48 protein-coding genes and 2 tRNA genes (1 of these 50 running past the window's edge) are annotated in these 57,671 nt (G+C 33.2%); 28 read left to right on the top strand and 22 right to left on the bottom strand.

Annotated features, from left to right (window positions below):
• Nucleotides 1-378: 378 nt before the first annotated feature.
• The 3 genes from DMA14_RS17280 to rseP form a co-directional block, all read right to left on the bottom strand.
• A tRNA-Asn gene (locus DMA14_RS17280) sits at nt 379-452 on the bottom strand.
• A gap of 39 nt (nt 453-491) precedes the next feature.
• Nucleotides 492-565: transfer RNA gene (locus tag DMA14_RS17285), tRNA-Asn, on the bottom strand.
• A gap of 83 nt (nt 566-648) precedes the next feature.
• Nucleotides 649-1,992, bottom strand: coding sequence for an RIP metalloprotease RseP (gene rseP, locus DMA14_RS17290; protein ID WP_111425850.1), 1,344 nt, complete (start codon nt 1,990-1,992; stop codon nt 649-651).
• Nucleotides 1,993-2,193: 201 nt separating this feature from the next.
• Here rseP and DMA14_RS17295 point away from each other — a divergent pair, with 201 nt between their 5' ends.
• From DMA14_RS17295 to hflX, 11 genes are all read left to right on the top strand, one after another.
• A complete protein-coding gene (locus DMA14_RS17295; protein WP_111425851.1) occupies nt 2,194-3,264 on the top strand; it encodes an NADH:flavin oxidoreductase/NADH oxidase in 1,071 nt (356 codons plus the stop codon).
• Between the two features lie 188 nt (nt 3,265-3,452).
• The gene (locus DMA14_RS17300; protein WP_111425852.1) at nt 3,453-4,496 is read left to right on the top strand and encodes a Gfo/Idh/MocA family oxidoreductase; all 1,044 of its coding nucleotides are present in this window, start codon (nt 3,453-3,455) and stop codon (nt 4,494-4,496) included.
• Nucleotides 4,497-4,916: 420 nt separating this feature from the next.
• A complete protein-coding gene (locus DMA14_RS17305; protein WP_111425853.1) occupies nt 4,917-6,137 on the top strand; it encodes an MFS transporter in 1,221 nt (406 codons plus the stop codon).
• Between the two features lie 191 nt (nt 6,138-6,328).
• Entirely contained in the window at nt 6,329-9,148 is a 2,820-nt protein-coding gene (locus tag DMA14_RS17310) for a carboxypeptidase-like regulatory domain-containing protein (RefSeq protein ID WP_111425854.1), read from the top strand.
• A 19-nt stretch (nt 9,149-9,167) separates the two neighbouring features.
• Nucleotides 9,168-10,502 (top strand): DUF5689 domain-containing protein, encoded by a 1,335-nt coding sequence (locus DMA14_RS17315; protein WP_111425855.1) that lies wholly within the window; start codon nt 9,168-9,170, stop codon nt 10,500-10,502.
• Nucleotides 10,503-10,594: 92 nt separating this feature from the next.
• Entirely contained in the window at nt 10,595-11,830 is a 1,236-nt protein-coding gene (locus tag DMA14_RS17320) for a hypothetical protein (RefSeq protein ID WP_111425856.1), read from the top strand.
• Nucleotides 11,831-11,843: 13 nt separating this feature from the next.
• Complete coding sequence (locus tag DMA14_RS17325) at nt 11,844-12,341, top strand: DUF4280 domain-containing protein (protein WP_111425857.1); 498 nt, start codon at nt 11,844-11,846, stop codon at nt 12,339-12,341.
• An 11-nt stretch (nt 12,342-12,352) separates the two neighbouring features.
• Nucleotides 12,353-14,974, top strand: coding sequence for a hypothetical protein (locus DMA14_RS17330; RefSeq protein WP_111425858.1), 2,622 nt, complete (start codon nt 12,353-12,355; stop codon nt 14,972-14,974).
• Between the two features lies 1 nt (nt 14,975).
• Entirely contained in the window at nt 14,976-15,989 is a 1,014-nt protein-coding gene (locus DMA14_RS17335; RefSeq protein WP_111425859.1) for a hypothetical protein, read from the top strand.
• Nucleotides 15,990-16,193: 204 nt separating this feature from the next.
• On the top strand, nt 16,194-17,051 hold the full coding sequence (locus DMA14_RS17340) for a hypothetical protein (RefSeq protein ID WP_111425860.1): 858 nt from the start codon (nt 16,194-16,196) through the stop codon (nt 17,049-17,051).
• Between the two features lie 166 nt (nt 17,052-17,217).
• Nucleotides 17,218-18,450: a GTPase HflX gene (gene hflX, locus DMA14_RS17345; RefSeq protein WP_111425861.1), complete on the top strand. Its 1,233-nt coding sequence runs from the start codon at nt 17,218-17,220 to the stop codon at nt 18,448-18,450.
• Between the two features lie 142 nt (nt 18,451-18,592).
• On the opposite strand, the gene DMA14_RS17350 is transcribed toward hflX, so the two are convergent.
• From DMA14_RS17350 to DMA14_RS17375, 6 genes are all read right to left on the bottom strand, one after another.
• Nucleotides 18,593-19,543 (bottom strand): DUF3078 domain-containing protein, encoded by a 951-nt coding sequence (locus DMA14_RS17350; protein WP_111425862.1) that lies wholly within the window; start codon nt 19,541-19,543, stop codon nt 18,593-18,595.
• A gap of 78 nt (nt 19,544-19,621) precedes the next feature.
• The gene (locus DMA14_RS17355) at nt 19,622-20,131 is read right to left on the bottom strand and encodes a DUF2480 family protein (protein WP_111368783.1); all 510 of its coding nucleotides are present in this window, start codon (nt 20,129-20,131) and stop codon (nt 19,622-19,624) included.
• 84 nt (nt 20,132-20,215) lie between these two features.
• Entirely contained in the window at nt 20,216-20,539 is a 324-nt protein-coding gene (locus DMA14_RS17360; RefSeq protein ID WP_008466058.1) for an SUF system Fe-S cluster assembly protein, read from the bottom strand.
• Between the two features lie 168 nt (nt 20,540-20,707).
• On the bottom strand, nt 20,708-21,133 hold the full coding sequence (locus tag DMA14_RS17365) for a SufE family protein (protein ID WP_012023259.1): 426 nt from the start codon (nt 21,131-21,133) through the stop codon (nt 20,708-20,710).
• A gap of 2 nt (nt 21,134-21,135) precedes the next feature.
• The gene (locus tag DMA14_RS17370) at nt 21,136-21,489 is read right to left on the bottom strand and encodes a hypothetical protein (RefSeq protein ID WP_238990001.1); all 354 of its coding nucleotides are present in this window, start codon (nt 21,487-21,489) and stop codon (nt 21,136-21,138) included.
• Nucleotides 21,490-21,573: 84 nt separating this feature from the next.
• Nucleotides 21,574-22,788: an aminotransferase class V-fold PLP-dependent enzyme gene (locus DMA14_RS17375; protein ID WP_111425864.1), complete on the bottom strand. Its 1,215-nt coding sequence runs from the start codon at nt 22,786-22,788 to the stop codon at nt 21,574-21,576.
• 220 nt (nt 22,789-23,008) lie between these two features.
• Between DMA14_RS17375 and DMA14_RS17380 the strand changes: the two genes are divergently transcribed.
• From DMA14_RS17380 to DMA14_RS17395, 4 genes are read left to right on the top strand one after another with little or no spacing between them, the layout of a single operon-like run.
• On the top strand, nt 23,009-24,358 hold the full coding sequence (locus DMA14_RS17380) for a serine hydrolase domain-containing protein (protein WP_111425865.1): 1,350 nt from the start codon (nt 23,009-23,011) through the stop codon (nt 24,356-24,358).
• Between the two features lie 47 nt (nt 24,359-24,405).
• Nucleotides 24,406-24,927, top strand: a complete 522-nt coding sequence (locus DMA14_RS17385) for an ATP-binding protein (protein ID WP_111425866.1) — start codon at nt 24,406-24,408, stop codon at nt 24,925-24,927.
• On the top strand, nt 24,927-26,459 hold the full coding sequence (locus DMA14_RS17390) for a PIN domain-containing protein (RefSeq protein WP_111425867.1): 1,533 nt from the start codon (nt 24,927-24,929) through the stop codon (nt 26,457-26,459). Before DMA14_RS17385 ends, DMA14_RS17390 begins: the two co-directional genes overlap by 1 nt.
• On the top strand, nt 26,456-26,839 hold the full coding sequence (locus DMA14_RS17395) for an ASCH domain-containing protein (RefSeq protein WP_073483828.1): 384 nt from the start codon (nt 26,456-26,458) through the stop codon (nt 26,837-26,839). Before DMA14_RS17390 ends, DMA14_RS17395 begins: the two co-directional genes overlap by 4 nt.
• Before the next feature lie 62 nt (nt 26,840-26,901).
• Here the strand turns inward: DMA14_RS17395 and sufD are convergent, their stop codons facing one another.
• The 5 genes from sufD to DMA14_RS17420 all read right to left on the bottom strand — a co-directional run bounded on the left by sufD (nt 26,902) and on the right by DMA14_RS17420 (nt 31,470).
• On the bottom strand, nt 26,902-28,218 hold the full coding sequence (sufD, locus tag DMA14_RS17400; RefSeq protein ID WP_095929604.1) for a Fe-S cluster assembly protein SufD: 1,317 nt from the start codon (nt 28,216-28,218) through the stop codon (nt 26,902-26,904).
• Between the two features lie 47 nt (nt 28,219-28,265).
• On the bottom strand, nt 28,266-28,655 hold the full coding sequence (locus tag DMA14_RS17405; RefSeq protein WP_111425868.1) for a four helix bundle protein: 390 nt from the start codon (nt 28,653-28,655) through the stop codon (nt 28,266-28,268).
• Between the two features lie 83 nt (nt 28,656-28,738).
• Complete coding sequence (gene sufC, locus DMA14_RS17410) at nt 28,739-29,485, bottom strand: Fe-S cluster assembly ATPase SufC (RefSeq protein ID WP_008466070.1); 747 nt, start codon at nt 29,483-29,485, stop codon at nt 28,739-28,741.
• A 121-nt stretch (nt 29,486-29,606) separates the two neighbouring features.
• Complete coding sequence (gene sufB / locus DMA14_RS17415) at nt 29,607-31,055, bottom strand: Fe-S cluster assembly protein SufB (protein ID WP_111425869.1); 1,449 nt, start codon at nt 31,053-31,055, stop codon at nt 29,607-29,609.
• 85 nt (nt 31,056-31,140) lie between these two features.
• The gene (locus DMA14_RS17420) at nt 31,141-31,470 is read right to left on the bottom strand and encodes a HesB/IscA family protein (RefSeq protein ID WP_111286450.1); all 330 of its coding nucleotides are present in this window, start codon (nt 31,468-31,470) and stop codon (nt 31,141-31,143) included.
• Between the two features lie 331 nt (nt 31,471-31,801).
• Between DMA14_RS17420 and DMA14_RS17430 the strand changes: the two genes are divergently transcribed.
• Nucleotides 31,802-32,722 (top strand): coiled-coil domain-containing protein, encoded by a 921-nt coding sequence (locus tag DMA14_RS17430; RefSeq protein ID WP_111425870.1) that lies wholly within the window; start codon nt 31,802-31,804, stop codon nt 32,720-32,722.
• A 74-nt stretch (nt 32,723-32,796) separates the two neighbouring features.
• Nucleotides 32,797-33,654 (top strand): MBL fold metallo-hydrolase, encoded by an 858-nt coding sequence (locus DMA14_RS17435; RefSeq protein WP_111425871.1) that lies wholly within the window; start codon nt 32,797-32,799, stop codon nt 33,652-33,654.
• 87 nt (nt 33,655-33,741) lie between these two features.
• On the opposite strand, the gene DMA14_RS17440 is transcribed toward DMA14_RS17435, so the two are convergent.
• Both DMA14_RS17440 and DMA14_RS17445 read right to left on the bottom strand, forming a co-directional pair.
• Complete coding sequence (locus tag DMA14_RS17440) at nt 33,742-34,434, bottom strand: glycoside hydrolase family 78 protein (RefSeq protein ID WP_111425872.1); 693 nt, start codon at nt 34,432-34,434, stop codon at nt 33,742-33,744.
• A 3-nt stretch (nt 34,435-34,437) separates the two neighbouring features.
• Complete coding sequence (locus tag DMA14_RS17445) at nt 34,438-38,127, bottom strand: T9SS type A sorting domain-containing protein (RefSeq protein ID WP_111425873.1); 3,690 nt, start codon at nt 38,125-38,127, stop codon at nt 34,438-34,440.
• 305 nt (nt 38,128-38,432) lie between these two features.
• Here DMA14_RS17445 and DMA14_RS17450 point away from each other — a divergent pair, with 305 nt between their 5' ends.
• From DMA14_RS17450 to DMA14_RS17465, 4 genes are all read left to right on the top strand, one after another.
• Complete coding sequence (locus DMA14_RS17450; protein ID WP_111425874.1) at nt 38,433-40,067, top strand: S8 family peptidase; 1,635 nt, start codon at nt 38,433-38,435, stop codon at nt 40,065-40,067.
• A 64-nt stretch (nt 40,068-40,131) separates the two neighbouring features.
• Complete coding sequence (locus tag DMA14_RS17455) at nt 40,132-42,012, top strand: M1 family metallopeptidase (RefSeq protein ID WP_111425875.1); 1,881 nt, start codon at nt 40,132-40,134, stop codon at nt 42,010-42,012.
• Nucleotides 42,013-42,146: 134 nt separating this feature from the next.
• A complete protein-coding gene (locus DMA14_RS17460; protein ID WP_111425876.1) occupies nt 42,147-42,731 on the top strand; it encodes a Crp/Fnr family transcriptional regulator in 585 nt (194 codons plus the stop codon).
• A gap of 94 nt (nt 42,732-42,825) precedes the next feature.
• Nucleotides 42,826-43,884: an SDR family oxidoreductase gene (locus tag DMA14_RS17465; RefSeq protein ID WP_111425877.1), complete on the top strand. Its 1,059-nt coding sequence runs from the start codon at nt 42,826-42,828 to the stop codon at nt 43,882-43,884.
• 267 nt (nt 43,885-44,151) lie between these two features.
• Here the strand turns inward: DMA14_RS17465 and DMA14_RS17470 are convergent, their stop codons facing one another.
• A complete protein-coding gene (locus DMA14_RS17470) occupies nt 44,152-45,090 on the bottom strand; it encodes an L-threonine 3-dehydrogenase (protein WP_111378900.1) in 939 nt (312 codons plus the stop codon).
• Between the two features lie 312 nt (nt 45,091-45,402).
• On the opposite strand from DMA14_RS17470, the gene DMA14_RS17475 reads away from it, so the two are divergent.
• The 3 genes from DMA14_RS17475 (at nt 45,403) to DMA14_RS17485 (ending at nt 50,166) form a co-directional block, all read left to right on the top strand.
• A complete protein-coding gene (locus tag DMA14_RS17475) occupies nt 45,403-46,011 on the top strand; it encodes a hypothetical protein (protein WP_111425878.1) in 609 nt (202 codons plus the stop codon).
• Entirely contained in the window at nt 46,004-49,369 is a 3,366-nt protein-coding gene (gene mfd, locus DMA14_RS17480) for a transcription-repair coupling factor (RefSeq protein WP_111425879.1), read from the top strand. The genes DMA14_RS17475 and mfd overlap by 8 nt, the downstream gene beginning before the upstream one ends.
• Nucleotides 49,370-49,611: 242 nt before the next feature.
• Nucleotides 49,612-50,166 carry a DUF5683 domain-containing protein gene (locus tag DMA14_RS17485; RefSeq protein ID WP_111425880.1) on the top strand — a complete coding sequence of 185 codons (555 nt, stop codon included), beginning with the start codon at nt 49,612-49,614 and terminating at the stop codon, nt 50,164-50,166.
• A 540-nt stretch (nt 50,167-50,706) separates the two neighbouring features.
• Here the strand turns inward: DMA14_RS17485 and DMA14_RS17490 are convergent.
• The 3 genes from DMA14_RS17490 to DMA14_RS17500 all read right to left on the bottom strand — a co-directional run bounded on the left by DMA14_RS17490 (nt 50,707) and on the right by DMA14_RS17500 (nt 52,930).
• Nucleotides 50,707-51,363 carry a hypothetical protein gene (locus tag DMA14_RS17490; protein ID WP_008466087.1) on the bottom strand — a complete coding sequence of 219 codons (657 nt, stop codon included), beginning with the start codon at nt 51,361-51,363 and terminating at the stop codon, nt 50,707-50,709.
• Between the two features lie 122 nt (nt 51,364-51,485).
• Nucleotides 51,486-51,857, bottom strand: coding sequence for a YraN family protein (locus tag DMA14_RS17495; protein WP_111425881.1), 372 nt, complete (start codon nt 51,855-51,857; stop codon nt 51,486-51,488).
• Nucleotides 51,858-52,030: 173 nt separating this feature from the next.
• Entirely contained in the window at nt 52,031-52,930 is a 900-nt protein-coding gene (locus tag DMA14_RS17500) for a S66 peptidase family protein (RefSeq protein ID WP_111426232.1), read from the bottom strand.
• Between the two features lie 229 nt (nt 52,931-53,159).
• On the opposite strand from DMA14_RS17500, the gene DMA14_RS17505 reads away from it, so the two are divergent.
• From DMA14_RS17505 to DMA14_RS17515, 3 genes are all read left to right on the top strand, one after another.
• Entirely contained in the window at nt 53,160-54,251 is a 1,092-nt protein-coding gene (locus DMA14_RS17505) for an endonuclease/exonuclease/phosphatase family protein (protein ID WP_111425882.1), read from the top strand.
• Nucleotides 54,252-54,293: 42 nt separating this feature from the next.
• Nucleotides 54,294-54,833, top strand: a complete 540-nt coding sequence (locus DMA14_RS17510; protein ID WP_111425883.1) for a 3-hydroxyanthranilate 3,4-dioxygenase — start codon at nt 54,294-54,296, stop codon at nt 54,831-54,833.
• 136 nt (nt 54,834-54,969) lie between these two features.
• Nucleotides 54,970-55,281 carry a hypothetical protein gene (locus tag DMA14_RS17515; protein WP_111425884.1) on the top strand — a complete coding sequence of 104 codons (312 nt, stop codon included), beginning with the start codon at nt 54,970-54,972 and terminating at the stop codon, nt 55,279-55,281.
• A gap of 2 nt (nt 55,282-55,283) precedes the next feature.
• Here the strand turns inward: DMA14_RS17515 and DMA14_RS17520 are convergent, their stop codons facing one another.
• On the bottom strand, nt 55,284-55,574 hold the full coding sequence (locus tag DMA14_RS17520; protein WP_111425885.1) for a type II toxin-antitoxin system RelE/ParE family toxin: 291 nt from the start codon (nt 55,572-55,574) through the stop codon (nt 55,284-55,286).
• Between the two features lie 51 nt (nt 55,575-55,625).
• Nucleotides 55,626-56,612 carry an MBL fold metallo-hydrolase gene (locus DMA14_RS17525; RefSeq protein WP_238990002.1) on the bottom strand — a complete coding sequence of 329 codons (987 nt, stop codon included), beginning with the start codon at nt 56,610-56,612 and terminating at the stop codon, nt 55,626-55,628.
• Nucleotides 56,613-56,762: 150 nt separating this feature from the next.
• Here DMA14_RS17525 and amaB point away from each other — a divergent pair, with 150 nt between their 5' ends.
• Nucleotides 56,763-57,671 carry the 5' portion of an L-piperidine-6-carboxylate dehydrogenase gene (amaB, locus tag DMA14_RS17530; protein ID WP_111425887.1) on the top strand. The gene runs 645 nt beyond the window's last position, so only the first 909 of its 1,554 coding nucleotides appear in the window; it begins with the start codon at nt 56,763-56,765; its stop codon lies beyond the right edge, outside the window.

The raw sequence follows: 57,671 nt of genomic DNA on the forward strand, positions 1-57,671 counted from the left end.
ATCCTGACGAAGGAAGGATCACACTCGCATATCGATACAGATTGGGGAAATACTTTGTGGAGTTTCTAGTGCGATCCTTCCTTCGTCATGATGACAAGATTGTGTTAAAGCGTACAGTTTGTCATCCTGAGTAACGAAGGATCACACTCGCATATCTGCACAGATTGGTAGCCTTTGCGATCTCTTTTATAGATTCCTATTATTAAGTCTTGAAAAAAAACTCTTCGCGTCCTCTGCGTTAAATCTTTGCGAACTTTGCGTAAAACCTTTGCGAACTTTGCGGTTAAATAAGCAATCCTAATATTGGAATTTGGAATTTTAAAACTTTGGAATTTGAACAAAAAAAAAGACGATCAAATTTGATCGTCTTTTTTTAAGCTCCCCCTCTTGGGCTCGAACCAAGGACCCTCTGATTAACAGTCAGATGCTCTAACCAACTGAGCTAAGGAGGAATCACCTTAAAAGGTTAATATGTTTGCTAAAAAAAGTTGCTCCCCCTCTTGGGCTCGAACCAAGGACCCTCTGATTAACAGTCAGATGCTCTAACCAACTGAGCTAAGGAGGAAAGTGTTGCTCTTTTTAGCGAGTGCAAATATAAAACTATTTTTAGTTTCTCAAAAACATTTTCACTCTTTTTTTGACTTTTTTTTACTTGCCTACAATGGCTTTGTAAATGTCGTTACCATTAGCAAATAGTAGTAGTGAAATAAGTAAAACAAAACCAACCATTTGCGCATTCTCTAGGAATTTATCGCTCGGTTTTTTGCCGCTTACAATTTCATACAATAAAAACATAACATGTCCACCATCAAGAGCCGGAATTGGTAATAAATTCATAACTCCAAGCATAATTGACAATAAAGCAGTGATTGACCAGAAAACTTCCCAGCTCCAAGAACTAGGGAAAATGTTATAAATCGCCGCAAATCCACCTACTTGTTTGTAAGCTTTAGTTTCTGGATTGAAAATCATTTTCAATTGTTTTCCGTAACCTACCAATTGATCTTTTCCTTTTTGAAGACCAACCGGAATAGATTCGAAGAAACCATATTCTTTAGTGCTTATTTTATAGTATCCTAGTTTTTCTAATGATTTCATGTCTAAACCGCCAGCAAAAACACCTAAAGTTCCTTCTTTAGAAACTTTAACCGTAAGAGGTGTTTCTTTTAAATCGCGTAAAACAACTGCAGGAATATCTTTTCCTTTATTGGCTAATAAAACAGCTTTCGCTTCATCAAAATATTTAACTTTTTGTCCGTTAAGAGAAAGAATCAAATCTTTTGCTTTTAAATTTTGGTTAGGAGATTCTTCTCCAACTTTTCCAATTGCAAAAGGTCTACGGATATCGATAAGCATTCCTTTTTCTGTTTTAGAAAGCTGATCAACAAAATCAGTTGGCATTGTAATAGTCTGTTGCTGACCATTTCTTTCAATCAAGATATGTTTTGCCATGATTACATTCATGTTCATATCACTGTCAAAATTTTCTACAGCTTTACCGTCGATAGAAATAATTTTATCACCCGTTTTAAAACCAGCTTTAAGCATAGCAGGATTTTCAATATCAACACCATCTTTTAAGTCAGCATTTGCAATATAAGTATCTCCGTAAGCAAACGCCATTCCGATATAGATAATAAAAGCCAAAATAAAGTTTACGGTAACACCACCAAGCATAATAATTAAACGTTGCCAAGCTGGTTTTGTACGAAATTCCCAAGGCTGAGGCGGAAGTGCCATTTGCTCTTTGTCCATACTTTCGTCAATCATTCCAGAAATTTTCACATAACCACCAAGCGGAAGCCATCCGATACCGTATTCTGTTTCTCCGATTTTCTTTTTGAATAGTGAATATTTAACATCAAAAAACAAGTAAAATTTTTCGACTCTAGTTTTAAACAATTTAGCAGGGATAAAATGCCCTAATTCATGAAGAATAATAAGTAAAGATAAACTCAATAAAAATTGAGAGAGTTTGATAACTATATCCATTTTTTGTTTTTAATTCGTATTTAACGCACAAAAGTAGCGTTTTCTATTTTAATATAAGTGTGCAAGATAGTGTTTAAGATTTTAAATGTTTGTTAATTAATAAACATTTCGATTTCTCGTTTTAACAAGATACTGTAACTTTACTTTTTGAACACTGCCTTACTCAATTGGTAGTATAAAATCACTAAAAGTTACAAGAATATGGCAACGAAATTATTTTCTCCACTCACCATAAAAAATATCACCATAAAAAATAGAATTGCAATCTCGCCAATGTGCCAGTATTCTGCAATTGACGGATTTGCAAACGATTGGCATCTAGTTCATTTAGGAAGCCGTGCCAGTGGTGGTGCCGGACTTATTATTCAGGAAGCAACGGCGGTTTCTCCAGAAGCTAGAATCTCTCCTTCCGATCTTGGAATTTGGAAAGATGAACATATCGAAAAACTAAAACAAATCAACACTTTTATAGTTTCTCAGAATTCGATTCCTGGAATCCAGTTAGCACATGCAGGAAGAAAAGCAAGTGTTTCGGCTCCGTGGCTTGGCAATAAAAAGTTAGATTTCGCTCAAGGCGGATGGCAGACCGTTGCACCAAGCGCGATTCCGTATCATGATAACGAACCATTTCTTCCAGAGGCATTAGACAAAAACGGAATTCAGAAAGTAATCTCCGATTTTAAAACCGCTACAAAAAGAGTAGTAGAAGCAGGATATCAGGTTGTAGAAATCCATGCGGCTCATGGTTATTTACTGCACCAGTTTTTATCGCCTTTAACAAATGTAAGAACAGATGAATATGGCGGAAGTTTTGAGAACAGAATCCGTTTTACATTAGAAGTTGTAGAAGCTGTTCAGTCAGAATGGCCTTCAGATTTGCCATTGTTTGTTAGAATTTCGGCAACAGATTGGGCAGAAAACGGATGGAACCCAGAAGAATCTGTACAGCTTTCTAAAATATTAAAAGAAAAAGGAGTAGATTTAATCGATGTTTCGTCAGGCGGATTGGTTTCGCATCAGAAAATCACATTAGGCCCAGGTTATCAGGTTCCTTTTGCAGAAAAAGTGAAAGCAGAAGCAGGAATTGCAACAGGTGCGGTCGGATTAATTACAGAAGCCAAGCAAGCCGAAGAAGTTTTAAATATGGATCAAGCCGATTTGATTTTATTCGCAAGAGAATCTTTAAGAAACCCAAATCTCCCTTTGGATTTCGCTAAAGAACTAAACGACGATATTCAATGGTCAAAACAATACGAAAGAGCAAAACTTTAAAATTTTATAGCCACAGATTATACAGATTAAAATGATTTTTTTTAATGTTTTTCGCCACGAATAGCACGAATTTGCACAAATCGTTGCGTTCAGAAACTTAAAATAATTCGCGTAGATTCGTGAAATTCGTGGCAAACAAAAAAATCCTTATTAATCACATTAATCTGTGGCAAACAAAACATAATAACATGCAGAAAATAAAAACAGCATTATTATCATACGGGATGTCGGGGAAAGTTTTTCACGCTCCGTTTTTAGATATTCACGAAGGATTTGAACTTTTGGGTTCTTGGGAAAGAAGCAAAAAATTAATTCAAGAAGATTATCCGTACGTAAAAAGTTATGCTTCGCTAGACGAATTATTAAACGATGATGTCGATTTGGTAATTGTAAATACGCCAGTGGGAACGCATTACGAATATGCTAAAAAAGTGCTTTTGGCAGGAAAGCATGCCGTTGTAGAAAAAGCTTTTACAACAACTGCAGCAGAAGCAAAAGAACTGGCAAAAATTGCCAAAGAAAAAGGCTTGAAATTGGCTGTTTTTCAGAACAGAAGATGGGATAGCGATTTTAAAACCGTAAAAAAAGTAATTGATGATGGCGTTTTGGGGGATTTGGTCGAAGCAGAATTTCATTTTGATCGATACAATCCGTTATTGAGTCCGAAAGCGCATAAAGAAACAGCCAATGATGGGGCAGGAGTTCTAAAAGATTTAGGACCACATATTATAGATCAAGCGGTTAGTTTATTTGGTTGTCCAAAAGCAGTTTTTGGAGACATTCGAGTAACCAGAGAAAACTCTGTTGTGGACGACTGGATCGATCTGACATTGTTTTATTCTAATTTTAGAGTTCGTTTAAAAGCAGGTTTTTTTGTGAGAGAAGCCAATCCAGCGTATACTTTGCACGGAAAAAAAGGTTCTTTCTTAAAGCCTCGCGGAGATGTTCAGGAAGATGATTTAAAAGTAGGTAAAAAACCAAACCTAGATTCTTGGGGAACAGAAGATGAAAGCTTGCAAGGACTTTTGCATACCGAAATAAACGGTAAAATTGTACGAGAAAAAATCCCGACGCTTCAAGGGAATTATTTTAGTTTCTTCGATGGCGTTTACGATTCTATTGCAAACGATAAAAAAGAACCTGTTACTGCAGACGAAGGGGTAAAAGTAATGCAGGTTATAGAGGCTGCGATTGCGAGTAATGCACAGCAAAAGGTAATAAGCATATCATAATACATTCCGTAGGAATGTCTCATTGGTAGAAAATAATAATATTCATCCGCATTTACGTTCCGTAGGAACGTTTGATTTGACGCATTATTTTTTAATAATCTAATGTCTCAAATGTTCCTAGGGAACGTAAAATATTGATAACGATATTTTTTTCTACCGATGAAATGTTCCTATGGAACATAGAAATAGACATGAAAAGGGTTGTTTCAATTTTTGATACAAACCCTTTTTATTTTCTATAAAAAAATGAAGCAAATTATAATTCTACTAAAGCCGAAAAATTGTAATTTTAGTAATAAGAATTCAACTCAAAACCTTTTAATTTATAAACAATAACGTTGTATATTGTGTATAACCTTAGGCCTTGTGCGCTTTGACGAGCGTTTTTAGTATTTTTGCAACATTCCAATAAAATTCAATATGCTGATAAACATTAATCCATTATCGCTTTTTCAGACCAAGGCAAAAATCAAGAAAGTATTTAGAGAAGCCAAAGCGTCGTATTTAAATCGCATTCGTTTTGCTGTTGGAATGTTTTATTTCGGAATGGGTTTGAGTTTTGCCACATGGGCCAGTAGGATTCCAGATATCAAATCTGCTTTGCATTTAACAGAAGGCGATTTGGGTTCTATACTTTTTGCACTTCCAGTTGGACAGCTAATTGTTATGCCTTTTTCAGGAAAAATGGTAACCAAATTCGGTAGCCATCGTGTTCTGATTTTCTCTTTAATAATGTATGTCTTGTGCCTTATCAATTTAGGTTTGGCAACAACATCATTACAATTATCATTAGGATTATTTTTATTTGGTGTGTTCGGAAATCTTGCCAATATTGCCGTAAACACACAAGGCGTTTATACCGAAGTTTTGTTTAAAAAAACGATCATGTCTTCTTTTCACGGTATGTGGAGTTTTGCCGGATTTACTGGCGCGCTGGTAGGTTTAGGAATGCTGGCTCTAAAATTAAGTCCGTTGCATCATTTTATAATTGTAGCTGGAATTGTTTTGTTGATGGTGGCCTTTAACTTTAAGTTTTTGGTTAGAGCCAAAGAAAAAAAGAAAGTAAAAGAAGAAGGAAAAAAACTATTTGTAAAACCAAATACAGCTTTACTTTGGCTAGGCGTTATCGGATTCTGCAGTATGGCTAGCGAAGGGGTTATGTTCGATTGGAGTGGTGTTTACTTTAAAGAGATTGTAAAAGCACCTGGACCGTTGGTGGTTTTAGGCTATACTTCTTTTATGATTATGATGGCCGGCGGAAGATTTCTTGGCGACGGATTGATCAATAAATTTGGACGTGAGCGCGTTATGCAGATTAGCGGTGTTATGATTTCGGCTGGACTTTTTACAGCTGTTTTTCTTCCTTATATAATTCCGTGTACTATAGCTTTTATGTTTGTAGGTTTGGGCGTTGCAACAATTGTTCCTACGGTTTACAGTATTGCTGGTAAAAACCCGACTGTGCCCGCGGGCGAAGCTTTAACGATTGTTTCTAGTGTAAGTTTCTTAGGTTTCTTAATGGGGCCGCCTGTAATTGGGCATATTGCGCAAAGTTTCGGACTGCAGTTTTCTTTTGCCTTTATCGGAATTTTTGGAGTTCTAATCGCCTTTATGGTTTCTAAAATTAGAACATCAGCATAACTCTATCTTTGATTAATATTTATTAAAAACAATTAATTTTGTAAGAATTTATTTGTTTTTTAAATATTTTGCCTACATTTGAATTTAAGCAATAGCTTGAGTTTTAAAATGCTCTTTTTCCAAAAACCAATTTTATCTTTTGAATTAAGGATTGTTATCCAAGAAAATTTCAAAGTTAATAATAGGTTTTAATGATAAAAAAATACGCAGTCTTCTTTATTTTTTGGTTCTTTAATTTTGCTTTTGCACAACAAGAAATAACAGTAACAGGAATTGTTATTGATGCCCGAACGCAGAATCCGCTGGAAAATGTAGTGGTCACAATACAGAATACGGCTGTGATGCAGCTTACTTCAAAATCTGGAAAATTCGAACTTCATATTTTCCCTCAAAAGGAGCAATTGCTTTTACTCAGAAGCCAAGGATACAAAGATTTTCTTTTGAAAGTAAAATTCAATGCTGGACAGAATATTAATCTCGGAATATTACAATTAGAAGATACTTATTCAGATGAGGTTCCTGCAGCATTAATTACGCTATCAGATAATGACTTTTCAGATGATAACAGTTCATCTGAAATGACATCAGGGCTTTTACAATCTTCAAAAGATGCTTTTATGCAAGCATCGGCATTCAATTGGGGACAAGCTCGATTTAGGATGCGTGGTTTAGACAGTGAAAATGCAATTACAATGCTTAACGGAATGCCAATGAATAAAATCTATGATGGCAGACCCCAATGGAGCAATTGGGGAGGTTTGAACAATGTACTTCGCAATCAGGAATTTTCAGTTGGAACAGCAACTTCCAATTATAGTTTTGGAGGTGCTTTAGGAACACAACAGATTTTTACTCGTGCTTCTTTATACAGAAAAGGCGCGTCGCTCACATTTTCTGGAAGCAATACTACTTATTTATGGCGTGGAATCGGCACTTATGCGTCAGGAATGAATGCTTCTGGCTGGGCTTATGCTGTTTCGGCAGGAAAACGCTGGGCAGACGAAGGGTATTTTGAAGGCACAAATTTCGATGCCGATTCTTTTTTTCTAAGTGTAGAAAAGAAACTAAACAGCAAACATTCTCTCAATTTTACTGGATTTTATACGCCTAATTCTCGCGGAAAGAATTCTTCTAATACTGCTGAGGTTAGCGATTTAATGGGAAAAAAATACAATTCGTATTGGGGATTTCAGAATGGTGAAAAGCGAAATGCAAGAGTGAAAAATGTAGAAGAGCCTTTGTTTATGCTCAATCATTATTTTAAAATTGATGATAAAACCAATTTGAATTCTGCAATTATGTATCAATTTGGGAAAGTTGGAAACAGCAATATCGATTACCAAAATGCAGACAGTCCTGATCCGGTTTATTATAAAAAAATGCCAAGCTATTTTAGTTCGCTTTATGCTAAAGATCAGGGAGAGTTTTCGGGCGAATTTACTCCAGATTATGAAAATGCGGAAAAAAACAAAATAGCATTTCTGAACAGCCCGCAGATCAATTGGAACGAAATGTATTTTGCTAATCAAAAAATTGAGCAGAATGGTTATGTGCCTGCGCAGAGCCATTATGTACTTTATGAAGATAGAACAGATGATCAGACTTTGGCAGTAAATTCAAATCTGAATACACAGATAACACCCAATATTTCTTTTGATGGAGGATTTACTTTTAAGAAACTAAAATCGCATAATTTTCAGTATTTATTAGATCTTCTTGGCGGAGCCTATTTTGAAGATATTGATCCGTTTTACAAAGGAAGCCTTTCTCAATCCGATTTGCAGCATCCAAATCGCCAAGTTGTAAAAGGAGGTATTTATGGATACAATTATAATTTATTGGCCAATACTTTAGATGTTTTTGCGCAGTTTAAATTCAGCTACAATAAAACAGAATTCTTCTTAGCACAATCCTATTCCATATCAGATTATCAAAGAGAAGGATTGTATCAAAACGGATTGTATCCAATAAATTCTTTAGGTAAAAGTGAGAAAGTGAATTTCGAGAATTTCGGATTCAAAGGCGGTTTTACCTATAAAATTTCGGGAAAGCAACTGCTGTTTTTTAATGCCGCACATTTTACAAGAGCGCCCTCACTGCGAAATACTTTTTCAAATTCACGTTTAAATAATACTGTTGTGGATGGAATCGAGAGTGAAAATATCACTAGTGCAGAGGCTAATTATGTATATCGTTCATCAAAACTCAAATTGCGATTAACTGCCTATTATACTATAATCAAAAATACCTCGAAAACTTCTTATTTCTATGCTGAAGGAATTTTTGATAAAGGTTCTGGTTATGATCCAACAAATGCCTTTGTCAGTCAGACTTTGACCAATTTGGACAAGAAAAATACTGGAGCAGAATTAAGTTTTGAGTATCAGATTTGGCCAACATTAAAAACAACTTTATCTGCAGCATTTGGAAATTACATCTACAGCAGCAATCCGAATGTAATGATTGTAAACGACGCAAATAGGGCAAAAGAAGGAGCGCAAACGACTTTTGATTTTGGGCGAGCCTATTTGAAGAATTACAAACAGTCTGGAACTCCACAGCAGGCTTATTCATTTGGTTTAGAATATCGTGACCCAAAATTTTGGTGGATTGGCGGGAACATCAATTATTTGGCAGAAAGTTATATTGATGTTTCGCCAATTTCGAGAACATCTCAATTTTACATTAATCCAGCCAATGGTTTTCCTTTTCCAGAGGCAACTTCCGAAAGGGGAAATGAATTGTTAAAACAAGAAAAATTTAATCCTGTTACATTATTGAATTTGAGCGGAGGCAAATCTTGGCGTATTCATAAAAAATACGTGGGACTCTTTGCTAGCGTAAATAATGTTTTGGATTTAATGTACAAAACGGGCGGTTTCGAACAGGCAAGAAATGCCAATTTTAGAGCGCTAAATCAAGATGTTTCAAGCGGAACACCATCTTTTGGGCCAAGATATTATTATGGCTATGGCCGAACTTATTTTCTGAATCTTACAATCGGTTTATAAAACTGAAAACCTATTTCTCATGAAAAAACTAATTTTAATTTTTGTATTATCCTTAATCAGCTGCAGTAAAGAAGTTGAAACTCCAGAATTAGTCTGCACTCAGCCTAATCTTTCTGTAAATAAAAGTGTAGAAAAAGTATATGAGCTTGTGAGTCCAACAGCAAAGCAATATTTGTACGATGACATTATAGAAGCTTACGTGGTTTCGAGTGATGAAGGAGGCAATTTTTTCAAAACTATTTCATTGCAGACCAAAGAAACTGAAAAAGCGCCGGCAATTGGATTTAGTGTTCCAATTGATGCTACAAATACTTACATCGATTATCGAGTGGGGAATAAAGTGTTTGTAAAACTTAAAAACCAATTTACCGATTTGTATTACGGCGGTTTAAGAATAGGGAGTTTGTATGTAAGTAATGCAGGTGATCCTACAATTGGAAGAATTTCTCAAAACGAATATAAAAATGTATTAAATGCTTCGTGTACAAATATAGATGAGAATCAATTGGTTAATTCACTTTCTATAGAAAAAGCACTTTCAGATTCTAAGCTAAATACTTTGATAGAATTAAACGATGTGGAATTTACCGAAGCAGCATTAGGACGCCATTATTTTGAAGAATCAAATAATGTTGGAGGTTCAACAAACTGGTATTTGAGAGATAAAACAGGAAATCAGATTATTTTTAGAACCAGCAGTTATGCAAAATTTGCAGATCATGTTGTGCCAGAAGGAAGCGGAAAGGTCAAAGGAATTCTGACAAAATTTGGTACAGATTATCAGTTTATGGTTCGATATGAAAGTGATATTGTGATGAATGGAAAAAGGAATACTCCGCTTTTTGCAGAAGATTTCCAGTCGGTTAAAAATAATGTCAATTTTGTACTTCCAGGTTGGAGTAATATTGTAGAAAAAGCTACAAAACTCTGGAAAAGCATGGTTTACTCTGGAAATGGCTATGCTGAATTTAACACTACAAGTACAACTGCCGCCGAGAACGTGGCTTGGCTTGTGTCACCTAAAATAAATCTATCAGGGTATAAAAATGCGGTGCTTTCTTTTAGAAGCGCGCAACACGATTTGAAGATTGATTCTCCACTAAATGCAATTGAAGTTTATGTTTCTACTAATTTTGATGGTGCAAGTGTGACTAAAGCAAAATGGACAAAATTGGAAGCAAAAGTTCCAACACTCTCAACTCCTTCCCGTGAGTTTATCAGCTCTGGCGGAATTGATCTTTCTTCTTATTCTGGGAACATAAATATTGCCTTTAAGTATATTGGTTCAGGAAAAGACAAAACATTAAATGGAGCTTTTATGGTTGATGATATTAAAATATTTGGAGAAAAATAAGAGGTATTTTGTGAAATAAATTTCACCATTTGTATTATTTTTCTTTCTTATTTAATTTAATTATTATATTTTGGCTTTCTTAAATATAAGATATGTCTTACATAAAGCCTTTTTCTTATGATGATTTTTTGACGTATAAAATCCAAGAGGACGATACGCCAGAAAGTGTAGCCGAAAAGCTAGATATTGATTTATATGCTTTAAGAAGTTATCATAATCGTTATTGTGAATCTGTTGAAGACTGTATTGGACCTGTTTTTCCAAGACACTTGAAATTTGTGATTATAAAACCTCCAATAGTTCAGCTTACAGATGAAGAAAAAGAACAACAACGCAATAAAGTCGTATTTAATGATTCACCTGGAAAACTTTCTTTAAATTATTCTCATGGTGAAAAAACATACGCTGTTCTATGTACTATTGAAAATGGTAAAGATGTTCATTCAATAAAACAGCAGATCAAAATAAGCTGGCAAGCAGAAAACGCAGGCTTTCATTTTTATTATGTCTCTCGTGATGAGGCGCTGTATGTAAACGACACTGCTGTAAATACAATGGCACAAGAGATTGCCCAAAAAGCATCTCAGGCACTATATCCATTGCTTATTGTTGTTGATGAAAACGGAAAATGGGTTTACGTTAATAATTATGATCAAATAGTTGAGCGCTGGAATGAAACCAAAAACCAGATAAGAAAATATTATAAAGGCGATCAAACCGAAAAATATTTCAAGATTTACGATAAAAATCTCGCAGATGAAGACAGTTTGTTTCTTTCTATTCAGAAAGACTGGTTTTTAAATGCTCTGTTTAATGAAATTCATGTCCAGTATCCTCAAGATTTATCACTCAAAAAACATACTAGTTTTCCACATCTTCCTAATACTAAAAGTATTCAATATTTTGTGAATCAAAAAATAGACGAACATCTAGATACTAATAACTTGATTCTTATTGACATAATCGGAAAACTAGACGATTCTAGAACAAAGACCGATTTTCAAAATGAATTAAATCATCCTGTAAAAGAATATTCGGACGAAAAAGCGGGAGGAAATTACACGGCAAAATATTATTTAAACCCAAACTCTTATATGCCAGAAGCATTTATAGTGAATGCTGATTTAGAATTGGATATTCCTCAAAAATATACTGTAACCGCAACTCATTTAGACACAGCTACAGAACTTGTCATTGCTTCAAGACAGCCTTTGTTTGTAAGCGAAACAACAATCAAAACAAAATCTGGAAACTCATTTTGGTATTTGCTTTTTACGATTTTAATATTCGTTGCATTAATCTATGCCATTTCAAAATTATACACCTAATACATTTAAATAAATGAGCGAAAAACATTTAGTAGTACAAGGAGCAACCTGCAAATGCAAGTTTAGCGAAGACAGTTCAAAAACAGATAAAATTAAAGTCAAATCACAATCCAAACATTTTGGAAACGATAAAGGCTTCAACAAACTACTTGCAACAACGAAAGAAATTGGGCAGACACTTGAAAATAACACTTTTGGCAAATGCAAAAAACAGCCCGTCGGAAACAGTTTTTTGCCCTGTCAGGCAGTAATAACGCAATGGAGTAATTTTTACGAAAAAGTAACTCTTAGCAATCAAGGCAAAATACTGCTGGAGGACAGTAAGGCAACCTGCCCAATAGGTGCGCCAGATTGCATCGAAATAGTAGATCACGGGCAAACCGCGGAGCCTGGCGAACAAAATTTTAAAAATATCAGCCCTATGGTTCATAATCTTATTAACCCTATGGTTGATGTTAGGGAAATGTATACACAAGAAGCAAAACATGAGGGAATAAAATTTAACAACTAAATATATCTAAAATGGTAAAAGGTGTTAAAAAAATAAGATGGACTGGAAAAGGCAGGGTTATAAATAATTTGTCTATTCCTAATAAAAAAGTTGTAATACATCCTGATCAAGAAGTTTCTTTTGAAATAGAATCATGGTATGACGGCACAACCGAAGAAGAGAAGAAAAGGAACATAACATGGATTTTACAAGAAGCCAAAACAAGAAAAGAAATTGCTGAAAAACTAATACCATCAAATACACCAAAACTTTTTAGCATTCCTAAAGATTTATGTGGACCTTACGAGTATTATCTGGAAGCAAGTCTTTTTGGGAAAAGAGATTTATATAACGAGACAGGACTAATTGTTCGCGGAGAATGCCCTCCGAAAGTTTTAGACAGTAAATGGTGTAGAACCAATAATGCCGAAGATGTCCGTAAAACATACTTTTTCTCTTATGGGGAGAAACTCTATCTCAATTTAAAAACCGAAGGATTAAACGGACACTTAAACCTATCTATTGATATTTTTAGACGAGTTACAGCTGGAATTAATGTTAGCATAAAAAGATATACAAGCATAGACGTAATTGACGGTCAGGTAAATCTAGAAATAAAAGATTCTTTTTCGTGGTACAACCTGATAAAGGATAAAAATGAAGTAGAAGAATTTTATATCCAGATTTTTGATCCCATAAATCGCACTTATATAACCGATTATAATAATGAGATAGCACATGCACGTTTTTTACGCGTAAAAAATAAAATTGCTTCTATGGAGGTAAGCCCGCCTACAAATCTGTCTCCGTTAAAAACTGGTGAGCCAGCCACGAATTATATGAGCCATCATTTTTGTAAATACACTTTTATAAAAATGAATGATAAAATGCTCTTTGACGAAACGAAATTAATAAAAGGGCAAAAATTAAGCAGAAACATCTATGTCCATTTACTTGCTGGCGGAGACGAAAAAAATAAAAAAGTAACAATAGAGTTAGGGGAAAAAATTCCCGGCAAATGCGACAATCATAAAGCAAAAGTATTTGACATTATAGATTTGCAAAAAGCAGGAATCCAGAATCCGCAGCGAATTTCTGCCAATTCTTTTTCGTTTGAGAATAACTTTGAATATAAATATAAAGACGATTATAGACAATTTTTTACAGAGTATATATTGCCTGTGCCAGCTGCTAAAGCTACTATCCCATTGGCAACCTGTAGCTATCAACATGTTTTAAATATAGAAATGCTGCCAGACGTGGCTTGGGCATATCATTTTCAGTATGATAAACCAGGTGGTGGCTTTTTTAAAGACATCGATATAAAAATTCAAAGTGGTTTAAAAGAAGAATTGCAGTATGCCAAAAAATATATTCAAATAGCTGTAAAACTATCTTTTAATAATCCTCCAGAATTTATAAATAAAATAATTTCGGACCTGATTATTGATTATTTAGAACATTCTGCAGATAGTTTCGGGTTTGGAGTTCACGCCTATCATTCTTTTGATGAACAGCAGAAAAAACCTGCTGTAATTATGGATTATACGGCTAAATACAAATGGATAGCCAGATCTTTAATCATTACCTGCGTAATACTTTGCGTTATTGTAGATGCCTTAATTCTATATTTAACAAAAGGAAGAGGAGCCGTTGCAACAAAAGCAGGGCGCGTTGTCGCGGCTATAGACAAATACGGAAACAAAGTAGCGATAATAGCCAAAAGAAAAGGTTTTGAATTAATAACCCCAAAAATAACCTCATTCAGAGCACAGTATTACGAAAAACAGTCTGATGGCAGAATTGCCTTTGTACAGACCGAAAAAGTCTCTGCACTGCCATTGTTTGGCTTACAATACGAAGACAAACACACCTTAGGAACCATTACTACCAGTTTAACGGGTATCTCAACCGTATTTGATTATGCAAGGAAAGCTATATCTATTTTTGGGAAGATCACTCTGTTAAAAAAAATGCAGGACAAATTAAACAAAGTACCAACAGACCCAAATAAAGTGCCAAGCGCAATTAACACAAACGATGTTAACAAAACTGTCGACTGGTTGGAAGAGGCTATAGAGAATGGTGCACAACGCATTTTTAGCGAGCTTGGACATGAACTCAATTTTAAAGTAACCATAAAAGGAGAATATCAAGCCGATTACCAAATCTTTATAAATCATCTCAAAGAAGCTATAAGCATAAAAGACCAATTGGAAAATTATGTAAACAATAGCAAAGGTATTGTAGGACGCAAAAAAGGAATAGATGCCGTGGCTTCCTGTGAGCTCAAAACCGGTTACCACATAAAAACCGAATGGATTATGCGCTATGCGCCCAATTTTATACAAGGTGTTATACCTGTAATAGACCAAGAAGCTAATGCCGAAGGACAAGCTGAAATACACGGTAGCCTTTTTTACGAACGTAAATATTTCTTCGAAAAACCACAATCTTATTATGTAGATAATGTAATTTTCTCTGGATTGGCGGGAAGTTTTTCAGGGAGTGTCAAAACAAAGAAAAATGGAAAAACTCCACGAAATAATAATATCTTCATTCCCGAAACATCCTTTGTATTAATGGAACCATATGTTGTAAAAGGAGAAAGAATATACCTATTTGAAAAAGATACAATAAAAGAACCAAAATAAAATGAAAAAATTTATTATAACATTTTCCCTTGCCATATTGTTTACAGCTTGTGGGCAAGAAAAAAAACAATCTATAAATATCAATAATATGAATACAAATTATCCTGACATAAATGCAAAAAATTTTGAGCAAAGATTATCCAATGCTGTAAAGCATTTTGAGAAAGAGCCAATGTATTACATGCGTATCAATAAAATAAATTGTTTAGTAGAAATATTAATAAATGATTATCCTGTTCATAAAGATTACGAACTCTCTAATTATGCTACTCCAATAGAAATTAACCACGCAATATTAAAAAGTGGAGAACAAAAATTAACTTATCGTCTTTATCCTATTGGAAATCTTCTTAAAGAGAATTATGGTGAGGGTGACAATGTAAGTACATTAACTAATAATACCTCCATATCAATTTCTATTATAAAAATGGACAATAATGGTAAAAAAACATTAGAAGATGAAGAAATAATAATAAAAAACAGCAGTTTAAACGATGCTAAAGGAAACTTTATTGGATCGGGTAAACCTTATTATGAATTTACTTTTCCTTTTAATGCTTCTGTTCCTTATGAAAACGTAGGATGGAGTAATGGCGAGGATTTAACCAAACTAGACCAAAAATTATTAGAACAAAAAGCTAGGGACTTTTACAATGAATACGGTAAAACATACCTTAATAAAGATGCTGATCTACAGGCAAGTTTAAATTTTGGAGAAGAAAAAAGAAACGCAATAGCGCTTTACAGGAGATCTTCTGAAATTGCTGAACTTTGGAAGGAATATAAATCCGATTTAAATGAAAAAAATATAAAAGTTCTTCCTCTAGAAAATTATAGGATGGTTTTTTTTGGCAATAACCGTATTCTCTTTTTACAATCAAAATCTCTACAATTAGAGTACAGAGGCTATGGTGCTTTATTAGTGCAAAGTGAGGATTTTAATATTATGCCTGGAATTTATCTCTACCTTCCAGAAGGAAAAAAATTAGAAGATGGTTTATATATGATAAATTAAAGGATAAAGACAAAACATTAAATGGAGCTTTTATGGTTGATGATATTAAAATATTTGGAGAAAAGTAAGCGGTATTTTGCAAAAAGGAAATTAATGTACTGAATTTTAAAGTATTATTGAAAAGTTTGTAGTTTTTGTACTTCAAAGTGTTAAAATCTAATTGAATTTTGTACTTTGGTCATCCCAAATCAATACAAATACCACATGAAAACCTACTTTATTGCCATCTTAATGATGGTGTTTCCTTTCTTGATGCACAGTCAAGACAACGTTAAACTAAAGCAGATTAACATTGTAAAAACAAATTACCAAAACTCTAAAGACGGCGAAATTGTTAACAAAACAATGGTTTTTAAAGAGGGTAAGCTCCAAACGATAACTACTTCAGATGTTGTGCAGCATTTCTATTACAACAAAAATGGATTGCTGGATATGACTGTAAAAGATAAAGTGGGAAGCGACTGGAAAGAAGTAATAAACTATACGTACGATGCTGATAACAACATCACCAAATTTGTAAAAAAATATCAGGAAGGACCTAATTATATTACAAAAGTTGTTTCGTTTGTTTATGAAGGAGCAAGAGTAAAAGTAACAACAAAAAAGAGTACCAATCATCAGAATTTAGTTGACGATATTGAATATCTTGTTGAAAACGGAATTATTGTAAGACGTACTTCTCGCGATAGAAACAAGACAATTATTGGAAAATTAGAATATGTTTATGTAAACGATAACGTGTCAAGACACAAAGGATTGGTTGGAGACAAAATCTCAAAATCATTTACTTATGATGATAAAAAATCGGTTGATCAGTTAATTGTTCAAAGTCTTTTTGGAGATAATTACAAAGTAATTGTACCAATGATTTCGTATCATGAAGAAGAATTTGAGTTTGAATCTATTTCTTATAATAACGAAATGAATTTCAGCCCGTCATCAACAGCTTTAGTTGCGGTGAGCAGAAAATACAAATACAATAAATTAAATTACCCGATTTCTTGTTCTCAAATAGAAGAAAACGGAATTGTGAAAACGGAAAAAACCTTTATTTACGAATAAAAGTTTTAAACTTAGACCATTTATTGACTAAGTGGAACCTTGTTGAGTTTATCTTGACGGGTTCCATTTTTTTTTGGAGTGTATTCTTCCAAATATAAATGTAAAAACAAAATTGTATAATTGATTGTAGCCGACAAATGATTAAATTTGCACCTTATTCAAGACTATGTTAGAAAAAGAAGTTATAAATTTTGAGAGAACAGTAATTGTTGGTATTGTTACTCAGAATCAAAGTGAAGAAAAACTAAATGAATATTTAGACGAATTGGAGTTTTTGACTTTTACCGCAGGAGGTGAAGTTATTAAACGCTTTTCGCAAAAAATGGAACGTCCTAATCCTAAGACTTTTGTTGGGACGGGGAAAATTGATGATATCAATCTTTTTGTAAAAGAAAACAAAATATCGACTGTAATTTTTGATGATGAATTAACGCCTTCGCAGCAGAAAAACATTTCAAGAATTATTGACTGTAAAATTCTAGACAGAACAAACTTAATTCTGGATATTTTTGCGCAAAGAGCCGAAACTTCTTATGCAAGAACGCAGGTAGAGTTGGCACAATGCCAGTATTTATTGCCAAGACTTTCTGGTTTATGGACACACCTTGAGCGTCAAAAAGGAGGTATTGGTATGCGTGGACCTGGAGAAACAGAGATTGAAACCGATAGACGTATTGTGCGTGACAGAATCTCGTTGTTGAAAGATAAAATCAAAACGATCGACAAGCAAATGAGCATTCAGCGAAGCAATCGCGGTGCAATGGTTCGTGTGGCTTTGGTTGGATATACCAATGTAGGAAAATCAACTTTGATGAATGCAATTGGTAAAAGTGATGTTTTTGTGGAGAATAAATTATTCGCAACTTTAGATACAACAGTTAGAAAAGTGGTGATAAAAAATCTTCCTTTCTTACTTTCTGATACAGTTGGATTTATTCGAAAACTGCCAACGCAATTGGTCGATTCTTTTAAAAGTACTCTAGATGAGGTTCGTGAAGCCGATTTATTGCTTCATGTAGTAGATATTTCGCATCCTGATTTTGAAGATCATATTGAATCTGTAAATAAGACTTTACAAGAAATAAAAAGCAACGATAAACCAACTATTATGGTTTTTAATAAAATCGATGCTTACAAACATCTTACGATTGACGAAGATGATTTGATCACCGAAAGAACAAGAAAATACTGGACGCTTGACGAATGGAAGCAAACTTGGATGAGTAATGTAGGTCAGGATAAAGCGTTGTTTATTTCGGCGAGAAACAAAGAGAATTTCGAAGAATTCAGAGAGACAGTTTACGAAGCTGTTCGCCAAATTCATATAACACGTTTTCCGTATAATAATTTCTTGTATCCTGACTATAAGGATGCAGTTGAAAAAGATGAGGAAGAATAAAATGAAGAAAAGCTTTTGATAAATTCAAAAGCTTTTTTGTTTTGCCACAGATTAAAGGATTATTTAGATTAAAAAATCCTTTTAAATCTTTTAATCTGTGGCATTAATAATTTTATATGCTGGAATCTAGTACGATGGATAATTAAAACCCAAAATTAATTCCTAAACCAAATACTTCTCTTGTCTGGAAACCTTGAAAAGCATTATCGTCATAGATTGTTTGGAAAGAAAAGTTTGCTGATAGAAATTTATTCACCTTCATGATAATGTTTAAAGAATAATTAATATCGACATTTTGCGGGTCTTCTAAATAATTTGAATATAGATTTAGAGTGTTTTCGGCAGTTACATTGGTCATAATGGCCAATTTGTAATAGACAGAAGCATAGAATCCAAGTTCATAACGCATGCTTTTATTGGCGTCGACACCAAAATAATATCCATCAGGATAAGGTAAACCTGTGGCAGGATCGATGGCTGTGGTGTAAGCTTTGTCTACAAATGTGAATTTTGAGGTTAGCGGCGCAAAATTTATTTTAAGATTCTCATCTTTAGACCAATAAATACCAGGACCGGTAGTTAGATAACCTGGAGACATGAATTTGGTGTTTTCAGTTCTGATTTCTTTTCCGTTTGGATCCTGTCCGTAAATATATCCAGTTGTAAATTGTGTTCTAAAGTTTAAGAAATAAGAGTAGTACCATTCTCCGAATGCTCTTTTTCCGACGATGGAATTGAATTCAAAGCGGTCATCGGTTTTTTTCTCGAAATCGGCATTTTTAGTTTGAAGCAAACCATAGTAAGCGAGAACTTTATTATCCCAAGTTAAATCGTCTTTTTTGTAATTGAAGTCGTAATTGATTCCTAACGTTCCAGAAAAACTATCCTCACCTCCAGCAATCCAATTATTGAAACTAGATTGGTTTAATAAAAGGGATACGGTTCCTTTTGCCTTCCAACCGTCTTTTTCAATTGTATCATTGATTTTTTTGACAGCTTTTTCGGTGTTTTGTGCTAGTTCTTTTTCGGTGTTTTGGGCTTGTAAAAATGTGAAATTTACTAAAATGAAAAGTAATACGGTTATCTTTCTCATGGTTTTTAGTTTAGAGTGTATAATCAAATATACTAAAAACCAATGGAAAGTTAAGGTTTACAGCAGTGTTATTGCAGGTTATTTCTTAGATTCTTTGTATAGAGGCACTGCAGAACATGCTTCGCCGTACATAATACTGCGGGCAAATGGCTGTAAATAATTTGTGGCCAAAATATACGCACGCATTGGCACTGGTTTTCTAGAACAGCCTTTTACAATGACTGGTTTGCCTTTGTAAACAGAGTAATCTATTTTGCTTAAAAGCTCTTCATAAAGGCTTGCATCAAGGTCTTCTATAGTTCCGTTCACAACCTTTTTTGCAAAAGGCGCCAGATGAACACCAACCAAAATTAATGCCCAAGCGGGAATTATAGCATCTGTACTACAGTATACAGCTACATATTGATCTTGATATTGCGACCAATCATGATTTTTAAGATGCTCTCTAAAGTCTTTTTCTTTCAATAAAAATCCTTCCAAAAGCCATTGCGAAATGTCAATCTGCACTCGCATTCCTTTTGGATAATAATCCTCAAGATCAAAAACTTCTAAAGCACTATTGGCAACTTTATTGATGATTTCTTCCATTCTTTAAGTCTTAAAGTCGAAGGTCGAAAGTCATAAAGTCTTTTTTGCTTTGGACTTTATGACTTTCAACTTTTTGACTATTTTTTAAAGCATTCCTAATTCTAATTTAGCTTCTTCGCTCATTAAATCTTTGCTCCAAGGCGGATCGAAAGTAATTTCAACGTCAACATCTTTAATATTTTCGATTGCTTTTACTTTTTCTTCTACTTCTCTTGGTAAGCTTTCTGCAACTGGGCAGTTTGGAGAGGTAAGTGTCATAAGAATTTTTACTTCGTAATCTGTATTTACCATTACGTCGTAAATTAATCCTAATTCATAAATATCTACAGGAATCTCAGGATCGTAAATGCCTTTTAAAACTCTTACGATTGATTCACCTAATTCGTTTGTGTCTATTTCTTGTTCCATTGTTTTTTGTTTTTGAACACTAAGTGTTTTTATTTTTTACCATTAAGACATTAAGAAAATTAAGTTTTGCTTTGTGTCAAAACAGTAAACTTAATTTACTTTTGACTATTAAGGAAATTAAGCATGTCATCTTTATGGAACTTAATTTCTTAATGGTTTAATTAAAATTTAATTTTTGTTTTTAGCATCAAAAGCTAAAGCGTACATTTTGATGTTTTTTATCATCGAAACCAAACCGTTGGCACGAGTTGCAGATAAATGTTCTTTTAGACCAATTTCGTCTATAAAATCAGTATCGGCTTCTAGGATATCTTTTGCTTTTTGATTGGAGAAAGCGCGTATTAAAATAGCGATTATTCCTTTTGTTAAAATAGCATCACTGTCTGCTGTAAAAACAATTTTATCATCATTTTGTTCACCTTGCAACCAAACTTTTGATTGACAACCTTTGATTAAATTATCGTCGGTTTTGTATTCTTCTTTGATTAACGGAAGACTTTTTCCTAGTTCGATGATGTACTCATAACGCTGCATCCAGTCGTCGAACATTGAAAATTCGTCTATTATTTCGTCTTGTATTTCTTTTATTGTCATAATTATTCTTTAGAAAAATCAACTAATAAATTTACTAGTTTCTCGATTTCTTTTGGTGGGAAACCATTGTCGAAACCTGGTGTTTCGTATGTTTTTCCGTCTTTAGTTATTTTTAAATTTCCTATTGCAGCACCATCATAAGTACGTTTGTCTGTTGGAGCTTTTAAGGAAGAAAGACTTTCTAAATTTACCTTTGAATAGGCTGAAACAATCTCGTTCCATTTCGCATCATTGATCTTACTTTTAACAGCTTCGGCGTTACGTTCTTTAACCACAGAAACCGATTTATTTTGCACTACAATACTCTTGTAATAACCTCTCGACATTGCAGAATATTCAATTTGTGTAGATTTCATGTCTGCTTTTTTTTGACTGCAGCATCCCGTAGCAATAAAAAGTGTCAGGAGCAATAATGATACTATTCGCATATAATTTATTTTTTAGCTTAACATAGTTTGCGCTTTCTTAACTGCATCAACCATTTGATCGATTTCTTCTTTTGTATTATAGAAAGAAAAAGAAGCACGAATTGTTCCTGGAATACAGAAGAAGTTCATAATTGGCTGTGCACAATGATGTCCTGTTCTAACAGCAATTCCTAATTTATCTATAATAGAACCAACATCATACGGGTGAATTCCATCAATATTAAACGAAATAACAGATGCCTTATTTTTAGTGTTTCCATAAATTCGGATACCTTCAATTTCGTTAAGACGTTTTGTAGCGTGTTCTAACAATTCATTTTCATATTCATGAATTTTATCAAAACCGATCTCGTTTAAATAATCGATGGCAGTTCCTAAAACAATTCCGCCAGCGATATTTGGAGTTCCGGCTTCAAATTTATGAGGCAGATCTGCGTAAGTTGTTTTTTCGAAAGTAACTTCTTTAATCATTTCGCCACCGCCTTGATATGGAGGGAGTTTGTTTAGCCAAGCTTCCTTTCCATAAAGAATTCCAGTTCCCGTTGGACCGCACATTTTATGCCCTGAAAAAGCATAAAAATCGCAATCTAATTCCTGAACATCTGGTTTTAAATGCGGAACAGCTTGCGCGCCATCAATTAAAACTGCAGCGTCAACCGAATGCGCTTTGTCAATAATATATTTGATTGGATTGATTACACCCAATGCGTTTGAAATATGATTTACAGTAACGATTTTCGTTTTATCCGAAAGCAATTTGTCAAATTCGGCAATGATTAATTCTCCATTATCATCGATTGGAATAACTTTTAAAACAGCACCTGTTTTTTCGCATAACATCTGCCAAGGCACAATGTTACTGTGATGTTCCAAAGAAGAAACAACTACTTCGTCTCCCGGTTTTAAAATCGAAGCAAAACCGTTTGCAACTAAGTTAATTCCGTGAGTTGTTCCAGAAGTAAAAAGAACTTCGTGCGCATGTTTTGCGTTGATGTGATCTTTAACTTTTCCGCGAGAAATCTCGTAAGCGTCAGTTGCTAACTGGCTCAAAGTGTGAACGCCACGGTGAATGTTGGCATTGATTTCGTTATAATATTTTACTTCAGCATCAATAACAACTTGTGGTTTTTGCGAAGTAGCTCCGTTATCGAAATATACTAATGGCTTTCCGTTTACAGTTTGCGAAAGTATCGGGAAATCAGCTCTTATTTTTTGAATATCTAGCATGTCTTATTTAGAAAAAATCTATTTACAAAAGTACTAAAACTAAATTTGTTTATACATTAATTCTATAATTTCCTTTTATGGCGCCATTGCTACAAGGTGCAAATGCTGATTCCATAAAAAATCATTCTATTTTCTGAATTATCTGAATCAGATTTGTAATTTGACTTCTAAAATCGTGAACATAAATTATTTATATTGCATTAAAAATATCTAACACATCATGAAAAAATTTCTCAAAGTACTTTTACTTGTAGTGGTTCTTGCTTTTTTGTATTTCGGATTTACAACTTATCCGAAACTTGATTTGATTTCTGGTTTTTCGGCCAAAAGTGTCGCATCTGGACATTTTATGGATCATCGATCATTGGATTTAATTCAAAAAACCGATAATGATATTCATTTATTAGATCTTGCGACAAACACAATTAATGACGCCGGAAAATTTGCAACGTCAGCAGTTTATGGTTTGAAAGAAAGGAAAGCGATTTACAGAGACGGTTTAGGCGCTTTACTAATTAATGATGATTATGATGTTTCGAAACCATACTTGCTCCCAAAAAGAACAAAATTGGTTAACAATCTTCCTTTTCCGTACGGAAATAACGAACCAAAAGATACCGCTTTCGCGAATGTGGATTACGCAAAATTAAAAAAAGCAATCAATGATTCATTCGATAAAAATGGTGGAAAAGCAAAACGTACGCGTGCCGTTGTTGTTTTGTACAAAGACAAATTAATTGGCGAAAAATACGATACAGGCTTTAATAAAGACAGTAAAATTTTGGGTTGGTCGATGACAAAAAGTATTACAAGTTCGGCTTTTGGAGTTCTGGCAAAACAAGGAAAAATTGATATTTATAAACCAGCACCAATCAAAGAATGGCAAAATGATGAACGTAAAAATATTACCATAAACGATTTGCTTCACATGAATTCTGGTTTAGAATGGGAAGAAAATTATAGTACGATTTGCGATGCCACACAAATGCTTTTCCAATCTGAAGATATGGGAAAAGTGCAAATGGACAAACCAGCGAAATATAAACCAAATACACATTGGTATTATTCGTCAGGAACAACCAATTTATTGTCTAGAATTTTAAGAAACCAATTTAAAACACAGCAAGAATATCTTGATTTTTGGTACAGCGCGGTAATCGACAAAATTGGAATGAATTCAATGATTGTTGAACAAGATATGTCTGGAACTTTCGTAGGTTCTTCTTACGGATGGGCAACGCCACGCGATTGGTCAAAATTCGGATTATTGTACCTTCATAAAGGAAACTGGAACGGCGAACAAATTCTGGATGAAAGTTGGGTGAAATACACGGCAACACCAACAAATACTTCGGAAGGAAAATATGGAGCACAATTCTGGCTAAACGCTGGCGGGAAATTTCCAGATGTTCCGCGTGATATGTTTTATTGCAGTGGTTATCAAGGACAAATGGTAGCGATTATTCCGTCTAAAGATATGGTAATCGTAAGAATGGGAGTAAGAGAAGAAGAACCTGGATTTGATTTTAATGGGTTTTTGAGGGGGATTATTGAGAGTGTGAAGAAATAATTTGTAGTACATTTCATTCTTTTTTGTATCTTGCTAAGAAAATATTAATGGAATCGTTTGAAAACATATTTTTTATTAGTGGTATCCATGGAGTTGGAAAAGGAACTATTTGTAAAGAAATAGCATCTAAAAGTGAATTAATACATCTTACGGCAAGTGAAGTTTTAAAATGGAGTGATATTAGTTCTTCAGATAATAAATTGGTTGAAAATATTTCTTCCACGCAAGAAAAATTAATTTTTGGATTAAATAATTTAGTCAATAGGGATAAGAAGTATTTACTTGATGGGCATTTTTGTTTGCTGAATTCATTAAATATTCCTTGTAAAATTGATGAAGAAACTTTTGATATTCTTAATCCATGGGTGATTTTCATTGTTATAGATGATATAGAAAAAATAGCAAAACGACTGGAGAATCGTGATGGTAAAAAATATGATATTCAAGTTTTGAACGAATTACAAAATATGGAAATTGAATATGCAAAATATCTTTCGAGAAAGTACTCTGTTCCGTATATAGAGATTATTGATAATAATTATGAACAGTTATTAAATATGACTAGGTAATGAAAGTTTTGCTAGACACAAATATTATTATTCATAGAGAAGCAAATAAAATATACAAACCAGAAATTGGTCAACTTTTCAAGTGGATAGATAATCTCAAATATTCAAAATACATTCATCCTTTGACTGTTGAAGAATTAGAAAGATATAAGGATCCAAATGCTCTAGATACCATGAGTATCAAAATTGAGAGTTACAATTTGCTTAAACATCAAGCTCCGCTGGGTGAAGAAATTCTTAAAGTTAGTAAGAAGATTGACAATCAAGATAATGATATAAATGACACCCAAATCTTAAATGAAGTTTATGAAGGTAGAGTAAATATTCTAATTTCAGAGGATAAAAAAATACATACTAAAGCAAATTTATTAGGGATTTCAAATAAAGTTTATAAAATCCAAACTTTTTTAGAAAAAGTCATTTCAGAAAATCCGGAATTAGTTAATTATAAAGTTTTATCCGTTCAAAAGGTCGATTTTGCAAAAGTCAACATTAAGGATTCATTCTTTGATAGTTTTAGAGAGGATTATGAAGAGTTTGATAGTTGGTTTAATGACAAATCGGAAGAATCATGTTATGTCTGTTATAGTGATGGAAACTTAACAGCATTTCTTTTTGTTAAAATCGAGAGTGAAAAAGAAAATTATTCAAACATTTCACCTTTTTTTCAACCAAAAAAGAGATTGAAAATAGGCACTTTAAAAGTTACTGGAAATGGTTATAAAATAGGTGAACGTTTTCTTAAAACTATTTTTGACAATGCAATTCAGTATAATGTGGAAGAAATTTATGTTACTCTCTTTACGAAAAGACCTGAGCAAGAACAGCTGATTGAAATGCTTGAAGAATGGGGATTTTTGTACCACGGAATAAAAACAACTAAAAATGGTGAAGAGCGAGTGTATGTTCGATCATTTGGTAAAAACCTACCGAAGAACATTCAAAATCCCAAATTAACTTTTCCCTTCTTTTCTTGGGAAACGAATAAATACATTATAAAAATTGAACCGCAATATCATACAGAACTTTTCCCAGATAGTATAAATACAAGGGAAGATAAATCTAAATATATCGAAAACGAACCGCATAGAAATCGAATAAGTAAAGTCTATATATCACACTCGAAAGATCGAAATTTAAAATCTGGTGATATAGTTTTAATTTATAGAATTGGAGAAGAAGGAACTCAAAAGATTTACACAAGTACTATTACAACAATTTGTATCGTTGAGAACATTAAAAATGAATTTGAAAATTTTGAAGAGTTTTTTGAAACTTGTAATAGGAAAACAATGATTTCAAAAGAAGACTTAAGAAATAAATGGTGGGATAAATTCCCTAAATATCGACCTTTTGTAATCAATTTTCTATTTGCATATTCTTTACCAACACCAAAGCCAACAATAAAAGATTTAATTGACTTAAAGATTTTTGAAGATAGCAAAAGTATACCTTTAGGCATTATAAAATTAACTGATGAACAGTTCAAAGATTTAATTAATTTTGCATATAAAATAAAAAAAATATTATGAAAGTAGTACTGTCAATTAAACCCCAGTTTGCAAACAAGATATTTGATGGGACAAAAAAGTTTGAATTCAGAAAAGCTATTTTCAAAAACCAAAATGTAACTTCAGTTTTGGTTTATGCTTCTTCACCTGTTCAAAAAGTAATTGGAGAATTCGAAATAGAGAAAATATTTAATCTTGACCTTAAAGAACTTTGGGACAAAACCAAAGAATATTCAGGTATAACCGAAGATTATTTTTATGAATATTTCGAAAATAGGCAACAAGGTTTTGCTATTCAGATAAAAAATAAAAATAAATTTGAAGAGCCTAAATGTTTAAAGGCTGATTATAATTTAACACCACCTCAGTCATTTGCATATTGGTCAAATGAAAAGAGATAAAAACAAAAAAAACCGATAAGCTTTAAAAGTTTATCGGTTTTCATTTTTATAAATAGAATTTATTACAAATCAAATCCTAAATTCACGCCCAATTTCATGGCAATGATTTTAGTAATTCTTTGTTTTAATTCTGGTATTTTAATGCTTTCGATTACGGCGTTTGAGAATGCGTACATCAATAAAGCTTTAGCTTCTTTTTTCGGAATTCCGCGTGACTGCATGTAAAACATTGCTGTTTCATCAAGCTGTCCAACTGTACATCCGTGAGAACATTTTACGTCGTCAGCGAAAATCTCTAATTGAGGTTTTGCGTTGATAGTTGCTTTGTCGCTCAATAAAATGTTGTTGCTTTTTTGGAAAGCATTTGTTTTTTGAGCTTCTTTTTCTACCAAAACTTTTCCGTTGAAAACTCCTGTCGAACGATCAGAGAAGATTCCTTTGTAATCTTGGAAACTTTCGCAGTTTGGCTGTGCGTGGTTTACCAAAGTATAATGGTCAACGTGTTGTTTGTCATTTAAGATTGAAATTCCGTTTAACGTACTTGTTAATCTTTCACCAAAGTGATAAAAGTTTAAGTTGTTACGAGTTAAATTTCCACCAAAAGAGAAAGTATGCACATAAGCGTGGCTTTCTTGTTGTTGGGAAACGTAAGTGTTGTCAATTAAATTGGCTTCACTATTATCGTTTTGAATTTTGTAATAATCAACAATCGCGCGTTTTTGAGCAAAAATCTCTGTAACAGAGTTTGTTAAAACTGGATTTTCATTCAAACTTTGGTGACGCTCAATAATTTGAACATGTGAATTTTCGCCCACAATAACCAAATTTCTTGGCTGAACCATTAAAGCCGCTTCATTTCCTGTTGAGAAATACATAATCTCAATTGGTTTATCAGCTACTTTTTTCTTCGGAATATTGATAAAAGCACCCTCAATTGCAAAAGCGGTATTCAATGAAGTCAAGCTGTCATCTTTGCTTGCAATTTGATTAAAGTACGTATCAATAACCATTTTATATTTTGGTTTGGTCAATGCCGATGACATCAAGCAAACATCGATTCCGTCATGTGTTGTAGAAGACAAATGCGAACTGAAAACGCCATCGATAAATACTAATTTGTAAGTATCAATTTCGTGTAAAAAGTATTTTTTTACTTGATTGAATTCGATTGCATTTTCCTGCTTTGGAAAAACCGTAAAGTCATTTTTTAAGATGGCATTTAGCGATGTATATTTCCAAGCTTCTTCTTTTTTGGTTGGGAAACCTTTATTTTCGAAGTTTTTTAAAGCATTTGTGCGTATGTCATGTAAATCTGAATGTACATCAACACGCTCTTCAAAAGCCATAAAAGACGATACTAATTTTTCTTTTAAATCCATTGTTCTTTTGTTTCCTTCGGTGTTTCAGGTTTCAAGTTTCATGTTGCCTATTGAAACTTATTCCCCTTGAAATCTTTTTTATTTAGGTAAGTGATAAAGTTTTTTATTTTACCGCTTAAATTTTCATAATCTTTTTTTAAAGCTTCGAATTTTTCTTCTGAAATATATTCAAAATCAAAAATCCGATATAACTGAGACCTTGTTTCTCCGGCTGAACCTTTTGCGATAGATAAAAATTGTCGAAATTCTAAATTTCCATCCCTTTCAAAACCTTCAACAATGTTATCCATCACCGAACCCGAAGAACTTTTTATTTGATTTTTAAATCTGAGGTCAGATCTTAACTCTGTTTCAACTGAAATAAAATGTATTTCTTTTGCTAATCGTCTCGCCTCTTTCCAGATTTCTAAATCTTCAAACCTCGTAATTGTTGCCATTTCTATTTTAATAAATTTAAGTTTAAACTTACAAAATGTAATTCAACTTGAAACTAAAAAAATATGAAACTTGAAACAAAAATTTAGTTTTCTGCTTTGATCCAGTCGTATCCTTTTTCTTCTAATTCGTATGCTAATTCTTTTCCGCCAGATTTTACAATTCTTCCGTTGTAAAGAACGTGAACGAAATCAGGAACGATATAATCTAACAAACGTTGGTAGTGCGTGATAACAATAATAGCGTTTTTGTCGCTTTTTAATTTGTTTACGCCATTTGCCACGATTCTTAAAGCATCGATATCAAGACCAGAATCGGTTTCGTCAAGGATAGCTAATTTTGGCTCTAACATTGCCATTTGGAAGATCTCGTTTCTTTTTTTCTCTCCTCCAGAAAATCCTTCGTTTAACGAACGAGAAAGAAATTTACGGTCGATTTCCAACAATTCAGATTTCTCACGAATTACTTTCAACATTTCGTTAGCTGGCATTTCTTCTTGTCCGTTTGCTTTACGAGTTTCGTTGATAGCAGTTTTCATGAAGTTAGTAACGCTAACTCCAGGAATTTCTACAGGATATTGAAAAGAAAGGAAAACACCTTTATGTGCTCTCTCTTCAGGAGCTAAATCGGCAAGATCTTCTCCGTCAAGAATTACTTCTCCATCTGTAACTTCGTAGTTTTCGTTTCCTGCGATAACAGCAGAAAGTGTACTTTTTCCAGAACCGTTTGGTCCCATGATAGCGTGAACTTCTCCAGCTTTAACTTCTATATTAATTCCTTTAAGGATTTCTTTATCACCAATTGCGGCGTGAAGGTTTTTTATTGATAACATCTTTTTTTTGTTTAAAGTTTCAAGTTTCAAGTTCTCAGTTGTACTGAAAAGCGAAACTTTGAAAAATCTTTTATTTTAATAATGATATAAAATTCTTTTTTAATGGTTAAAAACTCGATTTTTAACCTACAGATCCTTCTAAAGAAATCTCTAATAATTTTTGAGCTTCAACGGCAAATTCCATCGGAAGTTTGTTCAAAACATCTTTACTGAAACCGTTTACAATTAAGGCAATCGCTTTTTCAGTCGGAATACCTCTTTGGTTACAATAGAAAACTTGATCTTCTCCAATTTTACTTGTAGTTGCTTCGTGCTCGATTTTTGCAGATGGATTTTTACTTTCGATGTAAGGGAAAGTATGCGCACCACAATTGTTACCCATTAATAATGAATCACATTGTGAAAAGTTTCTTGCATTCTCTGCTCTTGGAGAGATTTGCACTAAACCACGGTAGCTATTTTGTGATTTTCCAGCCGAAATACCTTTAGAAATAATAGTCGATTTAGTGTTTTTTCCTAAATGGATCATTTTTGTTCCAGTATCAGCTTGTTGGAAGTTATTGGTAACAGCAATAGAATAAAATTCTCCTACTGAATTATCTCCTTTAAGTACGCAAGAAGGATATTTCCAAGTTACAGCAGAACCAGTTTCAACCTGTGTCCAAGAAATTTTAGCGTTTGTTTCGCATAAACCTCTTTTAGTTACGAAGTTGTAAACTCCACCTTTTCCTTCTTTATTTCCAGGGAACCAGTTTTGAACTGTAGAATATTTAATTTCAGCATCATCCAAAGCGATTAATTCAACCACAGCAGCGTGTAATTGGTTTTCGTCACGACTTGGAGCAGTACATCCTTCAAGGTAAGAAACGTAACTTCCTTCATCGGCAATAACTAAAGTTCTTTCGAATTGTCCAGTTCCTGCTTGATTGATTCTGAAATACGTTGAAAGTTCCATTGGGCATTTTACGCCTTTTGGAATATAACAGAAACTTCCGTCAGAGAAAACTGCTGAGTTTAATGCTGCGTAGAAGTTGTCTTTTTGAGGTACAACAGTTCCTAAATATTTTTTTACTAATTCTGGATGCTCTTTAATAGCTTCTGAAATTGGACAGAAAATAATACCTTTTTCCGCCAAAGTTTTCTTGAAAGTTGTTGCAACAGAAACAGAATCGACAACAATATCCATCGCGATATTGTTCATCTTTTTTTGTTCGTCAATAGAAATTCCAAGTTTCTTGTACATCTCTAATAATTCTGGATCAACATCGTCTAGAGTTTTATTAGGATCTACTTGTTTTGGAGCTGAATAATATGAAATTGCCTGAAAATCTGGTTTTTCATAACGTACGTTTGCCCACTCTGGCTCAATCATTTCTTTCCAAGCACGGAAAGCTTCGATTCGCCATTCGGTCATCCATTCAGGTTCTTCTTTTTTAAGAGAAATAGCTCTTACAATTTCTTCGTTTAAGCCAATAGGGAAAGTCTCAGATTCTATATTGGTATAAAATCCGTACTCATATTCTTTAGTTTCCAGTTCGATCTTTAAATCGTCTTCGGTGTATTTGCTCATTATTTTTGTTATTGTCTAAAGTTTTGGAGTCTAAAGTTCGAAAGTCAATTGAAGTCTTTATGACTTTACAACTTTCAGCTTTTGACTAAAGAGAGAATGATTCTCCGCAACCGCAAGTTCTGCTTGCATTCGGATTATTGAAAACGAAACCTTTTCCGTTTAATCCGCCAGAAAATTCTAAAATTGTTCCAGCTAAGTAAAGGAATGATTTTTTTTCAACAGCAATTTGTATGTCGTTGTCAACGAATATTTTGTCGTCTTCTCCTTTGGTTTTATCAAATTTTAAATCGTAAGACAAACCAGAGCATCCACCACTCTTTACACCTACTCTTACGTAGTCGTGTGCGGCGTCAAAACCATCATCAGTCATCAAATCGATGATTTTCTTTTTGGCAGTATCAGAAACTTTTATCATTGTTCTTAGATGTTTGTTTTTAATGAACATTTTTGATCTGTAATGAATTTAGTACAGATTTAAAACGCTAATTTTCAATGTTAAATAGAAATTATCGGCAAAGATACGACTTAAAAACCTTTTTCCATAGCGGTTCACATTATTATAACAAATGTGAAAATAGATAATACTTATTTTGATAAAATCGACTTTGAAATAGTTCTAAAATTTCAAAAGGAACTCCTTTTTAGAATTAAGCTGCAAATATCGCTCCTAAATGTTAAAAAACAAGTATTTCTACTGATTATAACCATTTTTTATTCAATAATTTTGCAGAAAATTAGGAGTAATTATGAAAAAACAAAATGAAATAAAGTGGTTTAAACCCTTGTTTGCTATAATTTTTGTTTTAGGAGTAGGTGCTGTAGTCTTGGTTTTTAGCAGTGAACCTGATAAGAATAATAGTGAAGCTAAAGAGGAAAGTATTGCCAATATAATCTCATTTGAAAGTAAAGAAACAAGTGAGCAAAAGAATATTTTGGATTCTTTAAATGCATTAAAAAAAGCATATGATCAGGCTATTTTAGAAAAAACAGCTTTGTCTAAAGAATTAGAATTAGAGCGTAAAAATGTTGAAAATTTAGTAGCTATTATTAAAGCTTCTAATAATCCATCGGCGGAGCAGATTAGAGTTTATCGAAATCAGCTTTCAGATTTGAATACGTCATTAGAAAACAGAGTTCAGGAAATTAAAAAACTGAAATCTCAGAATAAAAATTTATTGACAGAAATAGAAAGCCAGAATGTTGTCATGTACAATCAAAAAGTAGAAAATGACACTTTGGTATCTAAACAAAAAAAGTTAGAATCGACTTTAAAAGATGCTTCAAAATTGTATTTAAGCAACTTTAAAGCTATTGCACTTCGTGAAAAAAATTCTGGAGCTGAATTGGAAACGACAAAGGCAAAGAATACAAAAAAACTTAAAATTAGTTTTACGGTTAACGGAAATGCTGTTGCAAAGACAGGAAGAAGAGTTTTTTATGTTCAGGTTTTAGATCAGAAAAACACTGTTCTAGGAGATAATAAACTGATTGAATTTGGCAATGATAAAGCGCTTGTTTACAGTTTTATAGTAAGCACAGATTTTCAAGGTAAATCGGTAAATGCCTACGGGGTTTTGAATGCTGACCAGTTTAAGAAAGGAACGTATTTTGTGAATTATTTTGACAAGCAGGAAATAATGGGAAGCACTTCGGTAACATTAGAATAAAAGTTTTTTTGACTTTAAAATTTAGCAAAAGGAGTTTGAATTTTCTAGCTTTGTTCTTTTAGAAAATCACTCTCATGAAACTTTACCCTATAGAATCTGGAAATTTTAAGTTAGATGGAGGCGCTATGTTTGGCGTTGTCCCTAAAACCATTTGGAATAAAACCAATCCTGCCGATGCCAATAATCTTATCGATATTGCTGCACGCTGTTTATTGATCGAAGACGGTAATCGTCTTATTTTGATTGATACTGGAATGGGTGACAAACAATCAGAAAAGTTCTTCGGATATTATTCGCTTTGGGGTTCGTATTCTTTAGACAAATCTTTAGCAAAATATGGTTTTAATCGAGATGATATTACAGATGTTTTTATGACACATCTTCATTTTGATCATTGCGGAGGAAGTGTGCAATGGAATGCCGATAAAACAGGGTACGAACCTGCTTTTAAAAATGCCAAATTTTGGACAAATGAAAATCATTGGGAATGGGCAACCAGACCTAATGCACGCGAAAAAGCTTCTTTTTTGTCTGAAAATATTCTGCCAATGCAAGAAAGCGGTCAGTTAAATTTTATTGAAAGACCTGAATCTGATTTTGGTTTTTCGAAAGAATTGGGTTTTGAAATTTACTACGTTGACGGCCACACCGAAAAACAAATGATTCCTTATATCAAATATCAAGATAAAACGATTGTTTTTTGTGCCGATTTATTAGCGACAGCGGGACATATTCCGCTTCCGTATGTGATGGGATACGATACACGACCATTATTAACAATGCCAGAGAAATCTAAATTCTTGAATTTGGCAGCAGATAATAATCATTATTTGTTTTTGGAACACGATGCACACAATCAGATAATAACCGTAGAACATACCGAAAAAGGTGTTCGACTAAAAGATGTTTTTACTTGCGAGGAGATTCTTTAAACAGAATAGATTAGAGATAAAAAAAATCCCACTTTCAACTGAATGAAAGCGGGATTTTTTAATTTAACTAATTGTAATTTTCTAAGCTTAGTTTGTCTTAAATTTCCAAACCTGGCCTACGGTTTCACCACCTTTATTGTCTTTAACAACAATTCTCCAGTAATACTGTGTTGTTGGCTGAAGTGTAACCTCAAATGATTTTGAACCTGTATTTTCGCTTACTTTCGCTGTTGGCGGATTTGCCGTTCCAAAATAAACATCATAAGAAAGAACATCGGTAGTATCAACATCAGATGCTTCCCATTTCAGGCTTGCCGTTGTTGTGCTCAAAGCAGCATTGGTTGTAGGAGAAATCAATTCTGGTGAAAAAGGCAAATGATTTACAACAGCTTCACCTGAAGTATGAAATTTAAATGTTGAAGAATAAGCACTAGATAGACCTTTGCTGTCAGTAGCTTTTACTCTCCAGTAATATGCTGTGTTTTTATCCAATTGCAAAGCACTTGTAGAAAGTGATGAGTTGTCTAAAGTATTTACAATTTGGCCAAATGCATTATCTTTTGCAATTTGAATCTGATACACAATAACATCTTTTTCTGCATCTGTAGAGGCCTGCCATTGGAAAGATACATTATTGTCTAGGCATAATTTATTGTCAGCAGGAACTGAAAGAGCAGGAGCGGTTGGCGCTGTGTTTTCTGCAGGTTTTGGGTCATCACCGCCTCCGCTGCAAGCTGCAAACGCTAAGCTGATAATTGACAGATATATAGAATTTTTCATTTTTTAGTTTTTTATGATTTTAACGTATTCTGGAGTTTCTAGATTGATTTTAGCAGCATAAATTCCTGCAGGAAATTTTTCAAGATTTAAAAGAACTCTTCCGCTTTCAGCATTGTAGTTTCCTTTAGAAACTAATTGACCGCCAAAGTTGAATAATTCAATTGAAACTTCAGTTTTAGCATTCGGAATTTCGATTTCAATACTGCCAGAAGTAGGGTTTGGATAAGCTGAAAGTATTGTGCCTAATTCATAAGAAGTAACTTTTTTAGCAAAAACACCTTCGCAAGTTTTTGCGGTTGCGACTTCAACTAATCCAGCTTTATCTAGAGAAACTGTAAAATTGTTATCTGTTGTTTGAAATTGTTCTGCACCATCAACAAATATGGTAAAAGGAGCAGTTCCTTGAGTAATTTCAACTTCTACGTTCTTAGCTGTTACATTAGATTTTCCTGTCGTAGCTGCTGCTTTTGGAATAGTTACATTAAAGTTTTGTTCAAAAATCTCGTTCGGAATAGTAATTGAAATAGTATAGTTTCCAGGTGCTAAATTCGCATAGTTTAAAGCGTTGTTTGTAAATGACACTACTTTATCATTGATTTTTGCTTGATAAGCAAAGGTCTCTTTTGCAGTGATGTTTATCGCTCCATTATTTTCACCTGGACATAATTCTCCTTTTGCTTCAACAGTAAAATTATTAGGAAGAAGGGTAAGAGGTCCAGCGCAATCTTCAGAGAATCTAACATTAGCATCTGCATAATAAGACCAATTTATTTTGGCATATTTTGCATCAGTAACTTGAATACATTTTAAATCAGGATTGTTTTTATAATTTGGAACCTCAAGATTGATATAAAGATCTTTTATGCCATTTTGTAAATTCAAATTTGTAAGCTTATTACTGTTGCAATTTACATACTGCACTTTTTTATTTTTTGAGATATCAAAAGTCGTTAATTGATTATTATAAAAGTCAACATAGTATAATTCTGCATTATTTACGATGTTTAAAACTTTAAGCTTGTTATTCGGAATCAATAAATATGCTAATAAAAGATTATTCGTTACGTCTATTTCAGTAATTTGATTTTCAGCCAAATAAACATCAGTTAGTTTTAGGTTTTTAGATAAATTAATAGATGTCAAATTGTTTTTACTAGCAATCAATTTTTTTAATTCAGGCAAGAATGTAACATCTAACTCTTTTAATTGAAGTGAAGTACAATCTAATTCTTTAAGTTTTAGATTTTTTGAAATATCAAAGCCTGCGATAGTATTAGTGCCACACCAAAGAGTAGTTAAATTGACATTTTTAGTAACATTTAAACTAGTAAACTTGTTGTTAGAACATTTAAAATCTGATAAGTATACTGATGAAGTTACATCAATACTAGTTAGCAAATTATTGCTGCAATTAAAGTAAACTAAACTTGGCTTATTGGTTGTGTCTAATGACGATAGCTTGTTATTTTGAACATATAGCTGTACTAAATCAGTTTGGTTAGAAAGATCCAAACTGCTTAATTCATTGTCACTGCAAGATAATAAAGCTAATTTGCTGTTGGTTACATCTAGATTTTTTATTTTATTACTTACGCAGCTAACCTGATATAGTTTTTTATTATTAGAAATATTAAACTCTGTCAAGAAATTGCGAGATACATCAATACCTGAAAGTTCTGGATTGTTTGAAACGTCTATCGATGTTAATTTGTTAGAAGAACAATACAGACCTATAAGGTTTGTGTTTTTGCTAACATCTAAACTAGTTAGTTGATTGCCATCGCAATACAATTGTTTCAATGCAGTGTTTTTAGAAACATCAAGTTTAGTGATTTTTCCGCAGCCGCCACCAGTAGTAACAATACAGCCATTTCTGCAGTCTAATATTTCTAATGCGGTAAAATCTTCAAGACCAGTTAAATCTGCAACTAGAGTAGGATCAACTTTTAATGATTTTACAGCAGCGATTCTTGCAGTTAACACTTTTCCATCAGATGTGCCAGAATCAATACCTAATTCAATCAGTTTTTTTTCAAACTCTTTATCAGGAATAGATGTATATGCAGGAGCAGAACAAGCGGCGCTAGTATAGTTTATATACGCGTCTTTTTGTTTCCAGTTTTGAGTAGAATAATTTACATCATCAACTTGTAGACAATATAAATTTGGACAGGCAGTTAAATTAAAACTTTGACTGTTAATCTTGGTATTATTGCCGTTTTTTAGGTTTACTTCGCTTAAAGCAGAACTTTCGTGACAATAAAATTTAGATAAATTAGTGTTTTTAGAAAGATCTAGAGTTTTTAATTTACTGGCTCTTCCACTAAAACTTTCCAATTTTAAATTACTAGAAACATCAATTGCAGTTAGTTGAGTTGATTCAATGCTAAGTGATTTTAAATCAAGGTTCTTAGAAAGATCTAAAGTTGTTATTGCGGTACTTGAACAGTCTAGAGTTTGCAATAAAACGTTATTTGATAAATCTAAAGCCGTTATCGGGTTACTAGCACAACTAAGAGTAATTAAATTATAGTTTTTTGAGACGTTAATGGATGTAAATGAATTCACATCGCAATATAAGGTGTATAGGTATGAATTGTTTGAGATATCTAAAGATGGCAGTTTATTTCCGTTTACGTTTAAAAGACGTAATCCAGGATTTTTACTAGGATCAAAAGAAGTTATTTTTGTATACGCACAAGAGAATGAAGTTAAAGACTGGTTTTTAGAAATATCAATTGTACTGATTAAGTTATTGTCTATAGCAGCTATTGCTAAATTAGGGTTGTTCGCTAGGTTGATTGAAGCTATTTTATTTCCACTACAATTTAGATAGTTTAATTTTGTATTAGTAGAAATATCTAAACTAGTCAATTTATTTATAGAACAATTTAGAGATGTTAAATTAATATTTTTAGAAACATTTAATGTTTTCAATAAGCCATCAGATTCTGCAGTAGGGTAATGATAAATGGCGCCTTGTGCAGATAATGTTTCTAAAGCGGTAAAATCTTCAATTCCAGTTAAGTCAGAAATTACCCTTGTGTCAACACTCAATGATTTAACAGTTTGTATGTTAGAAGTCAATACTTTTCCGTCTGGAGTACCGCTATCAAGTCCTAATGCGATTAATTTTTTTTCGAATTCAACATCAGGAATCTTTGTGTACTGTAGAGGGATATCTTTTACATCAACCATAGAAACATTATCAACCAAAATTTCAGAGTTGAGACTTCCATAAGTCCAAATATCAACTTCGACATTTTCAGAAACAGTTGGAGTATATTCAAATTCTATTTTTCTCCACTCTGTAGAAGAAAAAGTCACATCCGATTTTTTAATTATTTCTTCCTTAAAAGCACCTGGTTTATGATATAAACTGAAATCAATAGAAGAAAAAGTTCCTTTAGCCAATTTGTGGTATAAAGTTACTCGGTAAGTTTTGCCTGCTACAACTGGAAAATATTCACTATTAATGTAATTGAATGTTCCGCTGGCAACCATCATATTGGTACTCGAAGTGCCATTTTGTACAATTGAACTTTGAGAAACAAATCCGCTAAAATAACGGTACCAATTATCTGGCTGTGATGATGAAGTCCAAGTTTCAAAGTTTCCATTTGGAACTAAATTGGTTTGCGCATTAATAGAAAAACTTGCCAATAACAGCAAAACGAGTAGTTTTGTCTTCATAGAATAAATTTAGGATTAGGTCGAGCAAGTATAGAAGATTTAAACGGACAAACCTTACGTGAAGCCGTAAAGACTGTATTATTTGTTTATTTTTTTACAATTAGAAAGCAAATAATTGCTAGTGGATATATTTTTAGTTTGGTAGAATTATCGTGTAATTATTTGGTAGATAAAGGTTTGTGAATGCTGTGGTTTTCAGTATCTTTCGTCAAAATTTCATAACACATTGTTAACAGTTAGTTTTTTGTAACAAAAAAGCATAATTTAGACCCATCTTTTAACTTTACTTAAATATTTATAGATACATGAGTCATATAAAACCTCTTAAATTATCTGCTTTTGCATTGCTTGTTTTAGCAGGTTGTAGCGCTACAGTTCAAGCGCAGGTTTCAACTTCAAAAGCATTTATTACAGCTCCAGCTGCAGTTGTAAAAAAAGCACCTGTTAGCGAAAATGAATTAAAAAGATGGAGCCATCTTGATTTGATAAAAGACTCAATTCCAGGAATGAGCGTTGACAGAGCTTATGCTGAATTACTGCAAGGTAAAAAAGGGCAGAAAGTAATTGTAGGAATTGTAGATTCTGGTGTCGATATCGAGCACGAAGATCTACAAGGAATGATCTGGACAAATCCTAAAGAAATTCCAGGAAATGGAATCGACGATGATAAAAACGGATTTATAGATGACGTTCATGGATGGAATTTCCTTGGAGATGCTGTTCACGAAAATCTGGAAATGACACGTATCGTGAAAAAAGGTGACGACGGTTCTGCAGAATATAAAGCAGCTTTAGCACAATATACAGAGAAGTATCAAGAAGCTCTTCAAAATAAAGGGCAAGCAGATCGTTTAATGGCTTTTCACAATACGATTAAAAAAGAGCTTAATAAAACGGATTATAAATTAGAAGATTTAAGTACAATTACTTCTGCAGATCCAAATGTTTTGGAAAGTAAAAGGGCTATGACTATGATTTTTACAAATGCAGGACCAACTTTTGATCCAGAGGCTCAATTTACAGAGTATAGCGATTATGTAGAAGAACAGTTAAAATATAATCTTAACAAAGAATACGACGGAAGAAAAATCGTCGGAGATAATCCAGAAGATATTAAAGACGCTCATTATGGTAATAATGTAGTTTTTGGTCCAGATAAAGAAAAAGCACTTCACGGAACTCACGTTGCTGGAATTATTGCTCAAGTACGCGGAAATAATTTAGGCGGAGATGGAGTAGCAGCAAATGTTGAAATTTTGACAGTTAGAGCTGTTCCAGATGGAGATGAGTATGATAAAGATATTGCTTTGGCTATTCGTTATGCAGTAGACAATGGAGCAAAAGTAATCAACGGAAGTTTCGGAAAAAGCTTTTCTCCACACAAACAATGGGTTTACGATGCACTTGCTTATGCTGCAAAAAAGGATGTTTTAATTGTTCATGCAGCTGGTAATGATGGTTACAATATTGATGAAACAAAAAATATCAACTATCCGAACGATTCTAAAGACAACGTAAAAGAGTTTACAGATAACGTAATCACAATTGGAGCAATTAACAAATCTTATGGAGAAACGGTTATTGCACCATTTTCAAACTTTGGAAAAATAAACGTAGATGTTTTTGCTCCAGGTGAAGAAATCTATGCAACAGTGCCAAACAACAAATACAAATATTTGCAAGGAACATCAATGGCATCTCCAAATGCAGCAGGTGTTGCAGCATTGATTCGTTCTTACTATCCAAAATTAAAAGCGGCTCAGGTTAAAAAGATTTTAATGGACTCTGGAGTAGCACTTCCTTCAATGGTTGTTTTGGGTGAAAGCGAAAATCCAGATGAAAAACCAAAAGCAGTTTCTTCTGCAGAATCATCAAAAACAGCTAAGATGGTAAATGCTTACAACGCTTTATTAATGGCAGAAAAAATGTCTAAAAAATAAACTAAAGTACACTATTAATCCAATGGAAGGGTGAGAGCCCTTCCATTTTCTATTACATATTAACATGCGAAAAATTATTTTACTTTCTTTCCTAAGCTTAGGTTTTAACTCGGCTTTTGCACAAAGCGCCCCATATTGGCAGCAGCACGCTGACTATAAAATGGAGGTTTCGATGGATGTAAAAAACTATCAGTACAAAGGAAAACAAGAATTGGTTTATACCAACAACTCTTCTGATACTCTAAAAAAAGTATTCTATCATTTGTTTCCAAACGCATTTCAACCGGGAAGCGAAATGGATGCGCGCCTTCATTTTATTAAAGATCCAGACGGAAGAATGGTAAACAAAGTTAAACAAGCTGACGGAAAAGAAGTAAAACAAAGCCGTATTGAAACTTTAAAACCTAACGAAATTGGGTATTTAAAAATTGCAAATTTTAAACAAGACGGTGTTACAGCTCAAACAAGAGTTTCAGGAACAATCTTAGAAGTAACTTTGGCAAAACCAATCCTTCCAAATTCTAAAACCACTTTTACATTAGATTTTGACGGACAGGTTCCAGTTCAAATTCGTCGTTCAGGAAGAAACAATTCTGAAGGAGTAGAGCTTTCTATGTCACAATGGTATCCAAAATTAGCCGAATTTGATTTTGAAGGATGGCACGCAGATCCGTACATCGCAAGAGAATTTCACGGTGTTTGGGGTAATTTTGATGTGAAAATTACAATTGATAAAGAATACACTATTGGTGGTTCTGGATATTTACAAGATAAAAATTCAATTGGTCACGGTTACCAAGATGCAGGCGTAACGGTTACATATCCTAAAAAAGCAAAAACGTTGACTTGGCATTTTATTGCGCCAAATGTTCACGATTTTACATGGGCTGCCGATAAAGAATATACACACGATATTGTAAAAGGACCAAATGATGTTGATCTGCATTTCTTCTACAAAAACAACGAAAAAACAACTGCAAACTGGAAACAGTTAGAGCCGTTAATGGTTAAAGTAATGGATTATTACAACCAGAGAGTAGGAGCATATCCATACAAACAATATTCATTTATTCAAGGTGGAGATGGTGGAATGGAGTACGCAATGTGTACTTTAATGTTAGGAAACGGAACCCTTGAAGGAATTCTAGGAACTGCAACGCACGAATTAGGGCACTCTTGGTTCCAGCATATTTTAGCTTCAAACGAATCAAAACACCCTTGGATGGATGAAGGTTTTACCACTTACATCGAAGATAGTGCTTTGAACGAATTAAAAGGAGACAAAAAAGAAGTAAACCCTTTTGCTGGGAATTACAAGGCCTATTACAGTTTAGTAAATTCTGGTAAAGAACAACCTCAGACAACTCACGGAGACCGTTACGATGAGAACCGTCCGTACAGTATTTCTTCTTATGTTAAAGGAAGTCTTTTCCTTTCTCAGTTAGAATACGTAATCGGGAAAGAGAATGTTGATGCGACTTTAAAAAGATATTTCAACGATTTCAAATTCAAACACCCAACACCTAATGACATCAAAAGAACAGCAGAAAGAGTTTCTGGAGCTGAGTTAGATTGGTATTTGATTGATTGGACACAAACAACTAACACGATCGATTACGGAATTAAGGATGTGGCTGATAATGCAGGAAAAACAACAGTTTCTTTAGAAAGAATTGGAAGAATGCCAATGCCAATCGATTTAAAAGTAGATTACACAGACGGAACATCTGAGACATTTTATATTCCGTTGAGAATGATGAACTTCATTAAACCAAATCCAAACCCGAACGAAAAAAGAACAGTTTTAGAAGACTGGGCTTGGGCACAGCAAAACTATAGTTTTACAATTGACAAGAACAAGACGTCAATCAAAAAAATCACTATTGATCCAAGCGGATTAATGGCTGATGTAAAACAAACAAATAATGTTTTTGAAGTGAAGTAAAGATTCAAAAATGTTAAATAAAAAAATCCAAAGCTAGTTTCTGGCTTTGGATTTTTTTTGCTTGATAAATTTAAAAGAGTTGTAATTTTGATACAATAGTAATCTTGTAGATTGAAATTTTAAATCCAAAAAGAATGGCACAATACGAATCTTTAATAAAACATTTGCAAGACCGAATAGAACTTTCTGAGGAAGAAATGAATCAATTTGTTTCTAATTTTAAAATAAAAAAGATAAAGAAACGGCAGTTTATAGTGCAGCCAGATTTTGTGGCAAAACATAGAAACTATGTGGTAGAAGGCGCTTTAAGGGCGTATGTTGTAAATGATGAAGGGCAGGAACACACGATTGCCTTTGCTATTGAAGATTGGTGGATTTCTGACTATAATAGTTACATTTATCAACAGCCGGCCACGATGTTTGTTATGGCTTTAGAAGATGCTGTTTTGTTGCAAATAGATTTCGAAACGGAAGCGAAATTGAAAAAGGCGAATCCAAAATTTGAAACTTTTTTTCGAATTACAGCAGAACGTACAGCAGCTTTTTTTCAACGAAGAATTATTACAAATCTCACATCTTCGGCAGAAGAGCGTTATGATAAATTTACAAACCAATTCCCTTTAATCGCAAATCGAGTACCTCAATATGCATTGGCTTCTTATTTAGGGATGACAACAGAATTTCTTTCGAAAATAAAAAACAATAAATTGAAAAAGTAAACTTGAACTAGTTCAACGGTATTTCATAATCTACTTCATTTTATAGCTCTTCAGCTTGTCTGAACTTTGTAAAACAATTTTAAATACAAAGAAAATGACAGCAAATAAAAATACAGCATTGGTTGTTGGCGCAAATGGCGTTATAGGTGCAAATCTTATAGAATATCTTTTGTCTACTAAGAACTGGGATGTTATTGGATTGTCTCGAAAAGGAGGCACAAATGCACCTAATCTGAAATACATTTCAGTTGATTTATTGGATACTGAAAACAGTAAAAAGCAGTTATCTGATCTCACAAATATTACGCATATATTTTATACCGCTTATCAAGATCGTCCATCATGGTCTGAGCTTGTTGAGCCGAATCTTAATATGCTTAAGAATGTAGTTGAGATAATTGAGCCGATAGCTAAAGACTTACAGCATATTAGTTTGATGCAGGGATACAAAGTTTATGGAGCTCATTTAGGACCTTTTAAAACTCCAGCTAAAGAAACAGATGCGGGTCATATGCCTCCAGAATTTAACATTGACCAGCAGCAATATTTAGAAAAAAAGAAAGAAGGAAAAAAGTGGAATTGGAGTGCTATTAGACCTTCTGTTGTAGGCGGTACTGCAATAGGAAACCCAATGAATTTGGCGCTTTTGATAGCTGTATATGCATCAATTTCGAAAGAATTAAATCTTCCGCTTCGATTTCCAGGAAAAGCAGGAGCATACGATAAACTTATGGAAATGACTGATGCTGGACTTTTGGCAAAAGCAACTGTTTGGGCAGCAACAAATCCGCAATGTGCAAATCAGGCTTTTAATATTAATAATGGTGATCTGTTTCGATGGACAGAACTTTGGCCTAAAATTGCGAAATATTTTGATATTCCTGTTGCACCGCCACTACAAATGGAACTAAAAACTGTAATGGCTGACAAAAAAGATTTATGGGGAAATATTCAGGAAAAATACGATTTAGAAAAACACGATTATGAAAAATTGGCCAGCTGGAACTTTGGAGATTTTGTTTTTTCTTGGGATTATGATTTTTTCGCTGATGGAACCAAAGCAAGACGTTTAGGGTTTTACGAGTTTATAGATACAGAAGAAATGTTTTTTAGTCTTTTCGATCAATTGCGCCAAGAAAGAATTATACCGTAAATAAGAATGGTTTTTTGAAGTAAATAGGAAAGAAAAAGCACTATAAAAGTTGATAAACGAGACTTTTTCTTTTAAGGCGTAACGTTTTTTCTAAATAACCTTCAGCTTTAGCTGGAGGAACAAAAATGAGAATAAAAAAGGCTTTAGCCAAACCATCAAAGTCTGGCTAAAGCCTTTCATTTTTATAACAAAAAACCTCCAGCTAAAGCTGGAGGCAATTGATTATTTGCTTTATAATGACAGTAAACAAATTGTGCTGAAAAGAATTTAACTCAAATGTTCAATCATATCTTTTGTCATAGTTTCCAAATCAAATTTATGATTCCATCCCCAGTCTTCTCTTGCAGAAGAATCATCTATGCTTGCTGGCCAGCTATCCGCAATTTTCTGACGGAAATCTGGATTATAAGTAATTTCAAATTCAGGAATATGTTTTTTGATTTCTGCAGCAATTTCTGTTGGAGTAAAACTCATTGCAGCCAAATTGTATGAAGAATGTATTTTGATTTCTTCAGCCGGAGCTTTCATGATGTTAATTGTTGCATCAATTGCATCATCCATATACATCATTGGCATTTTGGTTTCAGATGATAAGAAGCATTCGTATTTTTTATCAGCAATTGCTTTGTAGAAAATATCAACCGCATAATCTGTAGTTCCGCCGCCTGGAGGAGTAGACCAGCTGATTAAGCCAGGATAACGAATACTGCGAACATCTACACCATAAATGTTATGATAATATTCGCACCATCTCTCGCCCGCTTGTTTGCTGATTCCGTAAACAGTAGAAGGTTCCATTACAGTATATTGAGGTGTGTTTTCTTTTGGAGTTGTTGGTCCAAAAACAGCAATACTTGAAGGCCAGAAGATCTTCTGAATTTTTTTAGCTTTAGCTAAATTCAAAACATGAAAAAGTGAGTTCATATTTAAATCCCAAGCAAAAGCTGGATTTTTCTCGGCAGTTGCAGATAAAAGTGCTGCCATCAGATATATATCTGTAATCTTATGCACTTCGACCAAATGTTCGATCTGATTAAAATCTAAAGCATTGACCACTTCAAAAGGGCCTGAATTCACAACATCAGTATTAAGTTTTCGAATATCAGAAGCGATAACATTCTCGGTTCCGTATAATTTACGCAGTTTTTGCGTCAGCTCTGTTCCAATCTGACCGCAGGCGCCAATGATCAATATTTTAGGATTCATTTCGTGATAATTTTTTAGAGATACAAATATAACGTTTTCGCAATTACGCGCACTTTTTTGGAGAATAAATTATAAATTCAATAATTAAAAAGTTTGTTTGTTATATTATTCTCTTTTAAAAGTGTGTCTTTGTGCCTTTTTTAAAATCGGTTAAAAAAGCGCTGTTTTATTGGAAAAATAACATTTCAAATTATAATGCCGACAGCCATAAAAAGACAAAAAAATAACCTTGATTTATAGAATCTTTAGCAAAAAACAGAATTCATAATTGTAAATTTACTTCGTAACTTTGCGGTCAAACTATTTTTATCAATGAAATATCAAATATCTCTTTTTTTGCTTTTGACAACTCTATTATTTTCTTGCCAAAATGAAAATGAAAAGCGCCTTGCAGAAAATGCAAAAGAAGCGAAAAAGAAAGAAACTATTTTTAATAATATAAATAAGGGCTGGACTTTTCTAGACGAACCCATTAACGAAATCTCAGAATCACAATTGAATTCTTGGACAGAATGGCGTGAATTTATGAAAGAAATTGGAGAAAAGCCTAGAAAGACCATTGGAGCATTTCAGAAAAAATCGGCTGCTATTTCTAAAAAAGCAATGGCTTTAAATAATAATATTCCAGCTCAGTTTAACCAGCCTCAAATAAAAAGCCGTATTTCTATTTTAATTACTAAAATTAGAATGCTGGATTTATTTATTCATTTGAGCACCATTCCAGATGATAAAGTGGTTTTTTTAATTCAAGAAATCAATAAGGAACTGATTTCTTTGGAGAGACAAATGGATAAAATTGTCGAAAAAGCCAAAATTCCTAAAGAACAAGGAGAAGAAGATTTCCTTAGAATGTTAGACACAACACGCGCGATTCCAAATTCGGCACCGCCAATAGATCCAAATATACCGAGAGTTGAGTAAAAACGCTTTATATACTACATACGACAATCTGCCAAAAGCAGAGCAGATTGCTAAAAATTTACTGGAAGGAAATCAGGTAAAAATGAACATCAGCGGATTGTTGGGATCTGCTGTTTCTTTTATAATACGTTCCGTTTTCAGAAAAACCGAACTGCCTTTTCTGATTGTTTTAGACAATAAAGAAGAAGCTGCGTATTATTTAAACGATTTGGAACAGATGATTGGAGAACAAGATGTTTTGTTTTATCCCGCATCATTTCGCCGTCCTTACCAGATTGATGAAACCGATAATGCCAATGTTTTGCTTCGTGCTGAGGTTTTAAATAGAATCAATTCAAGAAAAAAACCAGCCGTAATTGTTACGTATCCTGAAGCACTTTTTGAGAAAGTAGTTACGAGAAGAGAACTAGATAAAAACACTTTAAAAGTTGCTTTGAACGATAAAATTTCGATTGATTTCATCAACGAAGTTTTGTTCGAATACGAATTTAAAAGAGTAGATTTCATTACCGAACCTGGAGAATTTTCAGTTCGTGGAGGAATTGTCGATGTTTTCTCTTTTTCAAATGATCATCCTTATAGAATTGAGTTTTTTGGAAACGAAGTAGACAGTATCAGAACTTTTGATGTTGAAACGCAATTATCTGTCGAAACGCATAAAAAAATTACGATTATCCCAAATGTGGAGAACAAACTTTTTCAGGAAAACCGTGAAAGTTTCTTAGATTATATTGCTGAGAAAACAGTTCTTTTCATTCAAAATACCGAAGGACTTTTTAGTCAATTAGATAAACAATTTGCGAGAGCAGAAGAAGCTTTTGAGAAATTATCGAAAGAAATAAAACATGCCACGCCGGAACAATTGTTCTTAAATCAGGCTTCGTTTATAAAAAGATCTTTGGATTTTTCGGTTGTAGAATTGGCCTCAAGACCAGTTTATAAAACTACTAAAAAATTCGAATTTCATATTCAGCCACAGCCATCTTTCAATAAACAATTTGATTTATTGCTGAATAATCTAAGTGACAATCATTTTAACGGATATGTCAACTATCTGTTCTGTTCGAATGATACGCAGGCAAAACGTTTTCATGATATTTTTGAATCTTTGGATGAAGCCAATTCAGAAAATATCAGAAAGCAATATCATACGATTGTATTGCCTTTATATCAAGGTTTTATTGATGAAGAAAACCAAATAACGGCTTATACCGATCACCAGATTTTTGAGCGTTATCATAAATTCAACATTAAAAATGGATATTCTAAAAAGCAGAATATCACTTTAAAAGAATTAACAGCACTTTCTGTAGGCGATTATGTAACGCATATCGATCACGGAATTGGTAAGTTTGGTGGATTGCAGAAAATTCAGGTTGAAGGAAAAACGCAAGAAGCCATAAAATTGGTTTATGCTGATAATGATATTGTGTATGTGAGTATTCACTCACTTCATAAAATCTCCAAATACAACGGAAAAGACGGAACGCCTCCGAAAATCTATAAACTTGGATCGAACGCTTGGAAGGTCTTAAAACAGAAAACCAAAGCTCGCGTCAAACATATTGCATTCAACTTGATTCAGTTGTATGCAAAACGCCGTTTAGAAAAAGGGTTTCAGTTTGCGCCAGACAGTTATCTTCAGAACGAATTGGAAAGTTCGTTTATTTACGAAGATACGCCAGACCAAATGAAATCGACGGCGGAAGTAAAAGCCGACATGGAAAGCGATCGCCCAATGGATCGCTTGGTTTGTGGTGATGTTGGTTTTGGAAAAACTGAGGTTGCAATTCGTGCTGCTTTTAAAGCCGTTGACAATAGTAAACAAGTTGCGGTTTTGGTTCCTACTACGATTTTGGCGTATCAGCATTATAGAACTTTCTCTGAACGTTTGAAAGATATGCCGGTTTCAATAGGTTATTTGAATCGATTTAGAACGGCAAAACAAAAAACACAAACACTAAAAGATTTAGCTGAAGGAAAATTAGATATCGTAATTGGAACGCATCAATTGGTCAATAAAAATGTCGTTTTTAAAGACTTAGGTTTATTGATTGTTGATGAGGAACAAAAGTTTGGAGTTAATGTAAAAGATAAATTAAAAACCATTGCGGCTAATGTTGATACGTTGACATTAACGGCAACACCAATTCCGAGAACTTTGCAGTTTTCTTTGATGGCCGCGAGAGATTTATCGGTAATTACAACTCCTCCGCCAAATCGTTATCCGATTGAAACGAATGTTGTTGGTTTTAATGAAGAAATTATTCGTGATGCGATTTCGTATGAAATTCAACGAAACGGACAGGTTTTCTTTATCAATAATAGAATTGAAAATATAAAAGAAGTGGCAGGAATGATTCAGCGTTTGGTTCCAAATGCAAGAGTTGGAATTGGCCACGGACAAATGGATGGCGCAAAACTAGAAGAGTTGATGTTAGGCTTCATGAATGGAGATTTTGATGTTTTGGTCGCAACAACCATTATCGAAAGCGGTTTGGACGTTCCGAATGCTAACACGATTTTCATCAATAATGCCAATAATTTTGGATTATCAGACTTGCATCAAATGCGCGGGCGTGTTGGCCGAAGCAATAAAAAAGCATTCTGTTATTTCATTTGTCCGCCATATTCATCTATGACTGAAGATGCCAGAAAACGTATTCAGGCGTTGGAACAATTCAGCGAATTGGGAAGTGGTTTCAACATTGCAATGAAAGATTTGGAGATTCGTGGAGCAGGAGATTTATTAGGTGGAGAACAAAGCGGTTTCATCAATGAAATTGGTTTTGACACCTACCAAAAAATCATGAACGAAGCCATCGAAGAATTGAAGGAAAACGAATTCAAAGATTTATATCCTGAAGAAAATGATATCGATACCAAAGAATACGTAAAAGACATTCAGATCGATGCCGATTTTGAACTTTTATTCCCAGATGAATATATCAATAATGTTTCAGAACGTTTGGTTTTATATAACGAATTAGGTGCTATAAAAGACGAAGCTGGTTTACAGGAATTTGAGAAAAAACTAATTGACCGTTTCGGACCATTGCCAAAACCTGCTGTTGCTTTATTAAACAGCATTAGAATAAAATGGATTGCTACGAAAGTCGGAATTGAGAAATTGGTTTTAAAACAAGGTAAAATGATTGGTTATTTTGTTTCAGATCAGCAGTCTGATTATTACCAGTCAGTGAAGTTTAGAAATGTTTTAAACTTTGTTCAAAAGCATAGCACACTCTGCAAAATGAAAGAAAAACAAACCGTAAACGGATTACGTTTGTTATTGACTTTTGAAAACGTAAAATCTATTAAACGAGCTCTAGAATTGATGGAGTTGTTTGAGGAGTAAAATAAAGTTTGCCACGAATTTCACGAATTCACACGAATTTTTTTGCCACAGATTAAAAGGATTATGAAGATTAAAAAATCATTTAAATCCTTTTAATCTGTGGCAAAAATTGTTTAAGATAATTCGTGTGAATTCGTGAAATTCGTGGCTAATAAAAAATTAAGTTTTCTTTATCTTTTACTTAAGAAAAATCTTAGAATTAAAAAGGTTTCTTTGAGTCAAATTTTCAAAGACAACTTTATATGCAGAACCAATTTATTCTCCTTTTTCTATTCTTAGGATTAACTACAATCTTCGCTCAGGGAAGAAATAAAAACATTTTAAATGATTCTCTAAAATCAGAAACCATTGACCCGCTTCGTCCTGCAAAGGCTGCATTTTATTCGGCTGTTTTGCCTGGTTTAGGTCAGATCTACAATAAAAAATATTGGAAACTTCCTTTAGTTTATGGCGCAATTGGTACAAGCGCATATTTGTACATTGATAATCAGAAAAGCTACAATTTGTACAGAGATGAATATAAAAGCAGATTGGAAGGAAAAAAAAGTGATTCGGAATTTTTGGCTGGTTTAAGTGAAAGCCAATTAATTACGGCTCAAAAAGGTTATCAGAGAAACAGAGATTTATCTGCTTTATTTATGGTGGGTTTTTATATTTTAAATATAATCGATGCCAATGTTGACGCTGCCTTGTCTCAATTTAATGTAAATGAAAGATTAGCGTTTAAACCTACAATCATAAAAAATGATATCACATTTAAGAACGATTTTGGATTTGCTGTGAATTATTCATTTTAAAATAAAAAATCACTCCGAAGAGTGATTTTAAGGGCAATATTTGTGGTTTTGGTTAGATAATTTCATTGTAAAGTTAAAAAAACCGTGCATCGTGTCGAGCACTTTATTCATTTGGTTCTAGACCATATTTATCGAGATTCCGATTTCCTCGGTTATTAGCTTATTTATTTTTTCCGCGACATTTTAATTAAATGATCAAAATGTGAGGTCTGATATTGATCTCATCACAAATATATAAAAATATTATTCGTAATAAATTATATGTAAAAAAACTTAATTCGTATTTTTTGTTAGTTTTTTATATAAAAGACATAAAAGGCGATGCGAAGTGGCATTTTACAAGTAAGTGTCATATTGACGCTTTTTCGAAATAATATTTATTTGAGAATTTGTCTTTTGAGAATATTCTTATTTACTAAAAACCTAATTATGTCAATACATTCTTTTATTCAAAAAAAATCCTTTTGTCTTTCATTAAAAAGACAAAAGGATTTTGTGCTATAAAGAAGAATCAAAGCAATTCTTTAAAATCTTATTTTATTAGTTTTTCAAGTCTTTAATTACTTTAAAAGCAACATCTACTTGATCTTCTCCAACTAAAATGGTAAATTCATTTGAAGTTGAAATTACCTCATTGATGATAATCCCTTCCCAAGCCAAACGTTGAAAAATGAAGTAGTAAATACCAGGAACAACAATGTTTTCTTTTGGTAATTTTACGGTAATAGAAGCCAAATTATCCAATTTCTGGATTAGTTTTTCTCTCATAAAGTGTTTCTCAACCAAATGATTAACACTGCTGCTTACTACGATATTAGTTTCGTTTACTCCACGAGATGAGGTATAAAAAATATCAGATAAAGCATTAATATCGGAGATTAAATCTGCTTGTTTGTTTAAGACAGTTTCAGATGCTGCAAAAGTGTAATCTGTAAGTTCAGAACGAACCGTGATTTCACCAATATTTTTAATTACTTTATTGATTTTGTGGTTCAATTTAAAATCTAGTTCTTCCGTCAGTCGTTTTAAAGACATTACTACAGCGCCTTGTTTTACTTCTTTTCCAAACTCACTTTCTAATTCGGTCATGATATTTCGCGAAAGTGATGTTAGGTTAATAATTCCGAGTGACAGGGCATTTAATAAAAATGGTTTTGTTTTAATGTAGTTTTCTACAATAGAAGAAACAGTTTTCATAATTCTTTTTTTTTTTTGGTAACAGTTGAGTTGGTTTGTTAATTTAACATTGCGATGTTATAATTCTTTGCAAATATAAATAAAAAAACAAATTGTTACAATTATAACAATAAAAAATTATGTTAAAAGTGATAAAAAGCGTCGGTAAGATGTTCAATTGCAAATGATTCCCCATTTTTATGGACCGCAATGATGTCAAAACGAATTTCTAAATCTTCTCGAAAATCCTTTTCCCTATCGTTTATGTAGGCATTTACTGCTTTAATAAGTAATTGAATCTTTTTTTGCTTTACAAAATCTTGCGGAGAACCAAAATCTAAACTCGAACGAGTTTTAACTTCGACAATTGCCAAAACAGCATCTTTTTGTGCAATTATATCTATTTCTGCTTTTTGGATGACAAAGTTTCTTTCTAGAATAGAATATCCATTTTCTTCAAGATGTGCAGCGGCAAGATCTTCACCTAATTTTCCTAAGTCGTTATGTTCTGCCATGAGATTTGTTTTTTTGTTTCAAGTTTCAGGTTGTTGAAAACTGGATAATAGTTTTATGTTTTTTGCATGCAAAGACGCGAAGCCGCAAAGTTTTAATATTCTTTGTGGCTTCGCGTCTTTGCGAGATTTTTATGTGGTATTTTTGAGTTTCCTTAAAAAGGAGCAGACTGATACTATTTTTTAAAAGTAACCGTACTTCCAGAAGCAGTAACTTCTATAGAAATAGTGTTTCCCATAATCAAAGCTCTATTGTCTCTAATATGTCCTGCTGGGAAATTAAAAATTACTGGAATATTGTATTTTTTGGTTACGTCATCAATAATTTCTAAAGCATTTTTCCCCCAAGGCACTTCATTATCTTTCATGCTTGTCATTCCGCCGATAATGATTCCTTTCAGATTTTCGATGCAGCCGTTACGTCTTAGATTCATCATCATGCGGTCGATGTGATACAAATATTCATCTAAATCTTCTATAAATAAAATTTTATCCTTGCAATCAATTGCAGACGGAGATCCTAATAGACTATATAAAATTGAAAGATTACCGCCGACTAATTCTCCCGTTGCGCTTCCCAAACGATTCATCGGACTTGGGCTGATAGAGTAGGAAATAGGTTCGTTAAATAAAGCGGCTTTTAATGAACTTACCGCATCTGGCGTCGCTCTAGGAACGGTTACCGGCATAATACCATGAATAGATTTATAGCCCATCGTATTCAAATGATTATGAAGAACCGTTACATCACTAAAACCGATAACCCATTTAGGATGCTGTTTGAATTTGGTAAAATCTAGTAAATCTAACATTCTAACAGTACCATATCCGCCACGAACGCACCAGATCGCTTTAATATTTGGATTGTCCATTTGTTTCTGAAAATCGACAGCTCTTTGTTCATCTGTTCCGGCCAATTGATTATAATCTAAACCAATTGTAGAGCCAATTACGGCTTCTAAACCCCAACTGTGCAATAAATCTATTGTTGGTTTTAAATTGTCATCAATGTTTTTTCTTGCTGTTGCCAAAAGTGCCACAGTATCTCCTTTTTGTAAATAAGGCGGTGTTATCATGTTTTGTTGAGATTGACAGTTGAATGATTGTAAAGCAAAAATAAGAAATGCGAGTTGATAAAAAATAGTCGGTTTTTTAATATTTAAAAGGTTTTTCATGATCATCATTTGCTTCTTTTCATTTGTATGAAAAAACAAATATAGAAATTTTAGATTTTAAATTTATTTGAAATTTCTTACATTTAGATAAAAAGATTAATATTGGAATGTTTTTTAAAATACTTTCTATATGCACTTTTTCAGAATCTTTTTAATAATTCTACTTTTTTCAGTTCAAACGCATTCCCAACCTAAAAAGTATAAAATTCATACAGTTGCCTTTTACAATTTCGAAAACCTTTATGACACTGTAGATGATGTATTTACAAATGATGACGAATGGACGCCAAATGGAGCGCAACGTTGGACGACAGAAAAATACCAGCAGAAATTAAAAAATCTTGCAAGAGTTATTTCTGAAATTGGAATGCCTGAAAATTCAAATGCGCCAACTTTAATTGGTGGAGCTGAAATCGAGAATCGTAATGTTTTAGAAGACTTGATCAAAGAACCAGCGTTGCAAGCTTTAGATTTGGGAATCATTCATTTTGATTCACCAGACAAACGTGGTATCGATGTCGCTTTGCTTTATCAGAAAAAATATTTCAGACCAACTTCTTATTCAAATATTCCTTTAATTATTTATAAAAAAGAAATTGTCAAAAAAGAACAAGAAGCAGAAGTTTTGGATGATGAAATTGAAGCTAAAATAGAAAACAAAAATCGAGTTTTTACAAGAGATCAGCTTTTGGTTTCAGGATTTTTAGAAAATGAAGAAATACATATTATCGTAAATCACTGGCCATCTAGATCTGGTGGAGAAAAAGCAACAACAATGTTTCGAGAAGCCGCAGGAAAATTGAACAGGAAAATTATTGATTCATTACAACAGATTAATCCACAAGCAAAAGTATTGACAATGGGAGATTTTAACGATGGACCATTTAATAAAAGCATAAAAAAAGGGTTAGGAGCAAAAGGAGCAAAAGCTGAAGTTGCTGAATTTGATGTTTTTAATCCGTTTGAAGACCTTGCTAATAAAGGTTTAGGAACTATTGCTTATCGTGATTCTTGGAACATTTTTGATCAAATTATTATAACATCATCTTTAGTGAGAGCTGATTTTTCAACTTTTAATTTTTGGAAAGCGGGCATTTTCAACAGACCTTATCTTATTCAAAATTCTGGTGCATATAAAGGATATCCGTTGCGGAATACACTCAGTGACGCAGGTTTTAGTGATCATTTCCCAGTTTATATTTATTTGATAAAAGAGTTTTAATGGGTTTTCACTACCTTAGCTCTTCATAAATTTTGAATAAAAATGGCTATAGCAAAACCTTTTAACCTAACACAATGGATTGACGAAAACCGTCATTTACTTAAACCGCCTGTTGGAAATAAAAACTTATATGTTGATTCTGGAGATTATATTGTAATGATTGTTGCGGGACCAAATGCACGAAAAGATTACCATTATAACGAAACAGAAGAACTTTTTTATCAGTTGGAAGGAAGTATTAAGGTTGTCATTCAGGAAGATGGACAGCGTAAAGAAATGGAATTAAATGCTGGAGATATGTATTTACATCCTGCTAAAGTGCCACATTCTCCTGTTCGTTCAGAAGGTTCTATCGGACTTGTAATTGAGCGTAAACGTGCTGGGCAAGGTTTTACAGATGGTTTGCTTTGGCATTGTGATAACTGCAATCATAAATTGTATGAAGTGTATTTTGAACTTCATAATATCGAAAAAGATTTTCTGCCTCATTTTGAACACTTCTACAATTCGGAAGAATTAAGAACCTGTGATAATTGTGGAATTGTTATGGAAACTGATCCAAGATTCACGGCTAAGAAATAATATTTTATTTGATAGAAATACGAAACCCGACAAGTTTTTAAAACCTGTCGGGTTTATTTTTTTATGTTAAAAGAAAGAATTTTGTATCATTTTTGATGTATATTTGTGTCACAAACGTTGTTAAAAAGCAATAAAAATGATACAGGAGATAATTGCATATAAAAATATAGTTGATAATATCGAAAGTTTAATCGAAAAATCAGCATATAAAAAAAATTACATTATTGAACAAGTTGGCATTTCTAGCCCAACGTTTTATAGAAAATTAAAAACTAAATCATTTACTCCAGATGAAGTTCTATCAATTGCCAAACTACTTTCACCAAAAGAAAATTTTATACTAGATTTAAAAGCTGATATTGAGCAAGGAAAACTTGATTTGAAAAATGGAGATTTTATAACTCATGAAGAAATGTTAGCTGAATTAAAAAGTAAAAACCTAATATAAAATTACAAGTCAATTATATTTATTGGTTTTTGACGATTGTTATAAAAAGAAATTAATTCTAAATAGTCCTTCTCTATTTGATAGTATAAGCTGATATGTCTTGAAATCACTATTTCTCTACATCTCAAGTTTGTATTGTATTTTCCAAGCATTGGGTTGACTTCTAATAAACTCAAAACGTGTAAAACATCTTTGATGAATTTTTGAGCTATTAATGGAGACCAAAAATATTCTAAATAGTTTTGAATATTATAAAAAGTATAATTTGCTCTTTTGGACCAAATAATTCTCATTTAATAAAATTTATTCAGCTAAAATATAAAAAATAACTTACAAAAAAATGTCTATAGCTCAAGCTTTTCCCCTTGTTTAGGATAAATAATCTTCAATCCTAAATCGTTTTGAGCTTTTAACTGCTCTTTAATTTTTGTAATATTCTTTGCTGGAGGTTTCAAATGTGTGATGATAATTTTGAAGTTTTCAAGAGAACCTTTTCCTGCTAAATCTTCTAGAATATGAAGTTCTCTCATTAAATAATTTGGAGTCAAATGACCAAACAAGAATTTATCTGGCTGTTCATTTGGAAATGAAACTTCAATAAAAATTCCTTTTAATTGTTTGGCCTTAACTAATGGTGCTACAGCTGTCCATAAATCGCGAAGATTATTGCTTTTTTCTACTTCATCTGGACCTGTGTCTCCTAAATATAAGGCATAATCATTTTCATTTTTAATTAGGAAAGCGGTACTCTCAAATGGATTAACATGACTTAACGAAAATGCTTTAACAGTCATTTTGGTATTCGTCAAAGAAGTTTCTTCCCCCAAATTTAAAGTTTGAAAATGGTATTTTTTTAAAGGAAAACCTGGTCCTGCGTCTCCAAAATTAGCCCAAGTCTTATCGTTGAAATAATGGTTTTCCATCATTTCCATGCATTTATTGGTAGCATAAACTGTTTTAGAAGAATCGGCTGGAGAGTTTATAATTAAACCAGAAACATGATCTAAATGAGCGTGTGAAATCAAATATCCTTTGATGTATTTTCGTAAAACTTCGCTTGTAGAAACTTTAAAAGTTTTCTTTTCTATTGCTTTTTCTATTCCAGCATTTACAGTTCCAGCGTCAAGGCAGATATAATCGGTTGTGCTGGATGGAGCGATTAAATAAGCTGAAAGATTTTTTTCGTCAATGCCTCCCATTACTCCCAATGGAACTACTGAAAAAGAGTTTTTTGCTTTTTGAGAAAATATATTTGTTGAGACTAAAAGAAAACAAAGCAGAAGCCTACAATAACGAGTCATATTTTTAATTTTAAGTACTGCAAATTTCATTAAATAAATTCAATATTGACGTTTCGTTTCTGTTAATACTATAAAATAAGCTTAAATTTACGTTCATTTATGAATTAACTTCAATCAAAAATTAATTCTAAAACAATATCTTTACATAAAAATATAACAATTTTAACTAAAAAAGTTACAATGACAACAATAGCATCGCAATTTGGAATGAAGGAAGCTCTTGAAAAATTGGGCATCAAGACAATAAATGAAGGAACATCAACAGGAATTAATAATTTTTCTTCTGGAGAAATTCTAGAAAGCTATTCGCCAGTTGACGGAAAATTAATTGCTTCGGTAAAAATGTCAACGAAGGAAGATTATGAAAAAGCAATTCAAACTGCTGCAGAAGCTTTTAAAACTTTTAGATTGATTCCTGCTCCACAGCGAGGTGAAATTGTACGCCAATTTGGAGAAAAATTGAGACAAAATAAAGAAGCTCTTGGAAAACTGGTTTCTTACGAAATGGGTAAATCATTGCAGGAAGGTTTTGGAGAAGTTCAGGAAATGATTGATATCTGTGATTTTGCGGTAGGTTTATCTCGTCAGCTTCACGGATTAACAATGCATTCTGAAAGACCTGGCCATCGTATGTATGAGCAGTATCATCCTTTGGGAATTGTCGGAATCATTTCGGCATTTAATTTTCCAGTTGCGGTTTGGTCTTGGAACACAGCTTTAGCTTGGATTTCTGGTGATGTCTGCGTTTGGAAGCCTTCTGAAAAAACACCTCTTTGCGGTATTGCATGCCAGAATATAATAGCTCAAGTTATTAAAGAAAATAATCTTCCTGAGGGAATTTCATGTTTAATTAATGGTGATTATAAAATAGGAGAATTGCTGTCTGCAGATACTCGTATTCCGCTTATTTCTGCAACAGGTTCAACCAGAATGGGAAAAATTGTTGCTCAAACTGTGGCAGGAAGATTAGGTAAATCGTTGTTAGAATTAGGTGGAAATAATGCTATTATTGTTACTCCAGATGCTGATATTAAAATGACAGTTATTGGTGCTGTTTTTGGAGCTGTTGGAACAGCTGGACAAAGATGT

The organism is Flavobacterium sharifuzzamanii (assembly GCF_003254585.1).
Classification (GTDB): Bacteria; Bacteroidota; Bacteroidia; order Flavobacteriales; family Flavobacteriaceae; genus Flavobacterium; species Flavobacterium sharifuzzamanii.

What these genes read in the sequence shown, in the direction of transcription:
- DMA14_RS17295 (WP_111425851.1), top strand. Translation starts at nt 2,194, where the DNA reads ATGGCAACGAAATTATTTTCTCCACTCACCATAAAAAATATCACCATA.
- DMA14_RS17315 (WP_111425855.1), top strand. Translation starts at nt 9,168, where the DNA reads ATGAAAAAACTAATTTTAATTTTTGTATTATCCTTAATCAGCTGCAGT.
- DMA14_RS17500 (WP_111426232.1), bottom strand. Translation starts at nt 52,930, where the DNA reads ATGATAACACCGCCTTATTTACAAAAAGGAGATACTGTGGCACTTTTG.
- DMA14_RS17405 (WP_111425868.1), bottom strand. Translation starts at nt 28,655, where the DNA reads ATGGCAACAATTACGAGGTTTGAAGATTTAGAAATCTGGAAAGAGGCG.
- sufD (WP_095929604.1), bottom strand. Translation starts at nt 28,218, where the DNA reads ATGGATTTAAAAGAAAAATTAGTATCGTCTTTTATGGCTTTTGAAGAG.
- DMA14_RS17360 (WP_008466058.1), bottom strand. Translation starts at nt 20,539, where the DNA reads ATGGAACAAGAAATAGACACAAACGAATTAGGTGAATCAATCGTAAGA.
- DMA14_RS17305 (WP_111425853.1), top strand. Translation starts at nt 4,917, where the DNA reads ATGCTGATAAACATTAATCCATTATCGCTTTTTCAGACCAAGGCAAAA.
- DMA14_RS17355 (WP_111368783.1), bottom strand. Translation starts at nt 20,131, where the DNA reads ATGGAAGAAATCATCAATAAAGTTGCCAATAGTGCTTTAGAAGTTTTT.
- DMA14_RS17340 (WP_111425860.1), top strand. Translation starts at nt 16,194, where the DNA reads ATGAAAACCTACTTTATTGCCATCTTAATGATGGTGTTTCCTTTCTTG.
- DMA14_RS17445 (WP_111425873.1), bottom strand. Translation starts at nt 38,127, where the DNA reads ATGAAGACAAAACTACTCGTTTTGCTGTTATTGGCAAGTTTTTCTATT.
- DMA14_RS17430 (WP_111425870.1), top strand. Translation starts at nt 31,802, where the DNA reads ATGAAAAAACAAAATGAAATAAAGTGGTTTAAACCCTTGTTTGCTATA.
- DMA14_RS17325 (WP_111425857.1), top strand. Translation starts at nt 11,844, where the DNA reads ATGAGCGAAAAACATTTAGTAGTACAAGGAGCAACCTGCAAATGCAAG.
- DMA14_RS17495 (WP_111425881.1), bottom strand. Translation starts at nt 51,857, where the DNA reads ATGGCAGAACATAACGACTTAGGAAAATTAGGTGAAGATCTTGCCGCT.
- DMA14_RS17515 (WP_111425884.1), top strand. Translation starts at nt 54,970, where the DNA reads ATGATACAGGAGATAATTGCATATAAAAATATAGTTGATAATATCGAA.
- sufC (WP_008466070.1), bottom strand. Translation starts at nt 29,485, where the DNA reads ATGTTATCAATAAAAAACCTTCACGCCGCAATTGGTGATAAAGAAATC.
- DMA14_RS17475 (WP_111425878.1), top strand. Translation starts at nt 45,403, where the DNA reads ATGAAATATCAAATATCTCTTTTTTTGCTTTTGACAACTCTATTATTT.
- DMA14_RS17395 (WP_073483828.1), top strand. Translation starts at nt 26,456, where the DNA reads ATGAAAGTAGTACTGTCAATTAAACCCCAGTTTGCAAACAAGATATTT.
- DMA14_RS17300 (WP_111425852.1), top strand. Translation starts at nt 3,453, where the DNA reads ATGCAGAAAATAAAAACAGCATTATTATCATACGGGATGTCGGGGAAA.
- DMA14_RS17490 (WP_008466087.1), bottom strand. Translation starts at nt 51,363, where the DNA reads ATGAAAACTGTTTCTTCTATTGTAGAAAACTACATTAAAACAAAACCA.
- DMA14_RS17380 (WP_111425865.1), top strand. Translation starts at nt 23,009, where the DNA reads ATGAAAAAATTTCTCAAAGTACTTTTACTTGTAGTGGTTCTTGCTTTT.
- DMA14_RS17505 (WP_111425882.1), top strand. Translation starts at nt 53,160, where the DNA reads ATGCACTTTTTCAGAATCTTTTTAATAATTCTACTTTTTTCAGTTCAA.
- DMA14_RS17370 (WP_238990001.1), bottom strand. Translation starts at nt 21,489, where the DNA reads ATGAAATCTACACAAATTGAATATTCTGCAATGTCGAGAGGTTATTAC.
- DMA14_RS17435 (WP_111425871.1), top strand. Translation starts at nt 32,797, where the DNA reads ATGAAACTTTACCCTATAGAATCTGGAAATTTTAAGTTAGATGGAGGC.
- DMA14_RS17510 (WP_111425883.1), top strand. Translation starts at nt 54,294, where the DNA reads ATGGCTATAGCAAAACCTTTTAACCTAACACAATGGATTGACGAAAAC.
- DMA14_RS17420 (WP_111286450.1), bottom strand. Translation starts at nt 31,470, where the DNA reads ATGATAAAAGTTTCTGATACTGCCAAAAAGAAAATCATCGATTTGATG.
- DMA14_RS17365 (WP_012023259.1), bottom strand. Translation starts at nt 21,133, where the DNA reads ATGACAATAAAAGAAATACAAGACGAAATAATAGACGAATTTTCAATG.
- DMA14_RS17390 (WP_111425867.1), top strand. Translation starts at nt 24,927, where the DNA reads ATGAAAGTTTTGCTAGACACAAATATTATTATTCATAGAGAAGCAAAT.
- DMA14_RS17335 (WP_111425859.1), top strand. Translation starts at nt 14,976, where the DNA reads ATGAAAAAATTTATTATAACATTTTCCCTTGCCATATTGTTTACAGCT.
- DMA14_RS17330 (WP_111425858.1), top strand. Translation starts at nt 12,353, where the DNA reads ATGGTAAAAGGTGTTAAAAAAATAAGATGGACTGGAAAAGGCAGGGTT.
- DMA14_RS17320 (WP_111425856.1), top strand. Translation starts at nt 10,595, where the DNA reads ATGTCTTACATAAAGCCTTTTTCTTATGATGATTTTTTGACGTATAAA.
- DMA14_RS17460 (WP_111425876.1), top strand. Translation starts at nt 42,147, where the DNA reads ATGGCACAATACGAATCTTTAATAAAACATTTGCAAGACCGAATAGAA.
- sufB (WP_111425869.1), bottom strand. Translation starts at nt 31,055, where the DNA reads ATGAGCAAATACACCGAAGACGATTTAAAGATCGAACTGGAAACTAAA.
- DMA14_RS17450 (WP_111425874.1), top strand. Translation starts at nt 38,433, where the DNA reads ATGAGTCATATAAAACCTCTTAAATTATCTGCTTTTGCATTGCTTGTT.
- DMA14_RS17485 (WP_111425880.1), top strand. Translation starts at nt 49,612, where the DNA reads ATGCAGAACCAATTTATTCTCCTTTTTCTATTCTTAGGATTAACTACA.
- hflX (WP_111425861.1), top strand. Translation starts at nt 17,218, where the DNA reads ATGTTAGAAAAAGAAGTTATAAATTTTGAGAGAACAGTAATTGTTGGT.
- DMA14_RS17350 (WP_111425862.1), bottom strand. Translation starts at nt 19,543, where the DNA reads ATGAGAAAGATAACCGTATTACTTTTCATTTTAGTAAATTTCACATTT.
- DMA14_RS17375 (WP_111425864.1), bottom strand. Translation starts at nt 22,788, where the DNA reads ATGCTAGATATTCAAAAAATAAGAGCTGATTTCCCGATACTTTCGCAA.
- DMA14_RS17470 (WP_111378900.1), bottom strand. Translation starts at nt 45,090, where the DNA reads ATGAATCCTAAAATATTGATCATTGGCGCCTGCGGTCAGATTGGAACA.
- DMA14_RS17520 (WP_111425885.1), bottom strand. Translation starts at nt 55,574, where the DNA reads ATGAGAATTATTTGGTCCAAAAGAGCAAATTATACTTTTTATAATATT.
- DMA14_RS17440 (WP_111425872.1), bottom strand. Translation starts at nt 34,434, where the DNA reads ATGAAAAATTCTATATATCTGTCAATTATCAGCTTAGCGTTTGCAGCT.
- rseP (WP_111425850.1), bottom strand. Translation starts at nt 1,992, where the DNA reads ATGGATATAGTTATCAAACTCTCTCAATTTTTATTGAGTTTATCTTTA.
- DMA14_RS17525 (WP_238990002.1), bottom strand. Translation starts at nt 56,612, where the DNA reads ATGAAATTTGCAGTACTTAAAATTAAAAATATGACTCGTTATTGTAGG.
- DMA14_RS17465 (WP_111425877.1), top strand. Translation starts at nt 42,826, where the DNA reads ATGACAGCAAATAAAAATACAGCATTGGTTGTTGGCGCAAATGGCGTT.
- DMA14_RS17310 (WP_111425854.1), top strand. Translation starts at nt 6,329, where the DNA reads ATGATAAAAAAATACGCAGTCTTCTTTATTTTTTGGTTCTTTAATTTT.
- DMA14_RS17455 (WP_111425875.1), top strand. Translation starts at nt 40,132, where the DNA reads ATGCGAAAAATTATTTTACTTTCTTTCCTAAGCTTAGGTTTTAACTCG.
- DMA14_RS17385 (WP_111425866.1), top strand. Translation starts at nt 24,406, where the DNA reads ATGGAATCGTTTGAAAACATATTTTTTATTAGTGGTATCCATGGAGTT.